Here is a 57047-nt window from a genome sequence, read left to right on the forward strand (position 1 = left end):
AAGTACAAAGGATAACGGCGGATGTCAGGAGTATTGACGGGCAAGCGTGGCCTGATCATGGGGGTCGCCAACGATCGTTCGATCGCTTGGGGTATCGCCAAGGCCATGGCTGAGGCCGGAGCGGACCTGGCCTTTACCTATCAGGGTGAGGCTTTTGGCAAACGTCTTGAGCCGCTGGCGCAGAGCGTTGGCAGCGATTTCATGGTCGATGTCGATGTGACTGACGATGCCTCGCTCGACACGGCCTTCGAACAGCTGTCTGCCCGCTGGGACAGCATCGACTTTGTCGTTCACGCCATTGCCTATTCGGACAAGGCAGAGCTAACCGGGCGGTTCCTTGACACCAGCCGCGAGAACTTCAAGAACTCGATGGATATCTCGGCCTATTCCTTTGTTGAAGTAGCACGCCGAGCTTATCCGCTAATGAAGGATGCGGGCGGCACGCTGCTGACGCTAACCTATCAGGGGTCAAACCGTGTGGTTCCCAACTACAACGTGATGGGCGTCGCGAAGGCAGCCCTTGAAAGCGCCACGCGCTATCTGGCCAACGACCTCGGCCCCGAAGGGATCCGCGTCAATGCGATCTCGCCCGGCCCGATGAAGACACTGGCCGGCGCTGCCATTGGTGGCGCGCGCAAAACGTTCAAGCATACCGCGCAGAACGCGCCGATGCGGGACAATGCAACGCTGGAAGCCGTGGGCGGCACAGCTGTCTACCTCGCCTCTGACGCCGGAGCCTGCACCACCGGTGAAGTCATTCGCGTCGACGGGGGATTTCACGTCCTTGGAATGCCGCAGCAGGACAATCTCTGATCGCGATTAATCGCGACTACAAAACCGAAGGGCACCCGCAGCGGTGCCCTTTTCTTATTCCGGCGCACGATCCTCGCGCTGCGCTACCGACAATTCCTGCGCAAGCATGGCGACCAGCTCCGCCGTTGGCATGACCCGCGCGTGGGCGGCACCCTGCCCTGCCCATTGCGCACCATAGCCAAATTCATCACGGTTTTTCGCCGCCGCGTTCAGCGCCTTCCCGGCGTCATAGGCGATGGGGTAAGCCGGGATCCCTGCATCACGGTTCTGGCGCCCCCAATCGGTAAACCGGTTGCTCAGACAGCGTGCCGGACGACCGGATATCACTGCTGTCATTTCCGTTTCGGGATCGTCGGCCAACAAGGCTGCCCGGTATCCTGCGTCAGCACTGCTCTCCGGGCAGGCAATGAAGGCGGTTCCAAGCTGCGCCGCTGCAGCGCCTGCGGCCAGAGCATCGGCGATATCCGCCCCGGTCATCATCCCGCCCGCGGCAATCACCGGCAGCGTCTGTGCCGCCGCCAATTCGCGGACCAGCGGTAAGGTCTGCAGCCGCTCATCCTCACCGGTGGGATCAATAATGCCCCGGTGGCCACCCGCCTCCCACCCCTGCGCAACAATAGCATCAATGCCAGCGCGCTCCAGGCTACGGGCCTCAGTGAGCGAGGTTGCGGTGGCGAGCACTACGACACCTGCGGTTTTCAGCGCCGCGATGACATCCTGCGAAGGCAGGCCAAAGTGAAAGCTGACAACCGCCGGGCGCTGCGCGATCAACATGTCCTGCATGTCGCGATCTACGCAAAAACTGGTGTATATTTCGCGCAAACTCTGCGGTGGCGTCGCGCCGAAGCCCTGAAACACAGGTGACAGATGTTGAAGCCATCCCGCCTCTCGCACAGGGTCCGCGGTGGCGGGTTTGTGGCAGAACACATTTACATTGAAGGGCCGACCGGTCAGTGCCGCCGTCTGAAGAAGCATCTTCTCGGCCTGCTCGACACTTGCCGCGCCGATACCAAGCGCACCGAGCCCGCCCGCATTACTGACAGCCGCCGCCATCTGGGGCGTACTGACGCCGGCCATCGGCGATTGCAGGATCGGCAAGGATATCCCCAGACGATCCATTAACGCTGCTGAAGTAGAAATACTGCTCATCACACTCTCTTTCGCCACGAAGCCTATTTGGGCAAAAGAGCCGGTTTGATGAGGCGGCGCAAGTGGCGCCACCTCAACCGATCTTAGTTGATCGATACCAATTCGATATCAAAAATCAAATCCTTGCCCGCCAGCGGGTGGTTGGCATCTAGGGTCACAGTCGCCTCTGTCACTTCAACCACGGTCACCGGCAGAACTTCCCCGGTCGGGGCCTGCATCTGCAGTTGGGTGCCAACCTCAAGCGGGATGTCATCAGGGATGCCTTCGCGTGGGATGGTCTGACGAGCCTCATCATGGCTAGGGCCGTAGGCCTGATCAGCAGGGATATCGAGCGTTTTCGTCTCGCCTGCGGTCATGCCGATCAAACCAGCATCCATCCCTTCGATTACCTGACCGGAGCCAACGGTGAACTCAAGCGGCTCGCGCCCTTCGGAGCTGTCAAAGACGCTGCCGTCTGTCAGCTTGCCTGTATAATGGATGCGTACGGTATCGCCGCTTTTTACCTCGGTCATGGGACCTCCAGTTGGTTTCACGTTACAAAGGCGCGCACAGTATAGGACCCGTCCCTGATGTAAACCCAACCGGCCGACGCCCCTGACTGGTCGCTGTTTGTCGGAGAATGCACCGCATTGTGGCTGGAGTTGACGCCCGTTTTGCGCCTAGGCTGGCACAACCACAGGACACCGGACGGGAGGCCCCATGGCGATCACAACCTGTATCTTCGATGCCTATGGCACATTGTTCGACGTGACAGCGGCCGCACGACAGGCTGCTCAGGAGCCGGAGTTCCCGCATCTGATCGACCATTGGGCCGAGCTGGCCAACCATTGGCGACTGAAGCAGCTGCAATACACCTGGCTGCGCGCCATCACCGACGCCCACACCGATTTCTGGCAGGTCACCCAAGATGGATTGGACTGGGCGATGGACGCCACCGGCCTCAGTGGGGATCCGCAACTCCGCAAACGATTGCTCGATCTCTATTGGCAGCTTCAGGCCTATGAGGAGGTGCCGCAGATGCTGCGCGCGCTCAAGACGGCTGGGCTGCAGACAGCGATCCTGTCCAATGGATCACCCAAGATGCTGGAAGGTGCAGTCAACTCGGCCGGGGTGAGCGGGCTGCTGGACGATGTCTTGTCTGTCGAGGCCGTCGGGGTCTTCAAACCCGATGCACAGGTCTACGACCTCGTCGAGGCACGGTTCAACTGTCAGCGCGACGAGGTATTGTTTGTCTCCTCCAACGGCTGGGACGCCGCCGGCGCGGCGGGGTATGGATTCACCACAGCCTGGGTCAATCGGAGCGGCGAACCAATGGATCGTCTGCCCTGGACGCCAAATCATGTGTTGAGCGATCTGAGCAGTATCCCGAAATTGCTTGATACATAGTCCTATGTCGCATGTATCAGAACCGCTTTCAGTCTTCACCAGCTCGGACGGGTTGCAACTCGCCTATGACGACTCCGACCATTCAGGCAACGGAGCGCGCCCGCCATTGTTATGCTTGGCGGGTCTAACTCGCGACGGGCAGGATTTTCGATACCTTCGGCCGCATATCCATGGTCATCGGATGATTACGCTGGATGCACGCGGTCGAGGCAGGTCGCAATACGCCGAAGACATTCACAGCTATTCGGTCCCGCGTGAGGCGCAGGATGTGATCGAGCTGCTGGATCACCTTAATATTGATCGCGTCACGATTCTTGGCACATCGCGCGGTGGACTGGTCGCTATGGCGCTGGCCGCCTTGCACAAACACAGGTTAGCTGGCGTGATCCTGAACGACGTCGGGCCAGAAATTCCGGCCGATGGGATCGCGCGGATCATGGCCTATGTCGGGCATCGTCCTGCGGCAAAAACCTACGAACAGGCCGCCTCGGCGCTGGCTGCATACATGGCCCCAGCATTTCCCGGTATACCAATGGCGCGCTGGCGCGAGGAGGTTGAGGTTTTCTACACCCAGACCCCGGAAGGTTTGGCCCTGCGCTACGACGCACGGTTGCGCGACGCCCTACTGGCGCAAGCTGCCGCCGGGCCGACGCCAGATCTGTGGCCGCTGTTCCAATCTCTCAGCGGGGTGCCATCGGGGGTCATCCGTGGGAGCAACTCGGATATACTCAGCCCCGACACCTACCAGAAAATGCAGCTCCACCTGCCGGAGCTGCTTGCCGTGGAGGTGCCGGACCGCGGTCATGTCCCTTTTCTCGATGAGCCCAGCTCGCTGGCGCTTATCCATCGTATTCTGGAGATAGCCCAATGACATCTTTCGCCGCGATTGCCGCTGCTGCCGACCGTCTGAGTGGCCACGCGCGCGAGACGCCGCTGTTATCTTCGCCGTTTCTGGACGAAATCGCTGGACGTCGCGTGCTGATCAAGGCCGAGTGCCTGCAACACACTGGTTCGTTCAAGTTTCGCGGCGGCTGGGCCGCCCTCTCGGCGCTGACCGATGAGCAACGGCACCGCGGCGTACTCGCGTATTCCAGCGGCAACCACGCACAGGGTGTGGCCGCTGCAGCTGCCGCACATACCACTCCCGCCGTCATCCTGATGCCGCAGGACGCGCCAGCCATCAAAATTGCCAATACACGCGCGCTCGGCGCTGAGGTGGTTTTGTTCGACCGTGCCAAAGACAACCGTGATGCCATCGGAGCAGAACTAGCAGAGGCCCGCGGCCTTACCCTGATCAAACCCTACGACGACGTAGAGGTCGTCGCCGGACAAGGCACTGTTGGCCTGGAGATTGCCCGGCAAGCTGCGGACCTTGACGTGACTGAAGCGGATGTTTTGGTCTGCTGCGGCGGTGGCGGTTTGACCGCCGGCGTTGCCCTTGCCCTGGAACAGACTGCAACAAAAATGAAAGTAAGCCCTTGTGAGCCTGAGCGTTTTGACGATGTCACCCGATCACTGGTTGCGGGCAAAATCTGCCGAAACGAGGCCTCTGCGGGCTCACTCTGTGATGCAATACTGACGCCCGCACCGGGCGAAATCACCTTTCCCATCCTGGCACGGCTCTGCGGCTCAGGCATCGTGGTCAGCGAAGAGGACGCAATGCGCGCTATGGTGCTGGCCTTCTTACGGCTGAAGATCGTCCTGGAACCCGGCGGCGCGGTGTCTCTCGCAGCAGCACTGTTTCATGGCGATCAATTGAGCGGCCCTGCCGCAATCGCTATAGCAACAGGCGGCAACGTCGACGCAGCCCTTTTTACTGAGGCGTTGCATCGGTTCGGCTGACTCCGAATGACCGCCCTTATCGAGTTTGGAGCACAACATGACCGAATTCACCATTGCATCCTTCAATGTGAAAAACCTGATAGGTCCGGATCAGGAATATTATAAGTTTCAAAGTTACACGCCTGAAGAATACGCGTGGAAGGCCGATTGGATGGCCGATCAGTTGTTGACGCTGGATGCCGATATCGTTGGTTTCCAGGAGATTTTCGAGGAAGCGCCGCTGCGTGAGATTATCGCTGAGACCGACCGGCGCGGGCATGAGGCAAATGCCGCCAGCCTGCCTGATCGTTCCAAACGCTATCATCGAAAGGCGATTTTCCGCAAGCTCGCCTATACCCCCTACACTGAGGCTGAGCTGGCTTTTGCGCCCAACATCAACGATAGCAAAACACCAGGGAAACGGCGCCCTGGCCTCGCGATCCTTTCACGATATGGCTTCGCTGAACCGGTCGAGATTATTCAGGACCTGCCGCAACCTCTGGATATTCCGATGGCCTGCCTTGGTGGTGAAGACGATGCGGGCTACTACACGCTGAGAAGGTTGTCGCGTCCGATCATGAAGGCCCGGATCCCCGTTGCCGGTCAGATTGTCAGCGTCTTCAACTGTCACCTGAAATCCAAGCTGGGCGAGTTCATCACCCCGCAAGGTGCACCCTATCCGCCAGAAATCGTGCTCACGGCCTATGATGCGGGTGGTCGCGCCTTGGGCGCGCTGCGCGCAGCTCTGCGACGTATGGCTGAAGCCTGGGTGCTGCGGCGGATGATATTGGACGAATTGGAACAGAACCGACCGGTCATGGTATTGGGAGATTTCAACGACGGGGAAAACGCCGTCAGCTCCGAAATTATCAGCGGCGAGACACCATTTCGGAATTATTCCTGGATGCTGCGCCACGACGCCCGGCATTCTGGAGACCGTTACAGTGCAGAGGAGGACCAGCAAATCCGCGAGACAATCGACAAGTTTCAATTGCGGTCGGCAGAAAAGCAATTCCTCAAAAAATCGCTCCGCGATGTGGTCTACACCACCGCATTTGGTGGCGTGCATGAAAGCATCGATCAGATCTACATGTCCCGTCATTTTGATCCGGACTGGGCGGGCTGCATCGGAGAGATGCAATATTTTAGCGTCTTCAATGACCATCTGACCGATGGCAGCCACCCCGAAGCTCCCTACAACAAACTCGCCTCTGATCACGGGCAGATCATGGCTCATATGCGGCTCAAATATGAAGATTAGGGTCGCATATGCTTATCTCTTCACGATCTGGCTGACTTTACCTGACGGATAGCCCGCGTTAATAAGCGCGACTGAAAACACCCCCGGAGCCCCCTATGCCATTTGTTGATCTGGGCGATGTCCAGCTACACTACCAACTGGATGGAACTGCCGATGGACCTCCGTTGATCTTTGCCAATTCTCTTGGCACTGACCTGCATGTTTGGGATCTGGTGGTGGAACGACTGCCAAAAGAACTGCGCATTATCCGCTACGATCTACGTGGCCATGGCGGCACACCCGCAACCCCCGCCCCCTACTCCATGGGCACGTTGGTCCGCGACGCCGAGCGCTTACTGGACCAGTTGCAAGTGAAGGGCTGCATCTTCGTCGGGCTATCTATCGGCGGCATGATTGCGCAAGGGCTGGCAATCAAGCGGCTGGATCTGATGCGTGGGCTGGTGCTGTCCAACACCGCCGCCAAGATCGGGACCGCCGCCGCCTGGCAGCAGCGCATCGAGGCGATCAAACGTGATGGGATTGACGCCGTGGCAGACACCATCATGGAGAGATGGTTTGCCCCCGCATTTCGCAAGTCACCCGAGCTGTCTCATTGGCGCGCCCATCTGCTCCAGCAATCGGTCGAGGGCTACATCGGATGCTGCGCGGCGATCTCCGGGACGGATTTTTACACCCCTACCAGCGGCTTACGATTGCCGACCTTAGGCATTGCGGGCTCAGACGACGGCGCGACACCGGCGGATCTGGTGCGCGAAACGGTCGATCTCATCCCCGGTTCCAAGTTTGAGTTGATCCGCCGCGCCGGTCATATACCTTGTGTCGAACAGCCCGAGGTTTTTGCGGATCGTCTGATCACCTTCCTGACGGAGCAAGGCCATATTTGATGAGCTAATAAACCGCAGGCCGGTGCTTGCTCGGAAGCGTGCGAACTCGCCCCAATATGTGGCACACACGGTAGCCGATTTATCCCATGATAAGATGACAGACCTGAACATATCCCAATTGCCGCCCACTACTGCCCCAATCGGATAACAGCGGCTATCGCACCCCTAGTGAAAGATCTCTGATGGCCGCTTCTCTCTTCGACAGCCAGCTCTATGCCTCATTGTTTTCCGCCGGAGATATTTCCCGGCTGTTCTCAGACAGTGCCGAAATCCGCGCCATGCTGCTGGTCGAAGGGGCACTGGCCAAGGCGCAGGGCAAGCTCGGCCTCATCCCGGAAGACAGCGCTGCAGCGATAGGGCGGGCGGTAATGGAGGTCGCTCTTGATCCCGGCGCATTGACGCAAGCGGCCGGGCAGAATGGCGTCCCGGTTCCCGGTCTGGTGAACGCATTAAGGGATGAAATGAACGCACCGGAGCACGCACAATATGTGCATTGGGGGGCGACCTCGCAGGATATTATGGACAGCGCCCTGATGCTCCGGTTGCGGCAAGCACTTGCAGCTGTTGAGACCGATCTGCTCACCCTGCTTACACAACTCTCCGATATGGCCGACACCCATGCCAACCTTCCGATGGCTGCACGCACCTATGGCCAGTTGGCCACCCCGACTAGCTTCGGGGCCGTTGTGGCCGCGTGGGGACAGCCTCTGGCTGCGCTGCTCGAAGAGTTGCCAACGCTCCGTCAAACCTGTCTGCTGGTCTCACTTTCCGGTGCTGCCGGGACGTCCAGCGCACTGGGCCCCAAGGCCAGCGAGCTTCGCGCAGAGCTGGCTGCGGGACTGTCTCTGGTGGATCCGCAGCGTAGCTGGCACACGGATCGCAGTCCGGTTTTGCGGATCGCAGACTGGCTCACCCGGGCCTGCACTTCATTGAGCAAATTGGGGACCGATTGCCTTGCCCTGCGCCAAAGCGGCATCGACGAGCTGACAACCATTACAGCGGGTGCATCCTCAACCATGCCGCAGAAACAGAACCCCGTTACCGCCTCAGCTCTGATCGCGCTGGCATCGCAGGCGACCGCTCAGCTTTCGGCTCTGCATCACGCCGCCGCACATCAACACCAACGTGACGGCGCCAGTTGGTTTGGCGAATGGTTGAGCCTTCCGCAGATCGTTTTCTGCGCCGCAAGTGCAGCCCGAACGGCTGTCTCCATGACCAAGGGGCTGGCGCCAGACGCAAAGCAGATGTTGCGCAACCTCCAGGCTGCCAATGGGACAATCTATGCAGAAGCGCTGAGCTTTGCCTTGGCGGAGCAGATGCGGCGAGGTGACGCGCAGACTGCGGTCAAGGATCTCTGTGCAAAGGCAGCACAGGAGGGCGTACCTCTGCAAGAGGTTGCTACCGCGCAATTTCCAGAGCTGGATCAAGCCACCATCTTTGACGCAACACGGCAACTTGGATCAGCCCCAGAAGAAGCACAACGATTTGTAAGAACTGTAGCCGCTCTGAAAGGCCGCAAAGAATCAACGTGATAAACTGCTCATCAGCGATCTAGGCGGGCGCATCCTGGCATCCTTGCGCCTATGTCCCCCGGGATACGACGCTTCATTGACGGTTTCAGACTTGCAGCCCTCCTCCCCGCGGTCCACCGTGGCCTGCAAACAGGGAGAGAGATCGCATGCCAATCATCAAAGCCGCCGTCTGCCATGAGTTCGGCAGCCCTCTCGTGATTGAGGATGTCCAGCTCGCCGCACCTCGCGACGGAGAAGTTGAGGTGACGCTGGACGCCGTTGCGATCTGCCATAGCGACATCTCCTATGCGGAGGGCGCCTGGGGTGGATTTCTGCCCGCCGTCTATGGCCACGAAGCCGCTGGGGTAATCAGCGCAGTCGGCGACAATGTGCAGAACTTCGCTGAGGGCGACAGCGTCGTCGTCACTCTGATCCGATCCTGTGGCAGCTGTCCCAGCTGCGCAGGTGGTGTACCAACCTTGTGCGAAACCCCCTATGATGCCATCAACGGTCCGCTCAAAACCACCGACGGAGCGCCGTTGATGCAGGCAATGGCCTGCGGTGCCTTTGCTGAGCGGGTCGTCGTGGACCAACGCCAGATCGTAAAAATCCCAAACGAAATAGCCAAAGATGTCGCCGCGCTTATCTCCTGCGGCGTCATCACAGGCGTTGGTGCGGCAGTGAATGCCGCAAAATTGCGCGCGGGCGAGGATGTTGTGGTGATCGGCGCAGGTGGCGTTGGCCTCAATGCGATCCAGGGCGCTCGCATTGCGGGTGCTCGCCGGATCGTTGCCGTCGATCTGAGCGAGGAAAAGCTGGAGATTGCCAAGGAGTTTGGCGCGACCCACACAGTCCTCGGCCGCCTCGATGCGCCATGGAAGGCCTCATACAAGGCTCTTGGCGGCAGAGGGGCTGATGTCGTGCTGGTCACCGTTGGCGCCATCCCGGCCTATGAGCAGGCCACGCGATATCTGGGTATCGGTGGGCGCATGGCAATGATCGGCATGCCGCACTCGGGCGCGAAAGCCAGCTATGAGCCGGTCATCATGGCTGCCATCGGACAAGGCATGATCGGCTCCAAAATGGGTGACGTGGTAATCCAGCGCGATATCCCTTGGATGGTGGACCTTTATCAGCAGGGGCGCCTGAAGTTGGACGAGTTGATTTCCGGGCGCTGGAGCCTTGAAGACATCAATGCAGCGATTGCCGATACAAAAACAGGATCGGCGCGTCGCAACGTCATCCTTTTTGATCGATAGACCTCTGAGCACACACGGAAGAACCTGACATGAAACTGCAAGACCTCGACATCATTGTCACCGCTCCACCAGCACCTGGTTGGGGGGGGCGCTACTGGATCCTGCTCAAGGTGACCACCGACACCGGTATCACCGGCTGGGGCGAATGCTACGCCGCCTCCGTTGGTCCAGACGCAATGTCGCATGTGATCCGCGATGTCTTCGAGCGGCATATGCAGGGCATGAATCCCGAAAATATCGAATTGATGTTTCGGCGGGCCTATTCTTCGGGATTCACACAGCGCCCCGACCTCAGCGTCATGGGCGCATTTTCCGGCCTTGAGATCGCCTGTTGGGATATCCTCGGCAAGGATCGCGACCGGCCGGTTCATGCTCTCATTGGCGGGCGGATGAACGACCGGTTGCGCGCCTATACCTATCTTTACCCGCTGCCCCATCACGACATTGATGCGTTCTGGAACACCCCCGAACTGGCGGCCGAATCTGCAATCGCAGCAGTAGAAAAAGGTTACACTGCGGTCAAATTCGACCCGGCCGGTCCTTATACGACGCGGGGAGGGCATATGCCGGCCCAATCTGACATCACCCAATCCGTCGCCTTTTGCCGTGCGATCCGTGAGGCCGTCGGCGATAGGGCAGATTTGTTGTTTGGCACCCATGGTCAGTTTACGCCGGCAGGGGCAATTCGGCTCGGCCAGGCATTGGAACCTTATGAGCCGCTGTGGTTCGAAGAGCCCACGCCTCCCGATCTGGTCGCAGATATGGCTCGGGTTGCAGATCGGGTGCGCATCCCGGTCGCGACAGGGGAACGGCTGACGACAAAAGCGGAGTTCGCCGCCATCTTGCGGGCAGGTGCGGCAGAAATACTGCAACCGGCCTTGGGACGATCAGGCGGCATCTGGGAGACCAAGAAAATTGCGGCCATCGCCGAAGTTTTTGGCGCACAGATGGCACCACACCTCTACGCCGGCCCCGTCGAATGGGCCGCCAACATCCAGCTTGCGACCGCGATCCCCAACCTCTTGATGATCGAAACAATCGAGACACCGTTTCATGCGGCGCTGATTAAGCAGGGTATCACCGTTGAGGACGGTTTTGTGACCCCGTCAGACACGCCAGGTCTTGGCATTGAGGTCGACGAAGACCTTGCTCGCGCCAATCCCTTCATCGGGGATGATCTGCACCTCAACATGCAGGATGCCCCATGCAACTATGCCGAGGGAAACAGCTTTGTGGGCGGAGCCCCTCCTATGGAGGACTAGCAAACGCCACGCCGTAGATGCCCGTGTCATCTGCGAGAAACCGCCATGCCGTGTGCCACAGGCGCCCGGCATGGCCCAACGGGATCGGATCTTGACCAAGATCCGGCGACGGGCGGGAGTGCATGTAATGAAGAAAAACAGTCAGCTGTCTTCGACGATATTTTGCTGCTGTTCACCCAGCCCATCGATGCCTAGCCGCAGGGTATCGCCTGCCCTCAAATAGATCGGGTCGGGTTTCTGCCCCATCCCCACCCCCGGCGGTGTCCCGGTTGCAATGAGGTCACCGGGATGCAGTGTCATCAACTGGCTGAGATGCGAGATGATTTCGGCGACGGAGAAGATCATCGTACTGCTGTGACCCCGCTGCATGCGCTTGCCGTTCATATCACAGTAAAGCGCAAGTTGCTGTGGGTCGGGAACCTCGTCGGGCGTCACCAACCATGGGCCAATCGGGCCGAAACTGTCACAGCTCTTACCCTTGGTCCATTGCCCGGACAGATCCATCTGGAAGGATCGCTCCGAGACGTCATTGACTACGCAATACCCCGCCACATGGTCCAACGCGTCCTCAGCCCCGACATATTTGGCCGTTTTCCCAATCACCACGCCCAATTCCACCTCCCAGTCGGCTTTCTCCGCGCCTCGCGGTAAAACCACTGGATCGTTGGGGCCGCTGATGGCCGAATTCGCCTTCAGAAACAGGATGGGATGCTTCGGGATCGCCAGCCCCGCCTCCTCAGCGTGATCCCGGTAGTTCAGACCGATACAGAGAAATTTGCCTACGTTGCCAACGCAGGGGGCTAGCCTCGGCTCTCCCCGAATGATCGGCAAATCTGCCAGTGGAAGCGATGCCAGCTTCGCTTGCGTGTCACGCCCCAGTTCTGCGCCCGTGAGATCTGCGATATAATCGCCAAGATCTCGCAGAGTGCCATCGTCGGCTTTGAGGCCCGGACGAATACCAGAGGCGCTATGATATCTCAGTAATTTCACGACGGTTGCTTCCCCTTGATCCCGAACACCCGCGCCCCGTTTGGACGCTTAGACACTGCACCAAACATTGTCAGCTCGACACATAACCCGCCACGACTTGCAGCAGTTTGAAGGCGGTCGCCGCATCGTTTTCCACAACCGCAAGGAACTCCTCCTCACCAATCCGCAAACAGGTCAATTCGCTTTCCGCAATCATGCTGAGGGCTCGGGGTTCCTTCCGGATCAGACCCAATTCGCCAACCAGACGACCGGCGCCAACCTTGGCAACCAGTCGGTGTGTGTCCCCGTCCTGCGGCAAGTACAGGCCTGCCTCTCCTTCCAGCACCATATAGGCGCCATCGCTCGCCTCATCATCTTTCAGAAACACTGTGTCGCCAGCTTTCGCCGTGTACCAGCGCGCCCCAAAGGCCAGCAGACGCAGCTGACGGCGGTTGAGCTCGGAGAACAGCTCTGTCTGCTCCAGCGCTCTGAGCTTGCGCGCGAGGTCGGCACTCCCGGCGCCATCGCTGACCGCATCCGCGACCGGGCTATCGCTGACCAGTCGCCCCTGACGCAGTTCGTAGTAGCCGTCGAAAACATCCGGACTTTCGAAGCTGCTGCCAAGGTAGATCAGCGTGGTATCCGGCAACAGCTGGCGCAGGTTCTTATGAATCGCGATCCGGGTGTCGAGATCATAACTCGCCATGGCGGCGTCCAGGATCAATATATCTGGGCGCTTGATAGACGCCCGGGAAAACGCAAGCGGCTCGGCAAAGCTGGCAGCAAGCCCCTGCCCGCCCAGCGCGATCGGCAGATCAAAGATCAGCTCAACCACATGGTCGCGGACACCGTTCTTCACCAACACATCCGAGACAAGTTTCTGCACCTCTTCGGCCCGTCCCCCGGCGCTATCGGATACTTTGCCAAACAGGGCGTTTTCCAGAACTGTCAAGCCGGGTGCAAATGTCCGGTCATCAAGCGGTTCGAAAATATCGTCCAGCGTGGCCATCAGCTGGCTGGAATGGCTCTGCCGAAAGGCCAGAATACGCTCTTCTATCTCACTGCTGAACGCCGCACCGATCTGCTCAGCAGAAATGCTGAAGGGGACGATCAGCAATCGCGCCAGCTCCTCATGGCTCAGCGCGGAGACACCATCGTTACGGGTCTTGTCCACCAGCGCAAGCGCCCCCTCATAGGCCGAGGTCTCCAGACCCAGCTTGCGGAACAGTGGATGATCGGTGCCGTCGATACCAAAGATCTGCCGTAGCATTTCCACCACATCGCGGCTTAGGGCCACTAGATCCACGTCCAGATTGAGCTCCCGCAACTGATCGAGAAAATCATCCTGCTGACGCAGCACGTCTTCGCTCATGCGGCCCTGTGTGGTTGCATACAGCAGGTTTTCAGCCACTGGCAGTGCCGGGTTGTACCGATCAGGTGCCAAGAAATGCACATAGTCATCTAGGCCCGCGTCGATGACGGCCTGCTGCACGGTGCCCCGCAGATCGACGAGTTGCTGCGCCAGTTCCGGGTGGCTTGAGGCCTCAAAGCGTTGCTCGACCCCACGGCGAAACAGCGCGGTGTCGGATCCAATGCCTGAAACCAGCCTGAGCCACCAGTCGCGCAGCTCCGCCTCGCTGGAGAACCCGGCGAGGGCCGGATCAAGCCACGACGCGTCGAGCGGATCGGGACTATTGCCTGCACGCTGCGCCACATCATACCGCCGCAGATCCTGTGCGGCTCCCAGTGGCCGCTGTCGGATCGGCATCATCACATTGTCGCCAAACGATCCCTGAAACAACACCGGTCGGGAGGTGGCATGTCCGATACGTGCAGCGATCACCGCCTGATGAATGTCGCGCATATCCTGGCCATCAATCGAAACCTCACCGGCCGAGGGCAGCAATTCCCGGGTGAGCAGCCCCGCCAAGGCGCGGCGGTCTTCCTCCGATGGGGCGGCGACGCCAATCACCTTCCCTGCCGGGAACCGCGCGTTCAGATCTTCCAGAACGAGATTGCCATTGGCATCACGAACATTGACCCCCTCAACGACGATATCGCCCTTCAGGCGCTGCAATTCATCCGGTGCGCCAGTCATCAAGGCCTCGTCCACCATTCCCGGAGGATCGAACCGCTCCAGAATGACATCCCAACGCAACGCCATATCCTGCGTCTGGTTGTAGTAGGCCAGCAACTCCTTCCAGGGAGACGCCAGATCCTTGTAGGCTGCGAGAGCTGCAACCAACGCGCCAAGCGAGACCTTCCCCTCCAGCACCAGGTAGCCGCCCACCGCGTAGAACAGGAACGGCGTTAACTGCGTGATGAAGTTGTTGAGAAACTTCATGAAGAATTTCTTCTGATAGATCTCAAACCGGATGTCATAAAGCCAGCCAAGCCGGTCAGTGATCACAGCCATCCGATAGCGCCAGCCGCCATTCAGACGCAGGGTCGACGCCCCCGCCGCACTCTCTCCTATTTCGGAGGCCAAAGCTCGAATCTGGCGAATGCGTTTCTTGTTCAACAGGTTAATCTGGCGCTGCAACATTGGGATCAACCAACCCTGCAACGGAATAAGTGCAACAGCCGCCAGTCCGAACCAGACATTCTGCATAAACAGGAAATACAGGATAGTCAGCATCTGACCCGCCTGCAGAACCGGCTGGCTGACCGCATCCCCCATCAGCCCGCCCATAGGCTCGCTCTCGGATGTGATCATCGAGACCAATTCACCCTGACTGACACGCTCGAAATATGGTTGCGGAAACCTAAGCACACGCGAGATCAGGCGATAGCGAAACCGCCGCAACATCCGCTCAGCCAGAATGCCCTTCATCGTGTTGATGCGCATCTTCAGCAGGCCATGGGCCAGCACGGCCATAAGGAACCCGCCGCACAGCAGCCAAAGGTAGTGCAGCTGGGTCAGCTCATAACCAAACAGATCAATGCTGGAGCTTTGGGCACCGATAGCATCATTGATGATGCGCTTTGGCAGCTCCAGTGTCAGGTACAATAGTGGAAACAGGCAGGCGGTAACCACCAGCAAGACCATCTGGTCGCGCTTGGAGTAAGTCCAGATAAACCGAAAGAGAGTGCGTTCTATGGGACGGCTCCGAAATGGCGACAGTTGCGGAAACGGATCCTGATATGCCTAGCCCGGATTGCCCGTTGCAGGCAATGGCAACAAGGCGATCCAGCAATCGAAGTTCCGACCCAAGCCACATGACAACGCTCTGATAAGACACAGTTGACGGAGCGTCGCGACGAATACTGTTACAGGCCATTTGCCAGCATCCAAAAAATACGTAAGCTTTCAGAGCTTGCGACACAAAATGAGGCCGTTCCCTTGTCAGATCCTCTTGCATCCCTGTTGGGATTGCTCTGCCTGCTTCAGATCAAGCACATGTTTGCCGATTTTTATCTGCAGACGCCCAAAATGCTGTCAGGTCGCGGGGAATATCTGCATGCAGGGCGCGCGCAGCATGCCGGGGTTCATGTATTAGGGTCGATCATTGCCTTCGTGATTATGGGGGCACCTGTCGGATTTGTTCTGATTATCTGCGCACTGGAATGGGTCGCCCATTTCAATATCGACTATTGCAAGGCCTGCTATTCCAAGCGCAAGGAGCTGGCCCCGGATATGGCTGTCTACTGGCGTGCAATGGGGACCGATCAGGCGTTGCATCAGCTTACCTATCTGGCGATGGCAGCCGCCTGGGCACATGTGAGTTTCGGATAGCCCCCGAAGAGCAGCGGCGAACATCCCGGTCACCAATTCAGACCGTTCTAAGGCGCCACCGGTTCATCGCGTTTAATAGTTCGCAGAACCACGTTTGTCTGCGCGCTGGCCACTGCCGGCAAACGGAACAAAAACTCCTCCAGAAATCGGTTGTAGGCGTCCAGATCGGGCGCAAGCACGCGCAGGTGATAGTCTGACTGCCCGGTGGTCGCATAACATTCCTGAACCAAACGGCTGGTCTCCACCGCCCTGATGAAGTCCGCTAGCTTATCGCGGTCATGACGTGTCAGCTGGACGTGTACGATGGCATGAAACCCGAGCCCCATCGCCTTTGCATTCACTACCGCACCATAACGCTCGATGACGCCTGCCTCCTCAAGCGTGCGCACCCGCCGCCACAGCGCTGAGGCAGACATGCCGACAGCATCAGCCAGATCCGCGTTCGACATCCGCGCATCCCGCTGAAGAAGTGTTAGGATGCGGCGGTCGCGGTCATCCAGCGTCAAACCATCGTTCATGAAAATATTTTCCAAATTATCTGCCATGATGAAACATCTATTCACCTTTGCGCCCAATAGCAAATAATCTGGCACAAATTTTCGGCATAACCGGGTTATCCTTTCAGCCAATATCCATATTGATGCAAGGGATGTCCCCATGACCCAGCTCAGCCATGATTTCCGCAGCTACCAGCTGGATGACCGATATGATTATACCAAAGGCCGCGTTTTCCTAACCGGCACACAGGCGCTCGCCCGGGTCATGTTGGATCAGGCCCGGCGCGACAGGTCTGCGGGACTGAACACGGCGGGTTTTGTCTCAGGGTACCGTGGCTCACCGCTGGGTGGGGTCGATCTGGAATTCTGGCGCAGCCGAAAACGCATGGACGCCCACAACATTACTTTCATGCCGGCAGTCAACGAAGACCTGGGCGCAACGGCTGTTCTGGGCGCGCAGCAAGCCATTCTCGACCCACATTGCGAGGTCGAGGGCGTGTTTTCGATGTGGTATGGCAAGGGACCGGGTGTCGACCGGTCCGGCGATGCGCTGAAACACGGCAACGCTTATGGCTCATCAGAGAAGGGTGGCGTTCTGGTGGTTGCGGGCGATGACCATGGCTGTGTCAGTTCCTCCATGCCCCATCAATCCGACGTGGCCTTCATGTCGTGGTTCATGCCGGTTCTGAACCCTGCAGATGTCTCTGAGTTTCTGCAATTCGGCGAATATGGTTTTGCCCTTTCGCGCTACTCCGGTACGTGGGTCGGGTTTAAGGCCGTCTCAGAAACCGTAGAGAGCGCCCGTTCGGTCGAACTGCGCCCGGATCGCAGTTTCACCTACCCAGAGCTTCCGGATTACCCTGGGGGGCTGCATATCCGCCGTTCCGATCTCCCCTCTCCCGAGATCGAAACCCGGATCCACGCCAAACTGCGTGCGGTACGGGCCTTTGCCGAGGCCAACCCGATCGATACCCGGATCTATGACCTGCCAAAGGCGAAATTCGGGTTTGTGACCACGGGCAAGGGTCACCTCGACCTGATGGAAGCGCTGCGGTTGCTCGGTCTTGATCAGGCCGCCTGTAAGCGTTTGGGCATCGATATCTACAAGGTTGGTATGGTCTGGCCGCTTGCTCGAACAGAGGCGCTGCGCTTTGTGAAGGGCAAACAGGAGGTGCTGGTCGTCGAGGAAAAGCGCGGCATTATTGAAAGCCAATTCAAGGAATACTTCTACGACTGGCCGGGCGACAAACCGGAGCGGATGGTTGGCAAACATGACAGCCAGGGCAACCCGCTGATCCCTTGGACCGGTGAACTGTCCCCTCTGACTTTGGTGCCGATTGTTGCAGAACGACTGAACCGGTTTTTCCCGGAGGAAAACCTGCTGGATCGGGCGAATGCCCTAACTGCGCAACCGCCCCGGTTGCTGAATGTGCCAGGCGCCACCCGCACGCCCTATTTCTGCTCGGGCTGCCCTCACAACACCTCGACCAAATTGCCCGAGGGCAGCAAGGCGAATTCCGGTATCGGCTGCCACGTCATGGCAAGCTGGATGGACCGCGATACCGCCGGCTATGCCCAGATGGGCGGCGAAGGTGTACCTTGGACAGTCGCCTCCAAATTCAACGGCGGCAAACATGTGTTTCAGAATCTTGGTGAGGGGACATGGTATCACTCTGGTTCGTTGGCCATTCGTCAGGCTGTCGCGGCCGACACGAATATTACCTACAAGATTCTCTATAATGACGCAGTTGCGATGACGGGCGGTCAGCCGGTAGATGGCCCTGTGAGTGTCTCAGGCATCGCCCAGACCTGCCGCGCCGAAGGCGTTGACCGGATCGCATTGGTGTCGGACGACATTGAGAAGTTTTCCAAATCAGAGTTCCCGGCAGGCACCAGTTTTCATGATCGCAGCGATTTGGACAGCGTCCAGCGTGAACTACGCGAGATCCCGGGCGTGACTGTCCTGATCTACGAGCAGACCTGCGCCACCGAAAAGCGCCGCCGCCGCAAACGCGGCACGATGGAGGATCCCAAGCGATTTGCCTTCATCAATGACCTGGTCTGCGAGGGCTGCGGCGATTGCTCTGTGGAATCCAACTGTCTCAGCGTTGAGCCAAAAGAAACCCCCTTTGGTCGCAAACGTAAGATCAACCTCTCCAGCTGCAACAAGGACTTCTCTTGCCTGAACGGCTTCTGCCCCAGTTTTGTGACCGTAGAGGGCGCGACACGACGCAAGAAGGAGGTCGCTGCACTGGATGCCTCGGCCTTGACGGCAGATCTGCCGTCCCCGGCTCTGCCGTCACTGAAAGAGCCGTTCGATCTTCTCGTGACAGGCGTTGGAGGCACCGGTGTGGTCACCGTAGGGGCGCTGATCACCATGGCAGCACATCTGGAGGGCAAAGGCGCGAGCGTGCTGGATTTCACCGGCTTTGCACAGAAGTTTGGCACAGTGCTGGGCTATATCCGGCTGTCCAATACACCGGAGGCCCTGCATCAGGTGCGCATCGACCAAAGTGCCGCAGACGCAGTCATCGGCTGTGATGTGGTCGTCAGCTCCGCCCCAAAGGCATCGGCCCATTATCGCGACGGTACAAAGATGGTACTGAACCGCGCCGAAATGCCGACAGGCGATCTGGTCCTACGTCGAGATGCAGACCTGATGGCCAATCTGCGTGAGACATCCATTGCAGATGTCATCGGCGCGGACAACCTGTCGGGGTTCAACGCAAACGAGGCCGCTGAAACCTTGCTCGGCGATGCTGTTCTGGCCAATGTCATGATGCTTGGTTTTGCCTGGCAGAACGGGTTAGTGCCGGTGAGCCTCGGCGCGCTGGATCAGGCAATTGTGCTCAACGGGGTCGCAATCGAGAAGAACCGCTTGGCTTTCGCAATCGGGCGCGCCTTTGCGCATGACCCTGCCCGGCTATCCGACCTGTATCATGAAGCGGACGCTCCAGAGGAAACGCTGGCAGAACTGATTGACCGGCGCGCCACCTTCCTGACTGGATATCAAGACGTCGCCTATGCACAGTCCTATACCGCGCTGCTGGAGGTGCTGCGCAATGCGCTCCCTTCAAAAGGGTCAGACGCGCTAGTGACCGCCGCCGCGCGATCTCTATTCAAGCTGATGGCCTACAAGGATGAATTTGAGGTGGCCCGCCTGCTGAGCGATGACAGTTTCAAACATCAGCTTGAGGCCGAGTTCGATGGCGACTTCCGGGTGAATTATCACCTCGCACCGCCACTTCTCAGCCGGAAGAGCGATGCGCGTGGGCGCCCTCAGAAAATACAATTTGGTGCATGGATGCGCCCCGCCCTGCGCCTTCTCGCCAAAGGTCGCCGTATGCGTGGCAGCCGCTGGAATCCATTTGGGCGCCACGAAGAGGCGCGTCTGCACCGCGACTTGCTGGCGTGGTATCAGACCATCATCACCCGCACCGCTGAGCACTATTCACACGAGCATCATGACGGCTGGCTGAAAGTGCTCAGCGCCCCGATGGATATCCGGGGCTATGGTCCAGTGAGGATGGCAGCGGCTGAGAAGGTCAAAGCCGAAGTCAGCGCCCGGCTGGAGACGCTTTGATATCAGCCGTCAAGGGCGCCAGAATTCTCTGGCATAGTCAGCAAATTCGGCCAGTTCTTCGGGGCTGGCCGCTTGCCCTGTGAACACTTCCAAATAGGCCCCTGTCATACTGAGCCGCTGGTCATAGGGCTCGTTAAGGCCCGCCATATCGTATCCTAGCTGCATATAGTAGAGCACCTTGGCCCGCGTCTCCGCGTCGCGTTCCGCGTAGTCATAGCGCCGGAACATTGCCGTCAGCGCATCGATCCGCCGGGCGTCAGACATATCCAGAATATTGCGCACGTGACCGGATCTGCGCGCCCAGTCGCGCACCGCGAAATCCAACGCCGTATTGAACAACTGCGGATTGGCGGTGCAGCGAAACACATTCAGCACAGCCGCCGCAATGGTTTCAGCCTCTGCCTCGGCCTGCCCGATCATGCCGATCGTATTGGTCTGCTCCCAACTGGTCAGCAGTGCGTCGAGCAGATCCTGTCGCGACTTAAAGTACCAGTAAAACGAGGAGCGTGAGACACCCATCCGCTCGGCCAGGGCCAGCACCTTCACCTGTTCGACCCCATCGGTGATGAGAACATCCATGGCAACATTCAGCCAATCAGCACGGGTAACCTTGATGTTGCCAACCAGCGGAGCGGCATCTGGATCGTCACGGTGCAGAACGGGTTTATCTGCCATGTCAGACCTCTGAGTTGTTGGATATAGAACGCGGCAGAGAAGCCGCAGGAGATGTCCTCAACTTGCCGCTGTTTGTGACCGCTGTCCATCCATGCGGCAGACGCCCACCCCAACAATGTCTACAGTCGAGCACTGGGTCGCGCCGCGATCCGATCATGCCATGCACGGGTGGCGATGCTCCCCTCAGGGATACGCATTTTGATAACCCGCGCAAAATCGACAAAAACAAATGCAGCGATATCGGCAAGGGTCAGATGATCCAGGGCAACAAAGGTGTTTTGCTGCAATCGCGCCTCCAACAGATCAAAGAACTTATGCGTTCGGGCAAGGCCGCGCTCCGCCAACTCAGGGATCTGCGCATGGTTCTCCGGGCCGGGAATGGCCCGATGGGCAAAGGCCGGGTGGCTGTTGCGTAATGCCTCGGCGATGGGCAGACCCCCCTGCGCCTCGACGATCGCGTGCCACATCAGGACCTGCCCCTTTTCCTCAGGTGTGCGTCCCATCAAGGGAGGCTCAGGGTGCAACGCTTCCAGATAGGCTGCAATCCCGAGGTTCTCAGTCAGGGTCAGCCCGTCGTCGGTCGCCAGAACCGGCAGCGTTGCCTGCGGATTGATGGTGCGGAATTCCTCCGACATCTGCTCGCCTTTGGCGATGGAAATGTCCCGCGTTTCGATGTCCAGACCTTTTTCCGCGATGAACATCCGCGCCCGTCTCGGATTGGGTGCAGTGCTGCAGTCGTAAAATATCATCCTGTCACCTCTCGCCAGCTCCTATAGTCCCGGATCAGCCTAGGGCGGCAGTTTGTGATGAGGTCAGCAAAACCCCACGTCGCGAAAAACTGTACCGCAAGGCGAAGACTGTCAGGCAGTTCGGCGGTAGATGAAACAGCGCCCCGGCACGGCCTCCTCCGGCAACGGCTGCTCTTCCAGCGCGCCGAAATACATCCGGTCAGAGGAGACCATCAATCCATTGATTGCCAACAGCGGTTCGATCAATGGTGAAATCATTCTTGCAAAGGCATCGTTCTTTTCACGGTCGTGTCCGCCCAGATCCGCGTGGATCAGGCTGGCGCCCGCAGGAAACTGGGAACGCGCTGCAGGCAGAGTCTCGCGGACGTCGCCGAGAATGGTCAAATGCTCCGCCGGGGTGCTGTCCGGGTGTGATGCTACCGCCCGTTCAAATACATAGACATCTCGGTCTCGGATACGCTCCCGCATGTGATGAAAGGTGCGCCCGTTGCCCAAGCCCAGTTCGAAAACCGGTTCGTTCCTGCCCGCCGTCTGCGTGATTGCTGCATCCAAGCAGGCCCGTTGGGACACCATCCGGTCGATAAAGAGATCCAGACGGGTGGTTGTGGTCTGCTCGCTCATGGCATTCTCCCCTTGGGTAAAAATTGGCGCCAGAAGGCTGCCTGCTGCGACAGCTGTGCCAGAGATTGTCGCGAATGTGTAGCATCCTATGGATAGGTATCCGGGCGTTACGGCACGAGATCTGGCACCTCTCATACGCTCAAATTTTCGACATCGATCTTTAGCGGATTGAAATGGGATTTGACTATTGCCCCAGTGCCGCGCGACAGTGGGCGAAAAAACAGGGGATATGGAACCGCGATGCAAGCGCCTCAACGGCTTGGTGGCTTAGGCTAAATGACGCCTCTGCTGTCTGTCGAAAACCTCAGTATCGGATTTGGCCAGGGCGACCCGGTTGTGCGGGACGTGAATTTTTCCGTCGCTGCCGGAGAAACCGTTGCCCTCGTCGGTGAAAGCGGCTCTGGCAAAACCGTGACCTGCCGCGCCGTTCTGCGCATCCTGCCGAAAGCCGCGCAGATCCGGCACGGCCGGATGCTATGGCGCGGGGCCAATGGAGCTGGAGAGCGGGACCTGCGCCTCCTTGGCGAGCGGCAGATGCGCGATATTCGCGGCAATGAGATCGCGATGATCTTTCAGGAACCCATGCGCTCGCTCTCACCGCTGCACCGGATTGGCAATCAGGTTGCCGAAGTCCTTTGGCTGCATGGTGGCAAAAGCGAGAGTGCAGCCAAGCGGGAGGTTCTGACCTGTTTTGAACGTGTGGGCTTCGCCGATCCCGAACGCACCTACAAATCCTACCCGTTTGAACTGTCCGGCGGGATGCGCCAGCGGGCGATGATTGCCATGGCGATGGTTGCCAAACCTGATTTGCTGATCGCGGATGAGCCGACTACGGCGCTGGATGTGACAACACAGGCGCAGGTCCTCGGATTGATGAAGGATCTGCAGCGCGACACAGGCATGGCCATGATCCTGGTAACGCATGATCTGGGCGTGGTCGCCAATATGGCCGAGCAGGTCGTTGTCATGCACAAAGGCGGGGTGATGGAGGCCGGCAGTGCGGAAGCCGTTCTTGGCGCGCCCGCGCACCCCTACACTCAGGCTCTGTTCAAAGCGGCGCCGCAAATCCCTGAGACACCTGAGCCTGTCACCCCGGTGCCGAGCGATGACCTGATCCTTGAATTGCGAAACGTCTCCAAAACCTATGCGTTGCGCGCGGGCAAAGGCTGGTCTGCCCCGGCGCTTGTTCACGCCTGCAAGGAGCTGAACCTGGCATTGCCACGGGGCAAAACACTGGCGATTGTTGGCGAAAGCGGCTCTGGAAAGACCACTGCTGCGCGCATTGCTTTGGGGGCCGAAATACCAGATCCGGGTGGCGAAGTATTGTTCCGGTCCGCAGAGAATGCGACACCGATTGCCGTTCATGATATGAACCGCAGCAGTCGGACGGCCTTTCAAAAAGCTGCTCAGATGGTGTTTCAGGACCCCTATTCATCCCTTTCGCCGCGCATGCGGGTTCAGGATGCCATGACAGAGCCGATGGAGATCCACGGTCTGGGCAACCGCAGCAGTCGCCGGGACCGCGCCGCTGAAATGTTGCGACTGGTGGGGCTGCAGCCCGAGATGTTGCTGCGATATCCTCATGCATTCTCCGGTGGTCAGCGGCAACGACTGTCTATTGCACGTGCACTGATGCTGGATCCGTCGCTGATTGTCTGCGATGAGCCGACGTCCGCGTTGGACGTCTCGGTACAGGAGCAGATTCTACGCCTGTTGGAAGATATCCGCGACCAACAGCAGCTGTCCTATCTCTTTATCAGTCACGACCTCGCTGTTGTGGCCCGCATTGCAGACGAGGTGGCCGTGATGCGTCGTGGTATGGTGGTGGAACAGGCACCGCCTGAAACGCTGTTTTATAACCCGCAGCACCCCTACACGAAGGCACTGATTGCCGCCCAACCTGAGCCAAGCATCGAGCGTCCGATCAACCTCAAACTGGTCGCACAGGGTGCCGGATCACCCGACAGCTGGCCAGATCGCTTCAAATTCTCTGGCATCACTGCCCCGCCATTGGTGCACGTGGAACCCGGACATAAGGTACGATGTCATGTTTAATCTGCGCCAATCCCTGAAGACCCTCACAACCGGCGCGTTTTTGGCCCATGTTCTGCCCCTAGCCATAGCATCCTCTGCTATCGCCAATCCTGCTGAATTGGTCGAAAGCGGATTTTGGGAGCAGGAAGTCAAATCCGGCGACCTGCCACCGATCGCCGAACGGCTGCCTCAGGTGCCACTGGTTGTCGATCTGGAGGCCAAGGGGCGGGAGCCCGGCATTCAGGGAGGCACCCTTAACACGATGGTGACTCGGTCCAAGGACATCCGGCAGATGGTCGTCTATGGTTATGCCCGACTGGCGGGCTATGACGAAAGCTACCAGCTGCAGCCCGATATACTGTTAGGCTTCGAGGTTGAGGACAATCGACGTTTCACCCTGAAACTGCGGCCTGGCCATCACTGGTCGAATGGAGACCCATTCACCTCAGCCGATTTTGAGTATTGGTGGAAAGACGTCGCAAATAATCTGCTGCTCAATCCCACAGGCGCACCAGACTATCTGAAGGTAGATGACGCCCTACCGACCGTTAGCTTCCCTGACGAGACAACGGTGATCTACGAGTGGGCCGCACCCAACCCCAGCTTCCTGCACAGCCTTGCGCAAGCCAGCCCACCCTTCATCTATCGCCCGTCCGCCTATCTGAAACAGTTTCACGCAGATTATGCGGACCCTGAAAAACTTGCCGAAGAGGTCGACTACGCCCGGGTCAAGAGCTGGGCTGCGCTGCATAACAAGCTCGACAATATGTATAAGTTCGACAATCATGAATTGCCGACACTTCAGCCTTGGATCAACGCCACTTCGGGCAAGAAGATCCGACATCTCTTTGTCCGTAATCCCTATTACCATCGTCTCGACAGCAACGGTGTTCAGTTGCCCTACATCGACACTGTCGAGATGGAAATCGTGGCAGGCGGGCTGGTCGCCGCCAAGACCAACGCCGGTGAGGCAGATCTCCAGGCCCGCGGCCTTGGCTTTCGCGACATTCCAATCCTGCGCAAAGGCGAAACTGACGGCGCCAACTACAAGACCTACCTCTGGGGCAATGGCACTGCGTCGCAAATCGCCATCTATCCCAATCTCAACGTCAACGACGGCCAGTGGCGCCAAGTGCTGCGCGACACCCGTGTCCGCCGCGCATTATCCGTGGCCATCAACCGCGCAGGTATCAATAAGGCACTCTATTTCAAGCTGGCCAAACCCGGTGCAATGACGGTTCTGGAGGCCAGCCCCTTCTTTGATCCCGCCCTCCGCGAAGCTTGGGCACAATATGATCCCGAACTGGCCAATCAGCTTCTGGATGAGGCCGGTCTAACCGAGCGCGACGGCTATGGCATTCGCAAACTCCCCGATGGCAGACCAATGGAACTGGTTGTGGAAACCGCCGGGGAGCGGCAAGAGGTTGAAAACGCCCTACAGATCATCTCAGACGATTGGCGCGATGTCGGTGTTAAACTGGTGATGCGCCCGCTTGATCGCGACATCCTACGCAACCGGGTGTTTTCCGGCACTACCATGGCGTCGGTCTGGTTTGGGTGGGACAATGGCCTGCCCCAGACCTACACCTCGCCTGCTTATCTGGCGCCAACGGATCAGGTGTTTCTGTCCTGGCCAAAATGGGGCCAGTACCATCAGACCGGTGGTGACGTTGGCGAAGCTCCCGACCTCGAACCCGCGCAAAAGCTGATGGCACTCTGGCACGACTGGGAAGCGGCCAAGACCGATGAAGAGCGAACACGCGTTTGGCAGGAAATGCTGAAAATCCACGCTGATGAGGTCTATGCTATAGGCCTCGTCGCTGCGGCACCGCAGCCGGTTGTGGTCAGCAACCGGCTGCGCAATGTACCGCAAAAAGGGATCTGGGCATGGGATCCCGGCGCCCATTTCGGCATCTACCGCCCGGATGAGTTCTTCTTCGAAGATGGCAAGGGCTGAGGAACCGCATTAATGGAGATCCTACGTTACGCCATCTACCGGTTTGGAACTATGTTGCTGACGCTGCTGGTGGTGTCTGTGCTGGTTTTCATCATCATTAACCTGCCTCCCGGTGACTACCTGTCCAACCAAATCGCAGAGCTGCGCGCCTCGGGTCAGTCCTCTGGGGTCGAAAAGGCTGAATTTCTGCGAAAGGAATATGCGCTGGATCGCCCACTCTGGCAGCAATACATGATCTGGATGGGGTTCATGCCTGGCCCTCATGGGTTTTCTGGTATGATACAGGGCAACTTCGGCTGGTCTTTTGAATTTGATAGACCTGTCGCGGAAATCGTTGGTGAGAGTCTCTGGCTCACGGTTCTGGTCAATGTTGCGGCGGTGTTGTTTGTCTATCTTGTGGCGCTTCCGTTGGGCGTTCTGGCAGCCGCCCGATCGCGCACTTGGGTCGACTACACCTCCGCCTTCGTGGGCTACCTTGGGCTCGCAACACCGAACTTCCTGCTGGCACTTATCCTTTTCTATTATGGTCACAAATATTTCGACCTGCCGATTGGCGGATTGATGGATCCCGCCTTTGAGGGGGAGCCAATGACCTGGGCGAAAGTGAAATCCATTCTGATCCACCTGATTGTGCCAACCTTCGTGATTGGCACCTCCGGTGCATCGGCGATGATGCAGCGGTTGCGCGCCAATATGCTGGATGAATTGGGAAAACCCTATGTCGAAACCGCCATAGCCAAGGGAATGGCGCCTGCCCGTATGCTGACCAAATACCCCCTGCGCGTGGCGTTTAACCCCTTTGTCGCGGATATCGGCAACCTGCTGCCCGCGATGATCTCTGGCTCCGTTCTGGTCTCTGTGGTCTTGGGCCTGCAGACCATCGGCCCAACCCTGCTGACTGCGCTTAAGACACAGGATATGTTCCTTAGCGGATTTGTTTTGATGTTTGTGGCGCTACTGACGCTGATCGGGACCATGATTTCCGATGTGTTGCTTGTCATGCTGGATCCACGCATCCGCTATGAGGAGCGCAAGCGATGAGCACACAGCCCGACAATCACTATGTCGACACCACCCCCTATGATCCCGATGCAGCACTGCAAGAGCTGGAGCGCAAGGATCTGGATGCCCCCAATTGGGTTCTGATCTGGCGAAAGTTCAAAACGCATAAGCTGGGCCTCACCTCCGGTGTCTTCCTGCTGGTCTGCTATCTACTGCTTCCGGTCATTGGATTCATTGCGCCATATGGGCCGAATGAACGCGACAGCGAGCATATCTATTCGCCTCCGCAGTCCGTCAACCTCTTTCACGAAGGCAGTCTTCGCGCGCCATTTATCTACCCGATGACCTCTGAGGCGGACCTCGAAACCTTCCAGTGGGTATTCAAACCCGATCTGGAGAACCCACAATCGCTACGGTATTTCTGCGAGGGCGCGACTTACAAGATTGCCGGGCTGATCCCCTCCAACACACATCTCTTCTGCGCGCCCGAGGGGGCGACCCTCTTCATCTGGGGATCCGACCGCTTGGGCCGTGATGTCTTTAGCCGCATTCTCTATGGCGCACAGCTCTCCCTCACGGTGGGTCTGATCGGTATCACCGTATCATTTATTCTGGGCATATTCTTTGGCTCTCTGGCCGGATATTTCGGTGGCAAATTGGACTGGATGATCAACCGCATGATCGAAATCCTGCGGTCCCTGCCAGAGCTGCCATTGTGGCTGGCGCTCTCGGCCGCTGTGCCCTCCAACTGGTCGCCAGTCGCGGTGTTTTTTGTCATCTCGATTATCCTCGGAATTCTTGATTGGCCCGGCCTTGCACGCTCTGTCAGGGCAAAATTCCTGTCTTTGCGGGAAGAGGAATACGTCCGCGCAGCCGAAATGATGGGTGCGTCATCGGGACGGGTCATTCGCAAGCACCTATTGCCGAATTTCATGTCGCATCTGATTGCTTCAGCCGCGCTATCAATCCCAGCGATGATCCTGGGTGAAACGGCCCTGTCGTTCCTCGGCCTTGGTCTACGCGCGCCTGCGGTAAGCTGGGGTGTGATGCTGAATGATGCACAGAACCTAGCCTCGATCGAGATCTATCCCTGGACCGCTATTCCGATGCTGCCAATCATCGTTGTTGTGCTGGCGTTCAACTTCCTTGGGGATGGGCTGCGCGACAGTCTGGATCCTTATCAGCAATAAGCCACGTCAGTTTAACGACCAGCAAGAGGAGGCGGCCATGCGCGATTTTCCCAGCCATAACATGTTTCGCGTGATCCCCGGCGATCACTGGCCAAGCTGTTACGCCGTTGCGGAGTTGGCCAACCGTTCTCTGGCCGCGGTCGGGGTCGCCCTTGCAGAGCTGATGAAGGCCACAAATCTGTCCGCACAAGCGCTACCAATCACCCTAGATCAACGCCGTGCCGCGCTTTGGTTTCGCTACAGTTTTCGACCTCAGGGCTGGGAGATGCCCAACCTCTGGGATCCTCTGGCAGGTGACTATCGCACTGAAGATGGGTGGATCCGTCTTCATACCAACCTGCCCCATCATCGTGCTGCTGCGCTGAATGTGCTGGGCTGCAACCCGGAGCCGGAAGCCGTTCGCTATGCAGTTGCACAGCAGCCGGGCGATGCGCTGGAACAGGCGATTGTTGCCGCAGGCGGCGTCGCAGCTGCCATGCGCAGCGCCGCAGAGTGGCAAGCCCACCCGCAGGGCCAGGCTGTCGCATCGGAGCCACTGATCGCGTGGACCAACGCCCGTCCAATTCACATGCGGGAGCGGCCGTCAGCCACATTGGAGCGACCTCTGTCAGGGCTTCGGGTGCTGGACCTCACCCGCGTGCTGGCAGGCCCCGTGGCCACGCGAACCCTGGCCGCATTTGGTGCAACGGTTCTGCGGATAGACCCGCCGGGATGGGATGAACCCGGTGTTCTTCAGGATATTTCACTGGGGAAACAGATGTCATCACTGGACCTGCGTTCTGATCATGGGCGTGACCAGTTCGAAGCCCTGCTGGCAAAAGCTGACGTGCTGGTGCATGGTTTTCGCCCTGGCGCGCTTGAGGGACTGGGATACGACGGTCCAAAACTGCGAAAGCTGGCACCGAACCTGATTGATGTGCGCCTGAATGCCTATGGCTGGAGCGGCCCGTGGGCCATACGCAGAGGCTTTGACAGCCTTGTGCAGATGAGCAGCGGCATCGCAGAGCGCGGACGACATTGGGCCGCGGGTGGCCAGATCACGCCTGATACTGCGGCCAAACCCGTACCACTCCCCGTTCAGGCGTTGGATCATGCCACCGGTTATCTGATGGCTGCTGCTGTGTTGAATGCTCTGACCAAGGCCAGCCAAGGCGACCCCGTTGGGGATGCCCGCCTATCCCTAGCCCGCACCGCTCATGCTCTTGCGACTCTGACAGAGCATCACGGTGACGACAGTTCCCCTGCCGTCCCGCTCATGGGCGCGCTTGATGCGGATTACTCCAACCATATTGAGCAAACGCGTTGGGGGCCGGGGCTCCGGCTGCTTCCGCCGCTAAAGGTCGGCAAGACCACGATGCGCTGGGATCAGCCAGCAACAGCCTCGGGCACCGCTGCACCGAACTGGCCCGGATGAGACGTTACCGGTCATCTCCTCCGCCATCGTTCACATCCATCAGATCCTCATCAATAGCGGCCTGAACCGCTCCGACTGCCAGATCGCGCTTCTCCTTCGGCGCCTGATCTGCCTGATCCTCCGCCAAACGCACGGTGACCTCGCGATGGGCAAATTTGATGCCTTCTTGGGCGAAAAGGTCGCGAATTTCCTGAAACACTTTCTTGCGCACGAGCCATTGGTCACCAGGTTTGGTCATGAATTTGACCCGGATGATCATCGCCGAATCCTGCATTTCGATCACGCCCTGCGACTTCAGAGGCTGAATGAATGTGTCGCCGATCACCGGATCATCCAGCAACTCCTGTCCCAGTTTCTTGATCAGCTTGCGAACCTTCTCGACATCAGTGTCATAGGTCACTCGCAATGGGAGCTTCATCATGACCCAATCACGGGAATAATTGGTCAGCACGCGGATTTCCCCGAAGGGAATGGTGTGCAGGGCCCCCAGATGATGCCGCAATTGAAACGAGCGGACGGAAATACGTTCAACCGTGCCTTTGACATCGCCGATATCGATATATTCGCCTTTTCGGAAGGCGTCATCGACCAGAAAAAACGCACCTGAAAAGATATCCCGCACCAGCGTTTGTGAACCGAAGCCCACGGCCAGACCAACAACACCCGCACCGGCAAAGAGCGGGCTGACGTTGATCCCCAGTTCCAGCAGAACGATCAGGATGATGGACACCACGACGACGGCTAGAATGGCCCCCCGAAACAAAGGCAGCAGAGTAGCAAGCCGGCTGGCTCCACCGGCCCCACCTTCATCGCCCAACTCACCGACGGGCATATCGCCAACCTCTTCGTCAATCTTGCTGTCGATCCAGATCCGGGCGATATGATAGACGATATAGCCTATAAACAGGATCACGATGATATCACTCATCCGGTCCAGTCGGGAGTTCTCCATCCACGCGGCCTCGGGGTTCCATATGGCAACCATGGCGAAGAAGCCGACAGTGAACGCCAGAATACCCGCAATCCGGCGCGCGAGATCTTCAAAAGTGGCGATCGGATGCCGCGGCTTTGGCGCGATTTCAGCCTCATCGCCCTCATAGTCGGCGTCATCCTCGTCGCTGATGGGGCCGCTCTCGACCAGAACCCGTCGCTGCGACCGATTGAAAAAGCGCTCGATCACATAGTTGATGATACCGTAGACCACGAGGATTGAGGTCAGAACCGAGTAGCTCCCGGCCATCAACGGCAGCGACATATCGCGCTCAAGCACCAGATCAAAGGCCAATTCCAGCCAGCCAAAGATGATATAGATCACCAGAACCGGCGCCCAGACGACAGACAGAAGCCGGACCAGCCATGAGCACGCCTCGGGCGGGCGACCTGCGCGGATTGCATTGGAGATCGCGCGGGCGTTGATCACCACCATCAAAAGGTTACCCACAGTGCCCACCAGCGCCAGCACGCCGTAAACAAGCGCATAGACGTTATAGTTCAGACCGAAATCCCCGACCCAGGTTGCAAACAGCACCGAACAGATATCGTAGGTCGCCAGCACTGAGGCCCAGACGTAGAGGCGACGTGCATCCCGGTCCGAAAAAACGGGAATACGGTATTGGCTCAGGTAGGGCGACAGCACCATTCGCCACAAATCCGAGACCGATCTGGACAGGAAGAAGGCAGTGTAGATGGCGGTAACGGTGAATTTCACCGATGAATTACCGGACGATCCGAAGATCAGGTAGGACGTCAACAGCGCGAAAGCCATGGCCACAATGGTCCCGACCACCCCCATGAGAAAGCGAAACACCAGAAATGGCATTTTGTCCTGATAGCCCTCGGGATTCTCCTTGATCCGTGCCACCACATGCTTCTTGGCAATCCGTTTGCCGTAGATCTCCACCGAGACCCAACGCCCGATGAACAATAGCAATAGGCTCCAGCCAAGCACCTTCACATAGGTGATGATGCGACCGTCCGGGCTGGTCTGCCGCAGAATGTATTGCACTTCGAATATCGAATAAGGCATCGCTTCAAGGCGACTTTCCAAGGCAGCGCCGAATTGCTCGACCTCGGATTGTGCCTTCATCAGTGCTGAGGCGCCGTCCATCTGATCCGTTGCCGGAACCGGAGTGCCGTCGGCAGGTGTATCCGAGGGGGAGACGAGTTGCCCGCGCCCATCCACGATGATCACGCCAACCCCGCTATCTGCCGCCTGCTCGATCGCCTTGGCCAGATCATCTCCGCTGGTGGAATTTGTGCCCTGCGCCAGTGTTTCAGAGGTGCCACTGACCACAAAGGAGAGTGCCAGGATCAAGCAGATAAGAAATTGCGATACCAGTCGCCGCATACGCACCACCTCAGAATTTGTAACCATTCATTCACCAAGGCCGCAAAATGGCGAAAATATCAAGTCTTTGCACGGTTACGTACACGAAGAGGCCAGGATTCTTCCCGCCCTGCAGCGCTTGATTGCAACTTATGCCTCTGCGCGTTATAGAAAATTCAGCGTACCGCGTGAGACGCAAGGATGGGACGGGACCGACGTGCACCCTAAGCCGCCTTCCACGTTTTTGGCCGGACGCAGCAACGATCTGTGCCTTGGCCCGTAGTGTGTCAGGCTGAGCAACCTGAGGCGACACTATGCTGAGGCGGACCCTGGCCGAGCCAACACGCACAGCCGCTGATGCGGGGTGTGGACAAATGTGTCCAATCGTCCGCGACAACGGTGATCCGCTAAGACACACCGGTGCCGCTCTCTCCCTTTCCTCCCCCCAGACGCAGGCCCAGCTATGACAGCCAACGCCCCCTCCAGCGCCCTTCGCGGCGCGCGTGTCATGCTCTACAGCCACGATACCTTCGGGCTGGGCCATCTGCGACGGTCGCGGGCACTGGCAGGTGCAATCACCCATGCTGATCCGACAGCCTCGGCTCTGATCCTGACCGGCTCACCTGTGGCGGGACGTTTTGCCTTTCCCTCCCGGGTCGACCATGTGCGACTGCCCGGCGTGATCAAACGCTCGGACGGCTCTTATGCCTCACGCACTATGGGCATGTCGATTGAAGAGACGACATCTCTGCGCGCCGGGCTGATCCGTTCAACTGCGCTGCAATATGCCCCTGATGTGCTGATCGTTGATAAGGAACCGACCGGGTTTCGCGGCGAACTGCTGCCAACCCTTGACGAACTTAAGTCCAATGGAAACACACAGCTGATCCTCGGTCTGCGCGACGTCCTGGATGAGCCGGAGGTCCTGGCCACTGAATGGGCACGCAAGGACGCTGTTGCCGCCACCGAACAATTCTATGATGAAATCTGGGTCTACGGCATCCGCTCCGTCTACGACCCAACTGCCGGTCTGCCGCTTAGTCCGGAGGCGCAGGCACGGATGCACTGGACCGGATATCTCCGGCGCGATTTGGGTGAGCTGGGCACACCACCCGAGCAACCTTATGTGCTGATCACTCCCGGCGGTGGTGGCGATGGCGCGATGATGGTTGATCTTGTGCTGACAGCCTATGAGCGGGATCCGAACCTGGCACCGCGTGCCATGCTGGTCTATGGCCCTTTCCTGTCCGGCGACACCCGAACCGAATTCGAGACTCGCGTTGCTGCGCTTGATGGTCGGGTCACAGCCGTAGGGTTCGAATCCGAGATCGAAACCCTCTTTGCAGGCGCTCAAGGTGTTGTCTGTATGGGCGGCTACAACACGTTTTGCGAAGTGCTGTCTTTTGACAAGCCCGCTGTGATCGTCCCGCGCACCACACCGCGACTGGAGCAGTGGATTCGGGCCAGCCGCGCAGAAGAGCTTGGATTGACAGCGATGCTCGACGAACGCCGCGACGGCTGGACGCCCGAGTCAATGATCCGGGCCATTCGCGCACTTGCCGATCAGCCTCCCCCCTCTGCTGCGATCCCGGACGGATTGCTGGACGGGCTGGACTACGTAACTGACCGTGTCGATGCGCTGCTGCATGGCACCCGCGGAAAGGCTGCCGAATGACTACCGGACCATCCGAGCCGTCCCGCCCGCCCCTCGCCGTTGTTGTAAAAGGCTGGCCACGTCTGTCAGAAACCTTCATTGCGCAAGAGTTGGTCGCATTGGAAGCCGCAGGCCACCAGTTTGAAATCTGGTCTCTGCGCCATCCCACAGACGTGAAACGCCACCCCCTGCATGAGAAGCTGACTGCGGCGGTCCACTACCTGCCGGAGTATCTGCATCAGGAGCCAGATCGCGTTTGGGCTGCACGGGATCAGGCCCAAGCAATGCCGGGCTATCAGACGGCCTATCGGATCTGGCGCGAAGACCTGCGTCGCGATCCAACCCGCAACCGAATTCGCCGCTTTGGTCAGGCCTGCGTTCTGGCCGCGGAGATGCCCGATGCGGTGTTGGGTCTTTATGCCCATTTTCTGCACACACCTTCTTCTGTCGCGCGCTATGCAGCAATTATGCGCGGCCTGCCCTGGAGTTTTTCGGCCCACGCCAAGGACATCTGGACCTCGCCTGATTGGGAACTGCGGGAGAAACTGGCCGCCAAGAGCCAAGGAGCCACCTTTGGTGCGACCTGCACCGGATTTGGCGCGAAGCATCTGCAGGACATGGCAGACCGGAGCGACCGGGTTGATCTGATCTACCACGGGCTTGATCTGTCACGGTTCCCCTCGCCCCCGCAGCGTAAATGGCGCGCACCGGGCGATCCGTTGCACCTGATGTCAGTGGGCCGGCTGGTCGAAAAGAAAGGCTTTGATCGGCTGATCGGTGCGCTGGCGCTTTTGCCCGGCGGACTGGACTGGCATTGGACCCATATTGGCGGTGGCGACATGCGGGATTTGTTGCAGGGTATCGCCGAGGACGTCGGAGTAGCGGACCGCATCACTTGGCGCGGAGCCTGCGATCAACCCGAGGTGATCGCCGCCATGCGCGCCTGCGATCTGTTCGTCCTGCCCAGTCGTATTGCACGTGATGGTGATCGGGACGGTTTGCCTAATGTGCTGATGGAAGCCGCCTCCCAACGTCTGCCGATCCTGTCCACGGCGGTGTCGGCTATCCCGGAGTTCATCGAAAGCGGCACCCATGGCCTGCTCAGCGAGGACACGCCTGAAGCCTTGGCTGAAGCCATTCTGACCCTCAGTCGAAATCCCGAACAGGCGGCTCGTATGGCGGAGGCTGCATTGGGTCGGTTGCGCAGCGATTTCGGAATGGATCCCGGCATCGCGCGCCTGTCGGAACGGCTGCACCAAATGATGCGTAACACATGACGCCCGGCCAAGGCCGAACTATAGCATTTTACGCGCCGATGAAATCGCCGCGCCATCCGGTACCCTCAGGTGACCGTGAAATGGCGCGAAACCTTATGGGTTTGCTTTCTGGCTCCGGTGCGTTGGTCACATTGGCCAGCGAACTGCGGATCTTCGACAAATCAGGCGATGCAGAGCGTCAGGCAATTCTTCGCGCCAAGGCAGCGCAGGAAATCGATCGTATCTGCGCCGGAGTCGCAGCGACCCCGAAAGCGGAGCGACCGGACCTCTGGCTGACCTACCACAACTATTACAAAGCGCCGGATTTGATCGGACCAACCGTCGCCAGTCGGTTTGCTATCCCCTATGTGCAGGTGGAGTCGACACGAGCCAAGAAACGCCTTTCGGGCCCTTGGTCCCGATTTGCACAAGCGGCCCATGACGCGGCGGACGCAGCCTCTGTCATTTTCTATCTGACAGAGCAGGACCACGAGACATTGTTGCGGGATAGGTATCGCGATCAGCACTTGGTTCACCTGCCGCCGTTTCTGCCGGATCACCGGTTGCCGGAGCCAAGTGATCGTTCCGGCCCCATGCTGTGTGTCGGTATGATGAGGGAAGGTGACAAACTCACATCTTACCGCCTTCTTGCCGACGCGCTGGCTCAGGTTTCGCAACCCTGGCAACTGGATATCGTCGGTGACGGCCCCGCCCGACCTGAGGTGGAGCAGGTGATGTCCCGCTTCGGCAGTACAGTTCGCTTTCTGGGAATGCTGGACCGGGAGGCCTTGGGCGTGATCTACAGGCAGGCCTCTGTCTTTGTCTGGCCAGGCGTCAACGAGGCATTCGGGATGGTCTATCTGGAGGCCCAATCCCACGGGATACCCGTCCTGGCACAAGACCGCCCGGGCCTGCGTGACGTGGTCACCAGCTGGGAGTTCCCAGCTCTCACACCGTCACCGAGCAACGGGCCCGAAGGGTATGCACAAGCACTAACACAGGTGCTTGATGATCCCGCCCTGTGCGACCGACAGGCGAAGCATGTTCGCAGCCGGGTCGCAGACCGGCACCTCGCACCGGTGGCCGCACAGCGTTTGTGGTCAACCCTTTTACCCCTGCTGGAGATTCCATAATGATCAGGCTTGCTCTCTTGCGCCACGGCCACACCGATTGGAATCGCGCCGGCCGTATACAGGGGCGCAGTGACATCCCGCTGGACGACACTGCGCGCGCCGAACTCGCCGCGCAGACCCTACCCGCACCTTGGGATCAGGCGTCACTCTGGTCCAGTCCTCTGAAACGCGCAGCTGAAACTGCGGAGCTGGTCGCCGGGCGCGCCCCAAAAACCAGCCCGGCCCTGATTGAAATGAACTGGGGCGATTGGGAAGGGCAGCACGGCAAAGAGCTCAAGTCCGATCCAGCCAACGGGTTTCGCGATATTGAGAACTGGGGGTGGCACTACCGACCACCCAGTGGTGAAACCCCGCAAGAGGTCTGGGAGCGGATCGCCCCTTGGCTTGCGCATCTGACGGAGGACACGGTGGCAGTCTGCCATATTGGCATCATGCGAATGATCCTCGCGCGGGCCCATGGCTGGAATTTTGACGGCCCCGCCCCGTTTCAGATCAAGCGCAATCGATTGTTCGTAGTGGAGATTGATGGCAATGGCACTCTCACGCCCATTGCCGAACCAGTGCGCCTCAGCAAACGGAATACGAAATGAAAATTCTGATTGCCGTAACGCATCTGTTGGGCACAGGACATCTGTCCCGTGCCCTGACACTGGGTCGCGCCTTCGCCGCTGCCGGGCATCGGGCCTACATTGTATCGGGCGGTGGCTCCGCACCCCACCTTGACCACAGCGGCGTTGATCTAATCCAGCTCCCCCCGCTACGCTCTGACGGGGTGGCGTTTAACCGATTGCTGACACCAACCGGCGAGCAAGCTGACGATACCTATCTGAACAATCGTGTTGAGCAGCTCTGCGATACGCTTCGAGATATCGAACCCGATATTCTGATCACCGAGTTATTTCCCTTTGGTCGGCGCAGCCTAAAGCACGAGTTTCTAGCACTTTTGGACCGGGCCACTAAGCTGTCCAAACCACCCGTCGTTCTGGCATCAATACGCGACATTCTCGCACCACCTTCAAAACCCAAGAAGGCGCAGGATGCCGCCACAATTTTGACCTCACACTACGACGGCGTGTTGGTTCATTCCGATCCGCAGGCCACCCGATTGGAGGCCTCATGGCCAGTTACAGCCGAGGTCTCGAAGAAGCTTCACTACACCGGTTACGTTGCTCCAGCTGCGCCGACCCCGCATCCTGAGGGTGTCGGCAAAGGCGAGATCCTTGTCAGCGCCGGTGGCGGCAGTGTTGGTTCTGCGCTTTATCAGGTTGCTGCGAAAGCTGCCAAATTACGACCCGCCCTGCGATGGCGCATCCTAGTAGGCGGTAGCAGTGCGGCCGAGGAAATCATGCGCCTGAAAGAACAGCACGGTGAAACCGCTGCCATTCTGGAGCCGGCGCGGCCAGATTTTCGTCAAATGCTTCATGGTGCTGCGGCCTCAGTCAGCATGTGCGGCTACAACACCGCACTGGATTTGCTGCAGACGGGGGTGCCTGCGGTGATTGTTCCCTTTGATGCGGGCAACGAAGTTGAGCAATCTCTGCGTGCCGCCAGCCTTACCCCGCTTCACGGTATCACCTCCCTGTCTGCCGCCGATTTGACGCCGGAGGCGCTTTGCGCGGCATTGGACAACGTCATCGCCGCCCCTGCACGACCAACCGATGGCTTCCGGTTTGACGGCGCGGCCCGAACGGTAGAGATTGCCTGCAACTTGGCAAAGGAGCGTGCATGACACCGGATTGGACCAGCTTGGACCGCGAGCTTTCTCGATGGCAGGACGATGGGCTGATCCTGCCAATCTGGTGGCGCGACGACGACGCTATTGCCCCCACGCCGCAGCTGGATCGACTGATTGAGCTGTCAGAGCGTCTGGCCCTGCCAGCCCATCTTGCGATCATTGCGCGGGATGCAACACCCGCCCTTGCGGACCGATTGGCGCAGGTGGACGCGCTGGTGCCTGTCGTGCATGGCTGGGCGCATGAAAACCACGCGAGCGCCGGTGACAAGAAGGCAGAATTTGGCACCCACCGTCCGATCGACGATGTGCTGGAAGACGCTGAGAATGCCTTGACCCGGCTGCGTGGCCTACTGGGTGACCGGCTGCAACCAATGTTTGTCCCGCCCTGGAACCGGATAGATACCGATGTCGAACCTTGGCTCGCCGGGTTGGGCTACAGCGCCCTGTCGACCTTCACCCCACGCCGTCGGGCAAAAGCGGCACCAGGCCTCTGGCAGATCAACACCCATCTCGACCCAATTGACTGGAAGGGATCATGCGGGCTTGTAGCGCCAACGCTGCTGCTATCACAGCTGGTGACACAGCTTGCCGCGCGTCGTAAGGGGCAAGCCGATGTTGCCGAACCCTATGGCATCCTCACCCACCATCTGGTGCAGGATGATGCGACTTGGGGATTTTGCGAGGATGTGATGCGCCGCCTGCTGGATGGTCCGGGGCGCGCTTGGGTATTTGATGAAAGGATTATCTGAATGAGCCGCTTGGATTCCATGCTGCGCCGTCTGACCGCGCAGCGGGATGGGCTGAATTGGGCCGCAGAGCAGGTTCGCAACCTTGCCGGAGATGTGCTCGACATCGGTTTGGGCAATGGGCGTACCTATGACCACCTGCGCGAAACACTGCCGGACCGGCGGGTTCGCGTCATTGACCGGGTGTTGCAGTGCCACCCCTCCTGTGTGCCGCCAGAGGCTGATTTCTTGCAAGGTGAAGCCCGTCCGATGCTAGACAAGCTGGCGCAGGAAGGTAGCCCGATCATATTAGCCCACTACGACCTTGGCTTTGGTGTGAAAGAAAAAGACGTCGCCGAAGCCGCTGCTCTATCCCCTGCGATTGCGGCTGTGATGGCACATGGAGGGATCATCGTCTCTGGCCAGCCCCTCGTCGGCTTTGATGAGCTGGACTGCCCGCAAGGGATACCTTCTGGACGCTACCTTTTCTATCAGGTGAGATGAAAACCCCGCGATGCTTGAAAAAATGCCCCGGAACAGTCCGGGGCATTTTTTTTATGGCATCTTACTTCTAGGGATCAGGCGACGCGATTGCCACGTGACCAAACCGCACCCAGCGCTGGAACGCCCGCCCGCATCCGGAAGCGGATCAGATCCGCCCGCTTACCAATTTCGATACGCCCGCGATCCGTAAGATTGACCGCATCCGCCGGGGCCGAGGTGACCGTCGCCAGGCCGCGCGCGATATCCCCCCAGAGTTCGCCAAGCTGCGCTGCAGCCAGCAGCAAGGCCGCAGGCACATAGTCCGAGGACAATACATCGAGGAGTTCCAGCTGTGCCAGATCTTTGGCCGCGACATTGCCGGAATGCGACCCCCCCCGGATCAGGTTTGGTGCCCCCATCATTACCTTGATACCATGGTCATGACAGGCCCGCGCGGCCTCTATCGTGGTGGGAAATTCGGCCAAATGGATGCCGTGACCAGCGGACACCGTCACCTGTTCTGCGGTTGTATCATCATGACTTGCCAGAACCGCACCAAACCGGCGCGCCGCTTTCACCGCTTCTACCTCATGCAGATCACCGTATGTGTCGCGCATGCGTTTCAACCCGGCAACATGCGCCTTGAAACCACCGTCATCAAAGCCGTGCTTGCCTTTAACATAGGCTTCCAGTTTCGACATGTCCCGGAATTGCCTCTGCCCCGGCGTATGGTCCATCAAGGAGACAAGGCCGACACGATCCGCGTCTCCAAATTCGTTTAGCTCATTCACAAGCGTCTCCGAACAGACTTCGGCGCGCAGATGCAGGAAATGACTAATTTTCAGTGCGTCCTGATCGCGCAGCTCAAGCAGCTCACTTGCAAGGCTACGGGCATATGCGCCGTAGCGGGCCTCCGCTGCCTTGATGGACCCCACCCGCATAGCATCGAACACTGTGGTGATACCGGTGCCTGCCAGCTCAGCGTCATGAGCGATAATCGCTGCTGCGTGGGGCCAGTCTACCTTGGGGCGGGGTTGGATATGACGTTCCAAATTATCGGTGTGCAGTTCCACAAGACCGGGGCAAAGATAATCTCCGCCAAGATCAATAGCCCCCTTGGGAACGGATGCGCCATCCGCGATGTCAGTGATCACCCCATCTGTCAGGGCAATGGAACCAACGCGGGTTTCACCGGGCAGGACAAGAGTGGCATTGGCAAGGATCAAAGGTTCTGTCATCTGAATTTCACACGGTTTGAGCTATAGAACGGGCCACACTTAGGAGGCCATTGTGACAGTCACGCGATACGCGATCTATTATGTGCCGCCTGCAAAGGCGGAGTGGAGCCGGTTTGCATCCAGTTGGCTGGGCTGGGACGTGCATGAGGGGGCTCCGTTGGATCACCCCACCGGCACCGGCCTCGACGTCGCGGCCATCACCGATGTGCCGCGTAAATACGGGCTGCACGCGACCATAAAACCGCCGTTTCGGCTTGCGGAGGGCACAACATCTGACGCTCTGGCCGAGCGGTTTGCGCAGTTCGCCGCAGCGGCAAAGCCGGTGGCGCTGGACGGGCTGTCTCTGACCCGGCTTGGCCGTTTCCTCGCCCTGTGTCCGAGCGGGGATCAACTGGGCCTGAACCGTCTTGCTTTTCATTGCGTCCGCGATCTGGATGAGTTTCGCGCGCGCCCCACACTCGATGAGCTGGAAAAACGGCGCACTGGTGGGTTGTCTTCTGCGCAGGAACAAGCGCTGGTAACATGGGGCTACCCTTACGTGGGCGACAGTTTCCGGTTCCACATCACCTTGAGTGGCAAGCGGCCCAAAGCGGAGCTGCCTGCCATAGAGGCTGTGCTGCGGGATCGATTGGTTCCCCAGCTGCCAACGCCTTTCGTCATTGGCGATCTTGCTTTGGTTGGCGAAGATAGCGACGGGCGGTTTCACATGCTGCATCGTCATGCCCTTTCCGGCTGAAGCCAGGGCATCAGGGCAGTTTCCGCTGCCTTGATCGCCTCTTCCAGTTGGCCGCTGTTGTCGATGTCAAACACCTGCGACAGTCCGGCAGGCACCGGCGTTGACGCGCGGGCGAGCCTGCGCTCGACCTCGGCGCTGTCCTCACGCCCGCGCGCGCTGAGCCGTGCGGCAAGTGCTTCGGGCGCGGCGGTGACTGACAGAACGATCAACGTGCCGAAGGCCGCCTCAGCCTCTAGGAGTACCTTGCGTGAGAGATTCACAAGAACACCAGAGGCCCGATTGCGCAGCTCGTCAATATCTCGCGGAATCGCATAGCGTAACCCATGCGCTTGCCAATGCAGGGCAAAGCCTGGCGCGGAACAAAGCGTTGCAAACCGATCCTCAGTCACAGCATCGTAGTCCTCCCCGCCGAGTTCCGGCGCGCGGGTGATAATCCTGCGCTGCCTCACCAATCCCGGTACGCGCTCTAGCAGCGCGTCCATCAGGCTGTCCTTGCCGACACCCGACGGGCCGACCACGGCGATCACCGGTGCCTTGGCCGGTTGCGTATTCATGCTGCGGCCTTTGGTGTGAAGGCAGAAACATCGACAAAGCGATCACAGACCTGTTCGCGCGCGGCCTCATCATGGAAAATTCCGATGATGGCTGCCCCGCGCGCTTTCGCCTCTTCGATCAGGCTTAGAACCGTGGCGCGGTTTTGCGCATCAAGGCTCGCGGTCGGCTCATCCAACAACATCGCAGGATAAGTATGGGCAAAACCGCGCGCGATATTCACCCGCTGCTGTTCCCCGCCGGAAAACGTTGTCGGGCTGAGCTGCCAGAGGCGTTCTGGAATGTTCAGCCCAGCGAGCAGAGTTGCGGCGCGGTCGCGTGCAACTGCAAGATCGACCCCCACAGCCAAGAGCGGCTCTGCCACAACATCCAGTGTCGGCACCCTCGGCACCACCCGCAGAAACTGGCTCACATAGCCCAGCGTCTCGCGCCGCAGCGCCAGAATTTCGCGGGGCGCGGCCCTGGCGACATCAACCCCACCGATCATGACCTTGCCAGATGCCGCCAGATAGTTCCCGTAGATCACCCGCATCAGGGTCGATTTCCCTGCTCCGGACGCGCCTGTGAGGCCAATACACTCCCCTGCCGCAACCGTCAGGCTCGCGCCTTCCATGACCGGAATGACCGCACCGCCTTGATTGTGAAGGGTGAAGCTCTTGCTCACGTTTTGAAGTTCAATCATCTCGGATCCTCAGACCTGAAGAACGCTGGAAACCAGCAATTGGGTGTAGGCGTGCTGCGGATCATCCAGCACCTGATCGGTCAGACCTGTCTCGACGACATGGCCGTCTTTCATGACCATCAGCCGATCCGCCAGAAGCCGCACCACTGCGAGATCATGGGTTACAATAATGGCGCTCAGCCCCATCTCGCGCACCAGGCTGCGCAGCAAATCCAGCAGCCGCGCCTGTACCGAAACATCCAAGCCCCCCGTGGGCTCATCCATGAAGACCAGCCGTGGTCCGGTCACCAAATTTCGAGCGATCTGCAATCGTTGCTGCATGCCGCCGGAGAAGGAGGTGGGGCGATCATCAACGCGGCTTTCGGCGATCTCGACCCGCCCCAACCAATCCGCAGCATGGGAGCGGATGTTCCCGTAGTGACGATCCCCCACAGCCATCAGCCGCTCGCCGATGTTGCCGCCCGCCGAAACGGACATCCGCAAACCCTCACGCGCATGCTGGTGAACAAAGGCCCAATCCGTACGCCCGAGCATGCGCCGTGCAGGTTCCGACATGGTGACCGTATCCACGGGCCCGTCTGTGCGGGTGTCGAAAATCACTTCGCCACGATCCGGCGTCAGATGCCCTGCCATACTGTTCAACAGGGTCGATTTCCCCGACCCGCTTTCACCAACAATGCCCATGACTTCGCCCGGATAAAGATCAAAGCTGACGTCAGTGCAGCCAATCCGCGCGCCATACATCTTGGCCAGGTTTTTTACTTGCAGCAGCGGTGTCATCACGCGGCCTCCTCACTCAGGCGGCCAATATGGCCAGCGTCACGCCGGGATCGGCAATAATCCGTGTCCGAGCAGACAAACATCCGGTTGCCCGCGTCGTCGAGGATCACCTCATCCAGATAGCTGTCCTCTGCCGCGCAGAGATCGCAGGGGTGATCCGCCTTGCTGGCTTCAAACGGATAGTCCTCAAAATCCAGAGAGACCACTTCGGTATAAGGGGGGACGGCATAGATGCGCTGTTCACGCCCCGCGCCAAACAGCTGGATCGCCGCCATGTTCATCTTGGGATTGTCGAATTTTGGAATGGGAGACGGATCCATGACATAGCGATCTGCAACCTTCACCGGATAGGCGTAAGAGGTCGCGATGGCACCATGCTGGCTGATATCTTCATAAAGTTTCACGTGCATCAATCCGTATTCCTGCAAGCTGTGCATCTTGCGGGTTTCGGTTTCGCGCGGCTCAAGGAAGCGCAAGGGCTCCGGGATCGGCACCTGATAGACAAGGATTTGATCCTCACTCAGCTCCGCCTCCGGGATGCGGTGACGGGTCTGGATGACACTCGCCTTTGCGGTTTGTTCGGTGGTGGCCACGCCCGCGGTGTTTTCGAAGAACTTCCGGATCGAGACCGCATTGGTGGTGTCATCTGCGCCCTGATCGATCACCTTCAGCGTGTCATCCGGTGTCAGCGTCGCGGCAGAGACCTGCACACCACCCGTGCCCCAGCCATAGGGCATCGGCATTTCGCGGCTGGCGAAAGGCACCTGATAGCCCGGTACCGCCAGCCCCTTTAGGATCGCCCTGCGGATCATCCGCTTGGTCTGTTCGTCGAGATATGCAAAGTTGTAGTCGGTCATGACTTTTCCCTCACGGCCCGTATTTGGGAGCATTTGTTTTGCGGGAATTTTCCGTAACGACGCTCGTTTTGGTTGTGGTCGCAATACTGTTGGTCGTCAAACTGTTCCGTGTTCAACCGCTTAAGTCGCGACCAAGGAACGGCGGTTATGCTGGTGCCGAGGGGCAATACGATGGGGGAGACCATGACTGTGGGGGAGGAGATGGCGGTTGCAACTGATGTCATTCCGCAGCCTCCTGCGCGGCAAGTGTTTCTGCCAGCTCGGCCGCCTCGCGGCGCAATTTGCGGACCAGTTCCAGTTCGGATTGGAAATCCACGTAATGCGGTAGTTTGATGTGCTCGAGGAAACCGGTGGCCTGAATATTGTCGGCGTGGCTTAGGACAAATTCCTCGTCCTGCGCCGGGGCGCCAAGGTTGTCTTCGCCGAGTTCTTCCCAGCGCAGGGCGCGATCGACCAGCGCCATGGCGATAGATTTGCGTTCTGACTGACCAAACACCAGTCCATAGCCACGGGTGAACTGCGGTGGCACGGTTTTCGACCCCTTGAACTGGTTCACGGTCTCGCATTCGGTCAGCTCCACCTCGCCAATCTCAATGGCAAAGCCGAGTTCAGGGATCTCCATTTCGACCGGTACGGTGCCGATGCGCAACTCACCCACAAAGGCGTGGTTGCGCGCATAGCCACGTTGGGTCGAATAGGCCATACCAAGGATAAAGCCTTCATCTCCTCGGGTCAGCGACTGCAGACGCACCGCCCGGCCCGCCGGAAATGACATCGGCTCGCGCGTCAGATCACCCGGCGTTTCATCTGTTTGAACCTCCTGCTCGATGATATTTTCCCCATCGAGAAACGACAGAATATGCGGGGTGTCTTCATCCCTAGGCTCGGCTGTCTGCGCCTGCGGCTGATCTTCTGCATCGGCCTCAGCAGCCAGTTTGAAATCCAAAAGCCGATGAGTGTAATCGAACGTCGGTCCCAGCACCTGCCCACCCGGCGCGTCCTTGAATGTTGCAGAGATCCGGCGATCGCAGGCCATGCGGCTGCTTTCAACCGGCAGCGTCGCGCCAAACCGCGGCAAGGTGGTGCGATAAGCACGGATCAGAAAAATCGCTTCGATCAGATCTCCGCGCGCCTGCTTGATTGCGAGCGCCGCCAGATCAGGATCATAGAGCGAACCCTCAGCCATTACCCGGTTGACGGCAAGACTAAGCTGTTCGCGGATCTGGGCGAGGCTCAACTCCGCTACGGAGGTATCTCCACGGCGTTCCTCTGCGAGCCAGGCATGGGCGTTATCAATCGCCCGCTCGCCCCCTTTTACGGCAACATACATGTCTTAGCCTTCCTTGTTGGACAGCGGCGTGATCCGGCTGGATCGGGGCAGCGCAGAAATCTGGCTACCGGCGGTAAAATAGGTGTCAAAGCCAAGCGGGAAGAGCATAGAATTGGCCTGAAACGGACCGATATCCGGCAGCGAAATCTCGCTGCAGGTCTTGATGCCTGGACCACGCAGCTCGGCGTTTGTTGTATCAAGGGACGGCAACTCCACAATCAGGGTTGCCGAGCGATCCGGGTATTCCGATGTCCCGATGCGATAACGATCCAGCGGCGCAAGCGCTGACCAGCCACCGATGGCGAATTCAGCCTGCTCTGGCAGGACGAAAGGCGCGCCGGTGTGGAAGGTAATCCATTCCCGCACAGCCGGGCGATCCACATCAGGCGCAAGAAATACGCCCGTATCGGGATCACAAAGCGTCAACACCAGACATCCCGCCGCAACCGAGAGCCCTTCTGGCGGGGTGGCGCCATTGATGTCTTTGATCTCACCGGGCCGCGCCATGGCCGACATCGCAGCGCGAAACGCTTTCGCCGACTGAATGGGCGGAGCGGTAAAACCTCCGGAAAAATGAGAAGCCTGGGCTTGTGATGACATCAGTCTTCCCCTCGCACCATGGTGAAAAATTCAACTTTTGTTGCCGCGGCCTTTGCAGCTCGACTCATCTTGCGTGTGTGCTTTGCCGCCTGTAGGGGCGACAGAACCCGGCGATGAACCTCCTCTGCTGCGTCTGTCTGCATCAGCGCATCGACTTTGGCCGCAGTCTCTGCCTGAAGCTTGCTACGCCCCTGCACATATCCATGCCCGACAGTGCCATCCGCCAGTGTCAGAGCGCAGCGGGTGACCGTCATTTCACCAAGATTGAAAGGCGCCCCACTGGCCCCCATCCGTCCCTGCACCATGACGCCACCAACCTCCGGCGGGCGAAGCCATGTGTGATCGGGATTGCACCCATAGTTCTGCCACAGATCTTGCAGCGCCTTTGCATCTGCAGTGGCAAGCAGGCCCATCCATGCCTTGCGGTTGGCGTGATCGCCATTCTCGCCCGCTGTCATGCTCTTTTCACTGTTCATCTTGTCTAAGCCTCTTGGCCTGTTTGTCTACACAATCTATACAACTAGACAAATGCTATCCGAGTCGCCCTAGGCGGCGCAACGACAACCTTGTGAAAGTTTCGTGACATGGCTCGCACCGCGGTCTGGAAATCCATCGCTATCAGTCTCACCGATGATATCGCGCAGGGTCGCTATCAGACCGGAGACAAGCTGCCACCCGAAGTGCAGCTCTCAGGCCGGTTCGGCGTGAACCGGCATACTGTGCGGCGAGCCTTATCTGAGATGGCAGATCAAGGGCTGGTCCATGCCCGACGGGGTTCGGGGGTCTTTGTAGCGGCGCAGCCGACGGAGTATCCGATTGGCAAACGGGTGCGGTTTCACCAGAACGTTGTCCGTCTGGGGCGTATTCCCGCCAAAAGGATCCTGACGCTGGAAACCCGCGCTGCCGGCCCGCGCGAGGCAGAGGCGTTGTCTCTTGATCCCGGTGCGGCCGTCCATGTTTACGACGGGCTGTCACTGGCGGATGGCCAGCCTATCGCACTGTTTCAAAGCGTTTTTCCGGCAGACAACTTTCCAGATCTGCTTGCCGCGCTGAAAGAGACCCAGTCGGTAACAGAAGCGCTGAAACACTGCGGCGTTGCTGATTTCACCAGGGTCGAGACCCGTATCACTGCCAAGCTCGCAACTGCCACACAGGCCTTGCATTTGAAGATTTCTGAAGGCAGCCCAATCTTGCGAACCACAGGTATCAACGCCGGTCCGAGCGGCGATCCGGTTGAGTTCGGACGCACCTGGTTTGCGGGAGACCGCGTCACCCTGACAGTCAGCGACCCAAACAGCGATAAAGCAGACGCCAGTTAATCGGCGACAACACTCACGGACCTAGGATCAGCCCTGCCGGACGCTACGCATATTTCTCCAGAAACGCCTCAGCGCTCAGCACGCGAAAGTCGGGAACCGCAGCCTTCAGTCGGGTGTCCTCCCAATCCCACCACGCCAAAGCCATCATTCGTTCAGCAACGGTCTCAGTGTATCTGCGGCGGATCAGCTGGGCCGTATTGCCCCCAACAATCGTATAGGGTGCGACATCCTTGGTCACCACTGCGCCCGACGCCACCACCGCACCATGGCCGACGGTCACCTCGGGCTTGATCAGCGCACCGTGGCCGATCCAGGTATCGTGCCCGATATGAGCCAGACGACTGGCCCGATGATCAAACCAGGCCGCGTCATCCTCCACATCGTCCCAATAGCTGGACGACCGATAGAGGAAATGGTGCAGAGAAGCCCTTTGCAGGGGATGGTCGGTGGCTCCAATCCGGGTAGCACTGGCAATATTGGAGAACTTCCCAATTTCCGCATTGGCGATATCGCAGTTACGATCACAATAGCTGTAGTCGCCAAACCGGCTGTTCAGCACGCGACTGTCTGCGCCGATTTCAACGAAGGCGCCGAACTGGCTATTGGTGATGGCACAGTTGGGGTGCAAATGCGGGTGATCGGCAGAGAGGCGGGGCATCTGATAGCTTTCAATGGGATAGAGCGGGCCAATGAAGACCCCAAATAGTCAGGGCAGCAACATCGCGGCCCCTTGACGGCGTGCCTTACGACCCGGTTCACCCTTGATCAGGCGGCGACGAAGCCAGCCGGAGAGCCAGTCCATCAGCATTACCATGAGGATGATCAATACGATGTAGTAGGCGACTTCTTCCCAGTCTTTCTGGGTGATGATTGCCTGCGTCAGTAGCAGACCGATGCCACCTCCGGTGATGGCACCAATGATGGTCGCGCTGCGGGTGTTCGATTCAAGGAAGTAAAGCAGCTGACTTAGCAAGACCGGTGTGATTTGCGGGATCACTCCAAACCGGTAGCGCTGCGCTGGCTTGGCACCGGTTGAGGCGACGCCCTCAATCTGTTTCTGATCCACGTTTTCCAAAGCTTCGGAAAAGATCTTGCCGAAGGTTCCAGTGTCAGTCACCAGAATTGCCAGCGCACCGGTCAGCGGACCAGGGCCGAAGGCCCGCGCCAGAACAACAGTCCAGATCAGCGAATCCACGCCACGCACGAAGTCGAACACGCGACGGGTGGCGAAGCGAACCGCGCGCAGCGGCATGAAATTCCGGGTGGCAGCAAAGGCCAGCGGAAGTGCAATCAAACCTGCCCCCATCGTTCCCAGAAATGCCATCAGCAGCGTTTCAAAAATCGCCCAGGCGACATCCTGATGACGCCACATCTTATTCGTCCAGAAATCATGGAAAATCGCGCCCGCTTCGCCGGTGGCGGCCCGCGTCATCAGCTCACCGATGCCCATGCCGTGGTACGGGCTGTCCAGGGTGAAGAAAAACAGCTCCCAACCGGCAAAATAACGAAACACCTCCGCCCGGTTCCGGGTCACCGTCAGGCGCCCGGCTTCCGTCGTGACCGCCAGCCGGTTCTTGGATGCATTGATCCAATCCGGCAAATCCCCCGCCGGGAATTCCGCCTGTACACCGGCGCTGCGGCTTGGCGTTGCGCGAATGGTACCATAGCCGGGTATGTCAAAGGCGATGTTCTCAGGACCAAACCGGATCTCATAGCCATCTTCGAGGTCAATAATCGTAACCTGCGAAGATGTATCGGCGAGCGTCACCCACTCCGGAGACTGCCCGTCCGGATAGGCGCCCTTGCGCTCTCCCTCGATGGCCACGCTGACGGCACCGCTGCGGTTGTCACGCGTAACGTGGGTTTTGTAACTGTAGCTGTCTGCTACCAACGTGCGTGCATTCTTCGGGTTCATCCGCTCGGCCAGACCCGCCACATCAAAGGCGACGAACACATAGGCAAGATAGGCAAGCACCAAGAGCGGCAACGCCAGACTCAAGGCGCGCTTGCGCATGAACAGGCGCTCCATATCCAATTTGCGCAGTGTCGGAGGGACGGTCGTGTCAAAAGTCGTCATTGTTTGGCTCCGTGGGTCAACCGGTCACGCAGCAGGCCCGACAGTTGATCCACCAGGACGATGGTGAAAAACAGCAGAAGAAAGATTGCAGCAGCTTCGTCATAGCGCCCCTGCCCCCAGGACATGGCGTTGCGCAACTCATATCCGATGCCGCCCGCCCCGACGAAACCAAGGATAGCCGAGGCCCGAATATTGATTTCAAACCGCAAGAGCGCGTAGCTGACATAGTTTGGACCAACCTGAGGAAAGACACCCAACACCATGCGCTGCGCCCAGCCAGCGCCGACGGAGGCCAGCCCTTCGACTGGTTTCAGGGATGCATTTTCATTCACTTCCGAGAACAGTTTGCCCAGCGCCCCCGCCGTATGGATTGCAATCGCAATCATCGCAGGCACAGGGCCGCCACCCAGAAGAAAGATCAGAACCAGTGCGATCACGATTTCCGGGATCGCGCGGAAGATATCCAGCAACCGGCGAAAGACCGGGATCAAGGACGGCCAGCGGGCCAGACCCCGCGTCGCCAACAGCGACAGAAGAGTGCCGAAAATGGCGCCAATCAGCGTGGCCGCAGCGGCAATATTCAGCGTCTCAATCAACGCGGGGAAGAACTGCACCACATGCGCAGGCAGCAGGGAAACCTTCTCGACCGCTTCTGACAGCACCTCGGAAGGATAATCGAAAACATGGGTAATGCCATTCCAGAATGAGCCGGCATTGCGATCATCTGCGATCCGAAAACCGGCTGCCATCATGGCGACAAATACCGCCAGAATGACCCCTCCATACAAGCGTTTTCGCTGGATTAGTGCCTGATACTCGGCCTGGATATCAGCCACTGGCCGGGCCGAGACTGTTGCATGTGTCATGACTGGGATCCTGTGTGGCAGCAATTGCGTCAGCATCCTACGGGACGGTGATGCTCTCGAACGAGCATCTCTGCTGACCTGTTCAGGCTGTTGGCAATTGGCCGTCAAAATGGCGGGGGCAATGCTGATGCTCCGCCCCCGCACGCTTTGGTGCTGAAATTAGTTGGACTTCAATTTCCGCGCTTCGATGATCACCTCATAGGCGTCATGGGTGATCGGCATGAAACCTTTAGCCTCACCTGCTGCCACCCCGTAGAAACACTCCGCATCCATTGATTTCAGGGACGCCATCAGGCCGGTCATCTTCAGTTTCACGTCCTCAGGCAACTCTGTACGCAGGACAACAGGGCCTTCGGGGATAGGCTTGGACTGCCAGATCTGGACAAGGTCATTCATATCGACAAGGCCTGCATCGACAGCCCGACGCAGCGCGCCTGAGTTAAAGCCATCTTCCCATTCGCCCAGGCCATCGGCCCAGCTGACCCCGGCATCGACATCGCCATTGGCAACCGCAACGATGGTCTGTTCATGGCCACCGGTGAATTTCACTTCACCAAAATAGTCGCCTGACGTCATAGTGGCGCCGGTTGCTTCGGGGATCTCGATCGAGGGGATCAGGAACCCGGAGGTGGAGTTCGGATCACCAAAGCCAAAGGCCTTGCCCTGCATATCGTCCAGCGACGTGATGCCGCTGTCCTTGCGGGCAAAACCAACGGAGTAGTAGCCATAGCCACCGTCGTTGTTTACTTTCACAAGGATAGGCTCAACGGCAGCCGGATCGCTCAGGTAGGTCTTCGCGTAACCCGATGCGCCCAGCCATGCCATATCGATGGTGCCGCCCAACAGGCCCTGAATGACACCGTTGTAATCTGCCGGGGCAAAGAGCTTGGTTTCGACACCGAGCAGATCTTCGGTTTTCTGGCGCAGACACTCGTTGTTGTTCAAACGATCCTGAGCGTTCTCGCCACCAAGAATACCGATGCGGAATTCCTGAATCTCCGCGGTGTCAGCCAGAACCGGTGCGGTCAGGGCTGTGGTCGCCAGAATGGCAATAAACAGGTTTTTCATAGTCAATCTCTCTGGTTGGTCAGCCCGGCACACAAACGGCCGGGTTTGGAAAAGCGATCAAACAGCCACAGCTGGCTGACGGCGCGGTTTGGTACGGTTCAGGGTCTCAATCTCGGTGGAGGTGGCGGCTTCGGAGAAATCATCGCCGGCGCCATAGATTTCGCGCGCAACGCCTGTGGTCAGCTGCTCTGGCAGACCATCAAAGACGATACGCCCGTCGCGCATGCCAACAACGCGATCACAGTAGCGGCGCGCCGTGTCCAACGTGTGCAGATTGGCGATAACGGTACGGCCATCCTCTTCATGGATACGGCGCAGGGCCTCCATCACGGTCTGTGCGTTCATCGGATCCAGTGAGGCAATCGGTTCATCGGCGAGAATGATCGCCGGATCCTGCATCAGGGCGCGGGCAATAGCGACGCGTTGCTGCTGACCACCGGAGAGTGCCTCTGCCCGTTTCGCGGCATGTTCCGCGATGCCCAGCCGATCAAGAATGTCGATCGCGCGGTGAATGTCATCCATCGGGTAGAGATTGAACAGCGTCGCCAAAGTTGAGCGTCGGTTGAGTGTACCGTGCAGCACATTGGATACGACATCCATGCGCGGCACCAGATTGAACTGCTGGAAGATCATCGCGCAATCCGATTGCCAGGCGCGCTTCTCCTTACCGCGCAGCTGGGTCACGTCTCGCCCTTCGAAAAGGATCCGCCCATCGCTGGCGTCACCAAGCCGGTTAATCATGCGCAACAGCGTGGATTTACCCGCCCCCGACCGGCCGATGATGCCGATCATGCAAGGCTTATCGATATCCAGCGTGGCGGTATCCACCGCGATTTTATCACCGAATCTCTTGGTCAGTTTGTCAATTCGCAGCACCTGAGGCTCCCGTCTCTGTCTGGGACTGCCTAAGGGGAGAGAGCAAAACTTGTGTGTCATCGCGGTGAAGCTTTTGTAACGCTACCCTTCGTGGTCACCGGTGCCCCCTAGGCGCGCAGCCTCCAAGCCGCTATATGGCGGCAAAACGCTATCCATGAACCCAAGGAACCGCTGCCATGTCTTTCGACCGCTCCATCAAGATTGCACCGTCTATCCTGTCCGCCGATTTTGCCAACTTTGGCCAAGAGATTCAGGCCATCGAATCTCAAGGAGCCGATTGGGTCCATATCGACGTGATGGACGGGCATTTTGTGCCCAACCTCACCTTCGGTCCGATGGCGGTGAAGGCATTTCGCCCCCATGTAAAAACCGTGATGGACGTCCACCTGATGATCGCACCAGTCGATCCATATATCGACGCCTATGCCGATGCAGGCGCCGATGTTCTGACCGCCCATATTGAGGCAGGCCCACACATCCACCGCACCCTGCAGGCGATCCGTGCTGCCGGCATGAAAGCCGGCGTCGCGCTTAACCCAGGCACCCCAGCAGAAGCGGTGGCGCATCTGCTCGACCTGACCGACCTGATCTGCGTGATGACCGTCAATCCCGGTTTTGGCGGTCAAAAATTCATTGATATGACCAGCAAGATCCGCAGCCTGCGCTCAATGATCGGTGATCGTCCGGTCCATATCGAGATTGACGGCGGCGTTGATCCGAGCACAGCCCCACTGGTCGCCGAAGCCGGCGCCGATGTGCTGGTGGCCGGATCTGCGGTATTCAAGGGGGGCTCCGTCAATGACCCCGACGTCTATGGCGCCAACATTCGCAATATCCGAGATGCTGCCAACGGCGTCTGGGCCTGAAACTATCGCTGACAAGCACTGCGGGCCTAGGTAGCTCTGATCCGCACCCTCCCACCCGCTGTGAGACCTTTAAAAAAGGCATCCCTACTGTTGGGGTAAGCGCCGCGCGATGCGCGGCGCGGGCGCATCAGGTCAGCTGATCCGCAAAATGCGTCAGCAACATATGCTTCAGGATCTTACCTGTCGGCGCAGCTGGCAGCTGGTCCGTCAGGATGATGAGACCAGGTCGTTTGTAGCCTGCAAGCTGCTCCGCAACGAAGGCCCACAGTTCATCGACCTTTGGCTCATCCCCAACCGCTACCTGTACGAAGGCAACCACCTGCTCGTCGCCACCCTGCGGGCGACCAACAACAGCGGATTGAATCACCTGCGGATGGGCGTTCAGCGCAGCTTCGACTTCTGGCGGAAAGACATTGAAGCCTCCGTGGATGATCAGTTCCTTGGCGCGCCCATCAATGTGTAGGTTGCCACTTTCGTCCAAACGCCCCATGTCGCCGCTGCGCAACCAGCCCGCAGGATCGAGGACAGCCTGCGTTGCCTCCAGGTTGCCGAAATATCCCAGCATGACGTTACCCCCGCGCAGGCAGATCTCTCCCACCCCATCGCCACCGCCCGGAACGCTCTGGTCCAGACGCACATCAACACCGGGTAGCGGCGGACCAACCGATGTATCAGAGTCACCCAAACGGTTGCGCGTGGCGCAGATGCCTGCGGTGGCCTCGGTCATGCCATACCCGTTTTGCAAGGCAACGCCATAAAACGCCTCGGCCCGACGTTTCCAATCCGGATCCAACGGCGCAGCACCGGACGACACGTAGCGCAAATCCGGGCTACCGAGATGGTCCAGTCCCTGTTCCTTGGCATATTGCATCACCAGCGCATGCATCTGTGGCACTGCAGAGACCAGCGTGACCCCGGATCGTAGCTCCTGATAAAACCGCTCCGCCGTAAAGCGTGTCTCAAGCCGAACCTCCGCCCCGATCATCACGGAAGCGGTCAAAACGGACGCAAGGCCAAACACATGGCTAAGAGGCAGCACACCGTAAACCACATCCTTGGTCGTCATATCGCGCAGCCGTGCCGAGGCGCCGCCCCCGAAACTCAGATTGTCGTGACTCAGCATCACCCCTTTCGGATCGCCAGTGGTGCCTGTGGTATAGAGGAGCACCGCCAGCCCCTCTGGTATCTGGGCGCAGGATTTGCCACCGGCATCCTGAGAAACAACATGCAGGCACCCGAAGTCGCCCTCGACCCTCTGCGCGCCAAGACGGCTGGCATGGGCCGCCGCGTCAGGCGAAGCCGCAGCAGTCAATAGGACAGCTGCGGGCTGGGCGTGAGCGAGGATTCGGTCCACCTCAGGGGCCCGCATCCGGGCATTGACCGGCACCGCCACGGCCCCCAGCTGCGATGTGGCAAACAACGCAGCGACCGCCGCACAGCAATTCTCGCAAAGCAACATGACCCGATCACCGGGCCCGACACCCAAGTCCGCCAGATGTGTCATCAATGCGTTGCAGGCCCGCGCGAGATCACCATAGGTCCAGCGCGCACCACCACTGTCACCAAACGCCGGGGCCTTGGGCCGTTGGCGCGCATGCTGTTCGATATATTCATGCCATAGCGTCATGGGTCACCCCTGTGATTGTACCGATCGTGAAAGATCACCCGGCGAAGAAACAGTGGAGTCGTGTCAGCCGCGTATCCTTTTGAAAACGCCATTTGCGGTAGCCAGAATTTGACCGCTGCCATCCATCAGCTCGCCTGCGACATAGGCCAGCGATGCGCCACCACCGGTGGCCTTCGCCTTGGCCTCAACCCGTCCAGCGCGCGCAGCCGCCACATAGGAGAGGGTTAACGATACGGTGACCACCGGTGGATGCGCTGCCGTATCGAAATGTTGTGAGGCCGTATTACCGCAAACCACATCCATCAATGTCGCAACGATGCCACCATGCAGCAGCCCGTTGCGGTTGAGATGTTGCGGCGCGAGCTCCAGTGAGACGCGGCAGGCTCCAGTGCGCGTGTCAATCTCAGTGCGATAGCCGACCAGTTGCTGGCAGCCCGGATCCTCAATGATTCGTTTGACCGGAACCGGCGCCTGTCCGCCCTCAGCCGGGTCGGTTGGCGATATCGGATCAGGCTGCCGACAGGTCAATGAACCGCTCCAGCTGAGTGTCCGCGTCGCCGAACCGATGTTCGCTCATCACAATGCGCTTGGCGATATGGGCCAACTCATATTCTGCGGTCATGGCAATACCGCCGTGCAACTGGATTGCCTCCTCGGCGATATGACGCCCGGTCCGACCGATGAGATTGCGTGCAGCCGCGATGTGGCGGTCGCGGACCTGCGGCGCACCCTCGAGATGACCCGCAGCATTGATGACCGCAGAACGGGCCTGCTCTACCTCAATCAACATCTCAGCGACACGATGTTGCAGCGCCTGAAATGTCCCGATCGGTCGCCCGAATTGCTGTCGCGTGGTAAGGTAATCCATGGTCAGCCGCGTGGCCGTTTCCATCGCACCAAGGGCCTCGGCCGCCAGTGCAACCTCCGCTGCCGCCAATGCGCTCTCAACCCGGACAGCAGCCCCTCCTGCTGCACCAAGACGCGCTGAGGGCGACAGGCGGACACCATCCAATTCGATCTCTCCGGCTCTGCCGCCAGCCAGTAGCGCGCTGCCTTGCATGCGCACCCCAGCCGTCTTCGGATCGACGAGGAACAGTGACAGGCCGTCGCGGTCACCAGACGCGCCCCCTTCACGCGCAGAGACAATCAACAGCTCCGCCGCCTCAGCATTGACCACCACAGATTTGCGGCCTGTCAGGACAATATCCTGTCCACCAACAGTCGCTGTGGTCTCAACCCAAGTGCGCTCGTAGCGGCTGGCTGGCTCTCCATGGGCAAAGGCCAACTGCAGGTCTCCTGCGATCAGCCGCTCAAGATATTGCCGATCACGGGGCAACGGCTGCGCATCATGTGGCCCGCACAACAAAGAACCGCAGAGCACGGCTGTATCAAGGACCGGTTCAACTACACCCGCGCGGCCTAACTCTTCAAAGATCGTCGCGATGTCGAAGCCAGCGCCGCCGTATCCACCGACCGCTTCGGGCAGCAAGGCGCCAAGTACACCAAGGTCAGCCAACTGCGTCCAAATCGCAGAGGAATACCCAGAGGGATCCGCAATAGCCTTGTTTCGCGCAGTAACCGTATAGCGATCCGCAAGAAACCGGCGCAGGCTATCCTGCAACATCTGCCGCTCTTCCGTCAGCTGAAAATTCATGTCCGGCCTCCCAGCGATACCTTTGCGATGATGTTCTTCTGGATTTCGTTCGAACCGCCAAAGATAGACAGCTTGCGATTGTTGAAATACTGCGCCGCAGCGGCGTCGCTGCCTTCCGGTGGAGCAAGGGCACTGTTGTCACCCGCCAGAGCCTCGGACGCGAAGGGGAGCGCATAAACGCCAGCCGCACGGCGCGCCAGATCGTTGATCTCCTGACGAATTTCGGTGCCTTTTACCTTGAGCATCGAACTCTCGACGCCCGGAGCCTGACCTTGGGCGGCGGCAGAGATGATACGCAGATTGGTGGTCGCCATAGCCATCAGATCGATTTCCGCGCGGGCCAGTCGCGCCGCAAAATGTGGGTTCTCAATCAGCGGGCGGCCGCGGTGGATCTGTTGACGTGCGAGCCGCTTTACCGCTTCCAACCCCGCCTGACTGAACCCCACGCCTGCGATATTCGTACGTTCGTGGGTCAGCAGATACTTCGCGTAGGTCCAGCCCTTGTTCTCCTCTCCAACCAGGTTTTCAACCGGCACCCGCACATCGGTGAACCAGACTTCGTTCACCTCGTGGGTGCCATCAAGCAGGATGATTGGCCGCACCTCGATACCGGGTGTATCCATATCGATCAGCAGGAAGGAAATGCCCTCCTGCTGTTTTGCGTCCGGGTCGGTCCGCACGAGGCAGAAAATCCAGTTGGCGTATTGGCCAAGCGTGGTCCAGGTTTTCTGCCCGTTGACCACATAGTGATCGCCGTCACGAACAGCCCGGGTGCGCAGGCTGGCAAGATCAGAGCCGGCGCCGGGTTCGGAATACCCCTGACACCACCAATGT

The 57047-nt window shown here is 59.0% G+C and carries 53 protein-coding genes (2 of these 53 only partly in view); 27 read left to right on the forward strand and 26 right to left on the reverse strand.

Going from position 1 to position 57047, the window contains the following annotated elements; all coding sequences use genetic code 11:
• Together fabB and INHI_RS0113855 are read left to right on the forward strand one after the other, a co-directional pair.
• On the forward strand, positions 1 to 15 hold the end of the coding sequence (fabB, locus tag INHI_RS0113850) for a beta-ketoacyl-ACP synthase I (protein WP_027248023.1). 1215 nt of this gene lie to the left of the window's left edge; the window shows 15 of its 1230 coding nt (coding positions 1216–1230); its start codon lies off the left edge, out of view; its stop codon occupies positions 13 to 15.
• A 6-nt stretch (positions 16 to 21) separates the two neighbouring features.
• Positions 22 to 813: an enoyl-ACP reductase FabI gene (locus INHI_RS0113855; RefSeq protein ID WP_014873565.1), complete on the forward strand. Its 792-nt coding sequence runs from the start codon at positions 22 to 24 to the stop codon at positions 811 to 813.
• Between the two features lie 54 nt (positions 814 to 867).
• Here INHI_RS0113855 and INHI_RS0113860 read toward each other — a convergent pair whose 3' ends face one another.
• Both INHI_RS0113860 and INHI_RS0113865 read right to left on the reverse strand, forming a co-directional pair.
• Complete coding sequence (locus INHI_RS0113860; RefSeq protein ID WP_027248024.1) at positions 868 to 1962, reverse strand: NAD(P)H-dependent flavin oxidoreductase; 1095 nt, start codon at positions 1960 to 1962, stop codon at positions 868 to 870.
• Positions 1963 to 2045: 83 nt separating this feature from the next.
• Entirely contained in the window at positions 2046 to 2474 is a 429-nt protein-coding gene (locus INHI_RS0113865) for an FKBP-type peptidyl-prolyl cis-trans isomerase (RefSeq protein WP_014879132.1), read from the reverse strand.
• Between the two features lie 187 nt (positions 2475 to 2661).
• On the opposite strand from INHI_RS0113865, the gene INHI_RS0113870 reads away from it, so the two are divergent.
• The 8 genes from INHI_RS0113870 (at position 2662) to INHI_RS0113905 (ending at position 11346) form a co-directional block, all read left to right on the forward strand.
• Positions 2662 to 3348, forward strand: a complete 687-nt coding sequence (locus INHI_RS0113870) for a haloacid dehalogenase type II (protein ID WP_027248025.1) — start codon at positions 2662 to 2664, stop codon at positions 3346 to 3348.
• A 4-nt stretch (positions 3349 to 3352) separates the two neighbouring features.
• Complete coding sequence (locus tag INHI_RS0113875; RefSeq protein WP_027248026.1) at positions 3353 to 4219, forward strand: alpha/beta fold hydrolase; 867 nt, start codon at positions 3353 to 3355, stop codon at positions 4217 to 4219.
• Entirely contained in the window at positions 4216 to 5190 is a 975-nt protein-coding gene (locus tag INHI_RS0113880) for a threonine ammonia-lyase (protein WP_027248027.1), read from the forward strand. Before INHI_RS0113875 ends, INHI_RS0113880 begins: the two co-directional genes overlap by 4 nt.
• 37 nt (positions 5191 to 5227) lie before the next feature.
• Complete coding sequence (locus INHI_RS0113885; protein ID WP_027248028.1) at positions 5228 to 6430, forward strand: endonuclease/exonuclease/phosphatase family protein; 1203 nt, start codon at positions 5228 to 5230, stop codon at positions 6428 to 6430.
• A 95-nt stretch (positions 6431 to 6525) separates the two neighbouring features.
• Positions 6526 to 7314: a 3-oxoadipate enol-lactonase gene (gene pcaD, locus INHI_RS0113890; RefSeq protein WP_027248029.1), complete on the forward strand. Its 789-nt coding sequence runs from the start codon at positions 6526 to 6528 to the stop codon at positions 7312 to 7314.
• A gap of 182 nt (positions 7315 to 7496) precedes the next feature.
• Positions 7497 to 8846, forward strand: coding sequence for a lyase family protein (locus INHI_RS0113895; protein ID WP_027248030.1), 1350 nt, complete (start codon positions 7497 to 7499; stop codon positions 8844 to 8846).
• 146 nt (positions 8847 to 8992) lie between these two features.
• Entirely contained in the window at positions 8993 to 10084 is a 1092-nt protein-coding gene (locus tag INHI_RS0113900) for a Zn-dependent alcohol dehydrogenase (protein WP_027248031.1), read from the forward strand.
• A gap of 29 nt (positions 10085 to 10113) precedes the next feature.
• Entirely contained in the window at positions 10114 to 11346 is a 1233-nt protein-coding gene (locus tag INHI_RS0113905; protein ID WP_027248032.1) for a mandelate racemase/muconate lactonizing enzyme family protein, read from the forward strand.
• Between the two features lie 141 nt (positions 11347 to 11487).
• Here the strand turns inward: INHI_RS0113905 and INHI_RS0113910 are convergent, their stop codons facing one another.
• Both INHI_RS0113910 and INHI_RS0113915 read right to left on the reverse strand, forming a co-directional pair.
• Positions 11488 to 12336, reverse strand: a complete 849-nt coding sequence (locus tag INHI_RS0113910) for a fumarylacetoacetate hydrolase family protein (protein ID WP_027248033.1) — start codon at positions 12334 to 12336, stop codon at positions 11488 to 11490.
• Positions 12337 to 12406: 70 nt separating this feature from the next.
• Positions 12407 to 15364, reverse strand: coding sequence for an ABC transporter transmembrane domain-containing protein (locus INHI_RS0113915; RefSeq protein WP_027248034.1), 2958 nt, complete (start codon positions 15362 to 15364; stop codon positions 12407 to 12409).
• A gap of 294 nt (positions 15365 to 15658) precedes the next feature.
• Here INHI_RS0113915 and INHI_RS0113920 point away from each other — a divergent pair, with 294 nt between their 5' ends.
• Positions 15659 to 16051 carry a DUF3307 domain-containing protein gene (locus INHI_RS0113920; RefSeq protein ID WP_014873552.1) on the forward strand — a complete coding sequence of 131 codons (393 nt, stop codon included), beginning with the start codon at positions 15659 to 15661 and terminating at the stop codon, positions 16049 to 16051.
• A 47-nt stretch (positions 16052 to 16098) separates the two neighbouring features.
• Here the strand turns inward: INHI_RS0113920 and INHI_RS0113925 are convergent, their stop codons facing one another.
• Positions 16099 to 16596: an Lrp/AsnC family transcriptional regulator gene (locus tag INHI_RS0113925; RefSeq protein ID WP_051338969.1), complete on the reverse strand. Its 498-nt coding sequence runs from the start codon at positions 16594 to 16596 to the stop codon at positions 16099 to 16101.
• Between the two features lie 112 nt (positions 16597 to 16708).
• On the opposite strand from INHI_RS0113925, the gene INHI_RS0113930 reads away from it, so the two are divergent.
• The gene (locus INHI_RS0113930) at positions 16709 to 20131 is read left to right on the forward strand and encodes an indolepyruvate ferredoxin oxidoreductase family protein (RefSeq protein ID WP_027248036.1); all 3423 of its coding nucleotides are present in this window, start codon (positions 16709 to 16711) and stop codon (positions 20129 to 20131) included.
• Positions 20132 to 20140: 9 nt separating this feature from the next.
• Here the strand turns inward: INHI_RS0113930 and INHI_RS0113935 are convergent, their stop codons facing one another.
• From INHI_RS0113935 to INHI_RS0113945, 3 genes are all read right to left on the reverse strand, one after another.
• The gene (locus tag INHI_RS0113935; protein ID WP_014873549.1) at positions 20141 to 20806 is read right to left on the reverse strand and encodes a TetR/AcrR family transcriptional regulator; all 666 of its coding nucleotides are present in this window, start codon (positions 20804 to 20806) and stop codon (positions 20141 to 20143) included.
• A 119-nt stretch (positions 20807 to 20925) separates the two neighbouring features.
• On the reverse strand, positions 20926 to 21555 hold the full coding sequence (locus tag INHI_RS0113940) for a glutathione S-transferase family protein (protein WP_027248037.1): 630 nt from the start codon (positions 21553 to 21555) through the stop codon (positions 20926 to 20928).
• Between the two features lie 111 nt (positions 21556 to 21666).
• The gene (locus INHI_RS0113945; RefSeq protein WP_027248038.1) at positions 21667 to 22176 is read right to left on the reverse strand and encodes a class I SAM-dependent methyltransferase; all 510 of its coding nucleotides are present in this window, start codon (positions 22174 to 22176) and stop codon (positions 21667 to 21669) included.
• Positions 22177 to 22452: 276 nt separating this feature from the next.
• Between INHI_RS0113945 and INHI_RS0113950 the strand changes: the two genes are divergently transcribed.
• From INHI_RS0113950 to INHI_RS0113970, 5 genes are read left to right on the forward strand one after another with little or no spacing between them, the layout of a single operon-like run.
• Positions 22453 to 24231: an ABC transporter ATP-binding protein gene (locus INHI_RS0113950; protein WP_027248039.1), complete on the forward strand. Its 1779-nt coding sequence runs from the start codon at positions 22453 to 22455 to the stop codon at positions 24229 to 24231.
• On the forward strand, positions 24224 to 26167 hold the full coding sequence (locus INHI_RS0113955) for an ABC transporter substrate-binding protein (protein WP_027248040.1): 1944 nt from the start codon (positions 24224 to 24226) through the stop codon (positions 26165 to 26167). Before INHI_RS0113950 ends, INHI_RS0113955 begins: the two co-directional genes overlap by 8 nt.
• A 12-nt stretch (positions 26168 to 26179) precedes the next feature.
• Complete coding sequence (locus tag INHI_RS0113960) at positions 26180 to 27208, forward strand: ABC transporter permease (protein WP_014873544.1); 1029 nt, start codon at positions 26180 to 26182, stop codon at positions 27206 to 27208.
• Positions 27205 to 28359 (forward strand): ABC transporter permease, encoded by a 1155-nt coding sequence (locus tag INHI_RS0113965; RefSeq protein WP_027248041.1) that lies wholly within the window; start codon positions 27205 to 27207, stop codon positions 28357 to 28359. The genes INHI_RS0113960 and INHI_RS0113965 overlap by 4 nt, the downstream gene beginning before the upstream one ends.
• A gap of 37 nt (positions 28360 to 28396) precedes the next feature.
• Complete coding sequence (locus tag INHI_RS0113970; RefSeq protein ID WP_027248042.1) at positions 28397 to 29773, forward strand: CoA transferase; 1377 nt, start codon at positions 28397 to 28399, stop codon at positions 29771 to 29773.
• Between the two features lie 4 nt (positions 29774 to 29777).
• On the opposite strand, the gene INHI_RS0113975 is transcribed toward INHI_RS0113970, so the two are convergent.
• Entirely contained in the window at positions 29778 to 32120 is a 2343-nt protein-coding gene (locus tag INHI_RS0113975) for a mechanosensitive ion channel domain-containing protein (RefSeq protein WP_027248043.1), read from the reverse strand.
• A 442-nt stretch (positions 32121 to 32562) separates the two neighbouring features.
• Between INHI_RS0113975 and INHI_RS0113980 the strand changes: the two genes are divergently transcribed.
• The 7 genes from INHI_RS0113980 to INHI_RS0114010 all read left to right on the forward strand — a co-directional run bounded on the left by INHI_RS0113980 (position 32563) and on the right by INHI_RS0114010 (position 39106).
• Positions 32563 to 33774, forward strand: coding sequence for a glycosyltransferase family protein (locus INHI_RS0113980; protein ID WP_014873540.1), 1212 nt, complete (start codon positions 32563 to 32565; stop codon positions 33772 to 33774).
• A complete protein-coding gene (locus INHI_RS0113985; protein WP_027248044.1) occupies positions 33771 to 35030 on the forward strand; it encodes a glycosyltransferase family 4 protein in 1260 nt (419 codons plus the stop codon). The genes INHI_RS0113980 and INHI_RS0113985 overlap by 4 nt, the downstream gene beginning before the upstream one ends.
• 80 nt (positions 35031 to 35110) lie before the next feature.
• A complete protein-coding gene (locus INHI_RS0113990) occupies positions 35111 to 36142 on the forward strand; it encodes a glycosyltransferase family 4 protein (RefSeq protein WP_036767335.1) in 1032 nt (343 codons plus the stop codon).
• Positions 36142 to 36732: a histidine phosphatase family protein gene (locus INHI_RS0113995; protein WP_027248046.1), complete on the forward strand. Its 591-nt coding sequence runs from the start codon at positions 36142 to 36144 to the stop codon at positions 36730 to 36732. Before INHI_RS0113990 ends, INHI_RS0113995 begins: the two co-directional genes overlap by 1 nt.
• Positions 36729 to 37871 (forward strand): glycosyltransferase family protein, encoded by a 1143-nt coding sequence (locus tag INHI_RS0114000; RefSeq protein WP_027248047.1) that lies wholly within the window; start codon positions 36729 to 36731, stop codon positions 37869 to 37871. The genes INHI_RS0113995 and INHI_RS0114000 overlap by 4 nt, the downstream gene beginning before the upstream one ends.
• The gene (locus tag INHI_RS0114005; RefSeq protein ID WP_027248048.1) at positions 37868 to 38626 is read left to right on the forward strand and encodes a polysaccharide deacetylase family protein; all 759 of its coding nucleotides are present in this window, start codon (positions 37868 to 37870) and stop codon (positions 38624 to 38626) included. The genes INHI_RS0114000 and INHI_RS0114005 overlap by 4 nt, the downstream gene beginning before the upstream one ends.
• A complete protein-coding gene (locus INHI_RS0114010; RefSeq protein ID WP_027248049.1) occupies positions 38627 to 39106 on the forward strand; it encodes a class I SAM-dependent methyltransferase in 480 nt (159 codons plus the stop codon).
• Between the two features lie 74 nt (positions 39107 to 39180).
• On the opposite strand, the gene INHI_RS0114015 is transcribed toward INHI_RS0114010, so the two are convergent.
• Positions 39181 to 40323 (reverse strand): alpha-D-ribose 1-methylphosphonate 5-triphosphate diphosphatase, encoded by a 1143-nt coding sequence (locus tag INHI_RS0114015; RefSeq protein ID WP_027248050.1) that lies wholly within the window; start codon positions 40321 to 40323, stop codon positions 39181 to 39183.
• A gap of 52 nt (positions 40324 to 40375) precedes the next feature.
• On the opposite strand from INHI_RS0114015, the gene INHI_RS0114020 reads away from it, so the two are divergent.
• Positions 40376 to 41059, forward strand: coding sequence for a DUF1045 domain-containing protein (locus INHI_RS0114020; RefSeq protein WP_027248051.1), 684 nt, complete (start codon positions 40376 to 40378; stop codon positions 41057 to 41059).
• On the opposite strand, the gene phnN is transcribed toward INHI_RS0114020, so the two are convergent.
• The 7 genes from phnN to phnG form a co-directional block, all read right to left on the reverse strand.
• Positions 41041 to 41613 (reverse strand): phosphonate metabolism protein/1,5-bisphosphokinase (PRPP-forming) PhnN, encoded by a 573-nt coding sequence (gene phnN, locus INHI_RS0114025; RefSeq protein ID WP_014873531.1) that lies wholly within the window; start codon positions 41611 to 41613, stop codon positions 41041 to 41043. The genes INHI_RS0114020 and phnN overlap by 19 nt on opposite strands.
• Entirely contained in the window at positions 41610 to 42293 is a 684-nt protein-coding gene (gene phnL, locus INHI_RS0114030; RefSeq protein ID WP_014873530.1) for a phosphonate C-P lyase system protein PhnL, read from the reverse strand. The genes phnN and phnL overlap by 4 nt, the downstream gene beginning before the upstream one ends.
• A 9-nt stretch (positions 42294 to 42302) precedes the next feature.
• Positions 42303 to 43073, reverse strand: a complete 771-nt coding sequence (phnK, locus tag INHI_RS0114035) for a phosphonate C-P lyase system protein PhnK (RefSeq protein WP_027248052.1) — start codon at positions 43071 to 43073, stop codon at positions 42303 to 42305.
• Positions 43073 to 43930 (reverse strand): alpha-D-ribose 1-methylphosphonate 5-phosphate C-P-lyase PhnJ, encoded by an 858-nt coding sequence (locus INHI_RS0114040; RefSeq protein WP_027248053.1) that lies wholly within the window; start codon positions 43928 to 43930, stop codon positions 43073 to 43075. Before INHI_RS0114040 ends, phnK begins: the two co-directional genes overlap by 1 nt.
• A 220-nt stretch (positions 43931 to 44150) precedes the next feature.
• Positions 44151 to 45260, reverse strand: coding sequence for a carbon-phosphorus lyase complex subunit (locus INHI_RS0114050; protein WP_027248055.1), 1110 nt, complete (start codon positions 45258 to 45260; stop codon positions 44151 to 44153).
• Between the two features lie 3 nt (positions 45261 to 45263).
• Entirely contained in the window at positions 45264 to 45860 is a 597-nt protein-coding gene (phnH, locus tag INHI_RS0114055; protein WP_027248056.1) for a phosphonate C-P lyase system protein PhnH, read from the reverse strand.
• Positions 45860 to 46336 carry a phosphonate C-P lyase system protein PhnG gene (gene phnG, locus INHI_RS0114060; RefSeq protein ID WP_014879099.1) on the reverse strand — a complete coding sequence of 159 codons (477 nt, stop codon included), beginning with the start codon at positions 46334 to 46336 and terminating at the stop codon, positions 45860 to 45862. Before phnG ends, phnH begins: the two co-directional genes overlap by 1 nt.
• Positions 46337 to 46444: 108 nt before the next feature.
• Here phnG and phnF point away from each other — a divergent pair, with 108 nt between their 5' ends.
• On the forward strand, positions 46445 to 47179 hold the full coding sequence (phnF, locus tag INHI_RS0114065; RefSeq protein ID WP_027248058.1) for a phosphonate metabolism transcriptional regulator PhnF: 735 nt from the start codon (positions 46445 to 46447) through the stop codon (positions 47177 to 47179).
• 43 nt (positions 47180 to 47222) lie between these two features.
• Here phnF and INHI_RS0114070 read toward each other — a convergent pair whose 3' ends face one another.
• From INHI_RS0114070 to phnC, 5 genes are all read right to left on the reverse strand, one after another.
• Positions 47223 to 47837, reverse strand: coding sequence for an LbetaH domain-containing protein (locus INHI_RS0114070; RefSeq protein WP_014873523.1), 615 nt, complete (start codon positions 47835 to 47837; stop codon positions 47223 to 47225).
• A gap of 48 nt (positions 47838 to 47885) precedes the next feature.
• Entirely contained in the window at positions 47886 to 49256 is a 1371-nt protein-coding gene (phnE, locus tag INHI_RS0114075; RefSeq protein ID WP_027248059.1) for a phosphonate ABC transporter, permease protein PhnE, read from the reverse strand.
• Positions 49253 to 50122 carry a phosphonate ABC transporter, permease protein PhnE gene (gene phnE, locus INHI_RS0114080; RefSeq protein ID WP_014879096.1) on the reverse strand — a complete coding sequence of 290 codons (870 nt, stop codon included), beginning with the start codon at positions 50120 to 50122 and terminating at the stop codon, positions 49253 to 49255. The genes phnE (INHI_RS0114075) and phnE (INHI_RS0114080) overlap by 4 nt, the downstream gene beginning before the upstream one ends.
• A gap of 159 nt (positions 50123 to 50281) precedes the next feature.
• Positions 50282 to 51190, reverse strand: a complete 909-nt coding sequence (gene phnD / locus INHI_RS0114085) for a phosphonate ABC transporter substrate-binding protein (RefSeq protein WP_014879095.1) — start codon at positions 51188 to 51190, stop codon at positions 50282 to 50284.
• A 57-nt stretch (positions 51191 to 51247) separates the two neighbouring features.
• Positions 51248 to 52066, reverse strand: coding sequence for a phosphonate ABC transporter ATP-binding protein (gene phnC / locus INHI_RS0114090; RefSeq protein WP_014879094.1), 819 nt, complete (start codon positions 52064 to 52066; stop codon positions 51248 to 51250).
• A gap of 176 nt (positions 52067 to 52242) precedes the next feature.
• Here phnC and rpe point away from each other — a divergent pair, with 176 nt between their 5' ends.
• Entirely contained in the window at positions 52243 to 52932 is a 690-nt protein-coding gene (rpe, locus tag INHI_RS0114095; RefSeq protein ID WP_027248060.1) for a ribulose-phosphate 3-epimerase, read from the forward strand.
• Between the two features lie 127 nt (positions 52933 to 53059).
• Here the strand turns inward: rpe and INHI_RS0114100 are convergent, their stop codons facing one another.
• The 4 genes from INHI_RS0114100 to INHI_RS0114115 form a co-directional block, all read right to left on the reverse strand.
• Complete coding sequence (locus INHI_RS0114100) at positions 53060 to 54559, reverse strand: class I adenylate-forming enzyme family protein (RefSeq protein ID WP_027248061.1); 1500 nt, start codon at positions 54557 to 54559, stop codon at positions 53060 to 53062.
• 63 nt (positions 54560 to 54622) lie between these two features.
• Positions 54623 to 55087: a PaaI family thioesterase gene (locus tag INHI_RS0114105; RefSeq protein WP_014873516.1), complete on the reverse strand. Its 465-nt coding sequence runs from the start codon at positions 55085 to 55087 to the stop codon at positions 54623 to 54625.
• Entirely contained in the window at positions 55068 to 56213 is a 1146-nt protein-coding gene (locus INHI_RS0114110) for an acyl-CoA dehydrogenase family protein (protein ID WP_014879091.1), read from the reverse strand. Before INHI_RS0114110 ends, INHI_RS0114105 begins: the two co-directional genes overlap by 20 nt.
• Positions 56210 to 57047: the 3' portion of an acyl-CoA dehydrogenase family protein gene (locus tag INHI_RS0114115; protein WP_027248062.1), read on the reverse strand. Its footprint extends 362 nt past the window's final position; only the last 838 of its 1200 coding nucleotides appear in the window; the start codon falls outside the window, past its right edge; its stop codon occupies positions 56210 to 56212. Before INHI_RS0114115 ends, INHI_RS0114110 begins: the two co-directional genes overlap by 4 nt.

The sequence above is a fragment of the Phaeobacter inhibens DSM 16374 genome, from assembly GCF_000473105.1.
Taxonomy (GTDB): Bacteria; Pseudomonadota; Alphaproteobacteria; order Rhodobacterales; family Rhodobacteraceae; genus Phaeobacter; species Phaeobacter inhibens.

Excerpts from the sequence above, each read along its gene's own strand:
- INHI_RS0113855 (WP_014873565.1), top strand. The coding sequence starts at position 22 with ATGTCAGGAGTATTGACGGGCAAGCGTGGCCTGATCATGGGGGTCGCC.
- INHI_RS0113860 (WP_027248024.1), bottom strand. The coding sequence starts at position 1,962 with ATGAGCAGTATTTCTACTTCAGCAGCGTTAATGGATCGTCTGGGGATA.
- INHI_RS0113865 (WP_014879132.1), bottom strand. The coding sequence starts at position 2,474 with ATGACCGAGGTAAAAAGCGGCGATACCGTACGCATCCATTATACAGGC.
- INHI_RS0113870 (WP_027248025.1), top strand. The coding sequence starts at position 2,662 with ATGGCGATCACAACCTGTATCTTCGATGCCTATGGCACATTGTTCGAC.
- INHI_RS0113875 (WP_027248026.1), top strand. The coding sequence starts at position 3,353 with ATGTCGCATGTATCAGAACCGCTTTCAGTCTTCACCAGCTCGGACGGG.
- INHI_RS0113880 (WP_027248027.1), top strand. The coding sequence starts at position 4,216 with ATGACATCTTTCGCCGCGATTGCCGCTGCTGCCGACCGTCTGAGTGGC.
- INHI_RS0113885 (WP_027248028.1), top strand. The coding sequence starts at position 5,228 with ATGACCGAATTCACCATTGCATCCTTCAATGTGAAAAACCTGATAGGT.
- pcaD (WP_027248029.1), top strand. The coding sequence starts at position 6,526 with ATGCCATTTGTTGATCTGGGCGATGTCCAGCTACACTACCAACTGGAT.
- INHI_RS0113895 (WP_027248030.1), top strand. The coding sequence starts at position 7,497 with ATGGCCGCTTCTCTCTTCGACAGCCAGCTCTATGCCTCATTGTTTTCC.
- INHI_RS0113900 (WP_027248031.1), top strand. The coding sequence starts at position 8,993 with ATGCCAATCATCAAAGCCGCCGTCTGCCATGAGTTCGGCAGCCCTCTC.
- INHI_RS0113905 (WP_027248032.1), top strand. The coding sequence starts at position 10,114 with ATGAAACTGCAAGACCTCGACATCATTGTCACCGCTCCACCAGCACCT.
- INHI_RS0113915 (WP_027248034.1), bottom strand. The coding sequence starts at position 15,364 with ATGGTCTTGCTGGTGGTTACCGCCTGCCTGTTTCCACTATTGTACCTG.
- INHI_RS0113925 (WP_051338969.1), bottom strand. The coding sequence starts at position 16,596 with ATGGCAGATAATTTGGAAAATATTTTCATGAACGATGGTTTGACGCTG.
- INHI_RS0113930 (WP_027248036.1), top strand. The coding sequence starts at position 16,709 with ATGACCCAGCTCAGCCATGATTTCCGCAGCTACCAGCTGGATGACCGA.
- INHI_RS0113935 (WP_014873549.1), bottom strand. The coding sequence starts at position 20,806 with ATGGCAGATAAACCCGTTCTGCACCGTGACGATCCAGATGCCGCTCCG.
- INHI_RS0113940 (WP_027248037.1), bottom strand. The coding sequence starts at position 21,555 with ATGATATTTTACGACTGCAGCACTGCACCCAATCCGAGACGGGCGCGG.
- INHI_RS0113945 (WP_027248038.1), bottom strand. The coding sequence starts at position 22,176 with ATGAGCGAGCAGACCACAACCACCCGTCTGGATCTCTTTATCGACCGG.
- INHI_RS0113950 (WP_027248039.1), top strand. The coding sequence starts at position 22,453 with ATGACGCCTCTGCTGTCTGTCGAAAACCTCAGTATCGGATTTGGCCAG.
- INHI_RS0113955 (WP_027248040.1), top strand. The coding sequence starts at position 24,224 with ATGTTTAATCTGCGCCAATCCCTGAAGACCCTCACAACCGGCGCGTTT.
- INHI_RS0113960 (WP_014873544.1), top strand. The coding sequence starts at position 26,180 with ATGGAGATCCTACGTTACGCCATCTACCGGTTTGGAACTATGTTGCTG.
- INHI_RS0113965 (WP_027248041.1), top strand. The coding sequence starts at position 27,205 with ATGAGCACACAGCCCGACAATCACTATGTCGACACCACCCCCTATGAT.
- INHI_RS0113970 (WP_027248042.1), top strand. The coding sequence starts at position 28,397 with ATGCGCGATTTTCCCAGCCATAACATGTTTCGCGTGATCCCCGGCGAT.
- INHI_RS0113975 (WP_027248043.1), bottom strand. The coding sequence starts at position 32,120 with ATGCGGCGACTGGTATCGCAATTTCTTATCTGCTTGATCCTGGCACTC.
- INHI_RS0113980 (WP_014873540.1), top strand. The coding sequence starts at position 32,563 with ATGACAGCCAACGCCCCCTCCAGCGCCCTTCGCGGCGCGCGTGTCATG.
- INHI_RS0113985 (WP_027248044.1), top strand. The coding sequence starts at position 33,771 with ATGACTACCGGACCATCCGAGCCGTCCCGCCCGCCCCTCGCCGTTGTT.
- INHI_RS0113990 (WP_036767335.1), top strand. The coding sequence starts at position 35,111 with ATGGCGCGAAACCTTATGGGTTTGCTTTCTGGCTCCGGTGCGTTGGTC.
- INHI_RS0113995 (WP_027248046.1), top strand. The coding sequence starts at position 36,142 with ATGATCAGGCTTGCTCTCTTGCGCCACGGCCACACCGATTGGAATCGC.
- INHI_RS0114000 (WP_027248047.1), top strand. The coding sequence starts at position 36,729 with ATGAAAATTCTGATTGCCGTAACGCATCTGTTGGGCACAGGACATCTG.
- INHI_RS0114005 (WP_027248048.1), top strand. The coding sequence starts at position 37,868 with ATGACACCGGATTGGACCAGCTTGGACCGCGAGCTTTCTCGATGGCAG.
- INHI_RS0114010 (WP_027248049.1), top strand. The coding sequence starts at position 38,627 with ATGAGCCGCTTGGATTCCATGCTGCGCCGTCTGACCGCGCAGCGGGAT.
- INHI_RS0114015 (WP_027248050.1), bottom strand. The coding sequence starts at position 40,323 with ATGACAGAACCTTTGATCCTTGCCAATGCCACTCTTGTCCTGCCCGGT.
- phnN (WP_014873531.1), bottom strand. The coding sequence starts at position 41,613 with ATGAATACGCAACCGGCCAAGGCACCGGTGATCGCCGTGGTCGGCCCG.
- phnL (WP_014873530.1), bottom strand. The coding sequence starts at position 42,293 with ATGATTGAACTTCAAAACGTGAGCAAGAGCTTCACCCTTCACAATCAA.
- phnK (WP_027248052.1), bottom strand. The coding sequence starts at position 43,073 with ATGACACCGCTGCTGCAAGTAAAAAACCTGGCCAAGATGTATGGCGCG.
- INHI_RS0114040 (WP_027248053.1), bottom strand. The coding sequence starts at position 43,930 with ATGACCGACTACAACTTTGCATATCTCGACGAACAGACCAAGCGGATG.
- INHI_RS0114050 (WP_027248055.1), bottom strand. The coding sequence starts at position 45,260 with ATGTATGTTGCCGTAAAAGGGGGCGAGCGGGCGATTGATAACGCCCAT.
- phnH (WP_027248056.1), bottom strand. The coding sequence starts at position 45,860 with ATGTCATCACAAGCCCAGGCTTCTCATTTTTCCGGAGGTTTTACCGCT.
- phnG (WP_014879099.1), bottom strand. The coding sequence starts at position 46,336 with ATGAACAGTGAAAAGAGCATGACAGCGGGCGAGAATGGCGATCACGCC.
- phnF (WP_027248058.1), top strand. The coding sequence starts at position 46,445 with ATGGCTCGCACCGCGGTCTGGAAATCCATCGCTATCAGTCTCACCGAT.
- INHI_RS0114070 (WP_014873523.1), bottom strand. The coding sequence starts at position 47,837 with ATGCCCCGCCTCTCTGCCGATCACCCGCATTTGCACCCCAACTGTGCC.
- phnE (WP_027248059.1), bottom strand. The coding sequence starts at position 49,256 with ATGACGACTTTTGACACGACCGTCCCTCCGACACTGCGCAAATTGGAT.
- phnE (WP_014879096.1), bottom strand. The coding sequence starts at position 50,122 with ATGACACATGCAACAGTCTCGGCCCGGCCAGTGGCTGATATCCAGGCC.
- phnD (WP_014879095.1), bottom strand. The coding sequence starts at position 51,190 with ATGAAAAACCTGTTTATTGCCATTCTGGCGACCACAGCCCTGACCGCA.
- rpe (WP_027248060.1), top strand. The coding sequence starts at position 52,243 with ATGTCTTTCGACCGCTCCATCAAGATTGCACCGTCTATCCTGTCCGCC.
- INHI_RS0114100 (WP_027248061.1), bottom strand. The coding sequence starts at position 54,559 with ATGACGCTATGGCATGAATATATCGAACAGCATGCGCGCCAACGGCCC.
- INHI_RS0114110 (WP_014879091.1), bottom strand. The coding sequence starts at position 56,213 with ATGAATTTTCAGCTGACGGAAGAGCGGCAGATGTTGCAGGATAGCCTG.